Annotated in this window: 58 protein-coding genes (1 of these 58 only partly in view); 10 read left to right on the forward strand and 48 right to left on the reverse strand. The window is 39.2% G+C overall.

Translation table 11 applies throughout. From position 1 onward, the window contains the following. Positions 1-124 precede the first annotated feature (124 nt). The 12 genes from MHB58_RS12610 to MHB58_RS12665 all read right to left on the reverse strand — a co-directional run bounded on the left by MHB58_RS12610 (position 125) and on the right by MHB58_RS12665 (position 10,761). A complete protein-coding gene (locus MHB58_RS12610; protein WP_008408559.1) occupies positions 125-553 on the reverse strand; it encodes a GatB/YqeY domain-containing protein in 429 nt (142 codons plus the stop codon). A gap of 152 nt (positions 554-705) precedes the next feature. Beyond that, positions 706-1,359, reverse strand: a complete 654-nt coding sequence (phoU, locus tag MHB58_RS12615) for a phosphate signaling complex protein PhoU (protein WP_340735358.1) — start codon at positions 1,357-1,359, stop codon at positions 706-708. A 22-nt stretch (positions 1,360-1,381) separates the two neighbouring features. Beyond that, the gene (gene pstB / locus MHB58_RS12620; protein WP_231918655.1) at positions 1,382-2,155 is read right to left on the reverse strand and encodes a phosphate ABC transporter ATP-binding protein PstB; all 774 of its coding nucleotides are present in this window, start codon (positions 2,153-2,155) and stop codon (positions 1,382-1,384) included. Positions 2,156-2,209: 54 nt separating this feature from the next. Beyond that, positions 2,210-3,088, reverse strand: a complete 879-nt coding sequence (gene pstA, locus MHB58_RS12625; RefSeq protein WP_008408564.1) for a phosphate ABC transporter permease PstA — start codon at positions 3,086-3,088, stop codon at positions 2,210-2,212. A 1-nt stretch (position 3,089) separates the two neighbouring features. Beyond that, complete coding sequence (gene pstC / locus MHB58_RS12630; protein ID WP_340735359.1) at positions 3,090-4,034, reverse strand: phosphate ABC transporter permease subunit PstC; 945 nt, start codon at positions 4,032-4,034, stop codon at positions 3,090-3,092. A 106-nt stretch (positions 4,035-4,140) separates the two neighbouring features. After that, positions 4,141-5,112, reverse strand: coding sequence for a PstS family phosphate ABC transporter substrate-binding protein (locus MHB58_RS12635; RefSeq protein WP_008408567.1), 972 nt, complete (start codon positions 5,110-5,112; stop codon positions 4,141-4,143). A gap of 159 nt (positions 5,113-5,271) precedes the next feature. Next, positions 5,272-5,685, reverse strand: coding sequence for a response regulator (locus MHB58_RS12640; RefSeq protein ID WP_065215652.1), 414 nt, complete (start codon positions 5,683-5,685; stop codon positions 5,272-5,274). Between the two features lie 52 nt (positions 5,686-5,737). After that, positions 5,738-7,948 carry a peptidoglycan D,D-transpeptidase FtsI family protein gene (locus tag MHB58_RS12645; RefSeq protein WP_065215651.1) on the reverse strand — a complete coding sequence of 737 codons (2,211 nt, stop codon included), beginning with the start codon at positions 7,946-7,948 and terminating at the stop codon, positions 5,738-5,740. 189 nt (positions 7,949-8,137) lie between these two features. After that, positions 8,138-8,581, reverse strand: coding sequence for a universal stress protein (locus MHB58_RS12650; protein ID WP_340735360.1), 444 nt, complete (start codon positions 8,579-8,581; stop codon positions 8,138-8,140). Positions 8,582-8,819: 238 nt separating this feature from the next. After that, on the reverse strand, positions 8,820-9,257 hold the full coding sequence (locus MHB58_RS12655) for a DUF1801 domain-containing protein (protein WP_340735361.1): 438 nt from the start codon (positions 9,255-9,257) through the stop codon (positions 8,820-8,822). Positions 9,258-9,433: 176 nt separating this feature from the next. Next, positions 9,434-10,039, reverse strand: a complete 606-nt coding sequence (locus MHB58_RS12660) for a superoxide dismutase (RefSeq protein WP_340735362.1) — start codon at positions 10,037-10,039, stop codon at positions 9,434-9,436. A gap of 242 nt (positions 10,040-10,281) precedes the next feature. After that, the gene (locus tag MHB58_RS12665; RefSeq protein ID WP_340735363.1) at positions 10,282-10,761 is read right to left on the reverse strand and encodes a DUF456 domain-containing protein; all 480 of its coding nucleotides are present in this window, start codon (positions 10,759-10,761) and stop codon (positions 10,282-10,284) included. A 143-nt stretch (positions 10,762-10,904) separates the two neighbouring features. Between MHB58_RS12665 and MHB58_RS12670 the strand changes: the two genes are divergently transcribed. The 4 genes from MHB58_RS12670 to MHB58_RS12685 all read left to right on the forward strand — a co-directional run bounded on the left by MHB58_RS12670 (position 10,905) and on the right by MHB58_RS12685 (position 13,656). After that, complete coding sequence (locus MHB58_RS12670) at positions 10,905-11,411, forward strand: DUF1189 family protein (protein WP_014823405.1); 507 nt, start codon at positions 10,905-10,907, stop codon at positions 11,409-11,411. A 75-nt stretch (positions 11,412-11,486) separates the two neighbouring features. After that, positions 11,487-11,822, forward strand: coding sequence for a hypothetical protein (locus tag MHB58_RS12675; RefSeq protein ID WP_008408576.1), 336 nt, complete (start codon positions 11,487-11,489; stop codon positions 11,820-11,822). 130 nt (positions 11,823-11,952) lie between these two features. Continuing rightward, on the forward strand, positions 11,953-13,062 hold the full coding sequence (ispG, locus tag MHB58_RS12680; RefSeq protein ID WP_008408577.1) for a flavodoxin-dependent (E)-4-hydroxy-3-methylbut-2-enyl-diphosphate synthase: 1,110 nt from the start codon (positions 11,953-11,955) through the stop codon (positions 13,060-13,062). Between the two features lie 18 nt (positions 13,063-13,080). Then, the gene (locus MHB58_RS12685; RefSeq protein ID WP_008408578.1) at positions 13,081-13,656 is read left to right on the forward strand and encodes a 5' nucleotidase, NT5C type; all 576 of its coding nucleotides are present in this window, start codon (positions 13,081-13,083) and stop codon (positions 13,654-13,656) included. A 78-nt stretch (positions 13,657-13,734) separates the two neighbouring features. Here the strand turns inward: MHB58_RS12685 and MHB58_RS12690 are convergent, their stop codons facing one another. From MHB58_RS12690 to MHB58_RS12740, 11 genes are all read right to left on the reverse strand, one after another. Then, entirely contained in the window at positions 13,735-14,547 is an 813-nt protein-coding gene (locus MHB58_RS12690) for a C40 family peptidase (protein ID WP_340735364.1), read from the reverse strand. Further along, the gene (locus MHB58_RS12695; protein WP_340735365.1) at positions 14,544-15,329 is read right to left on the reverse strand and encodes a serine hydrolase; all 786 of its coding nucleotides are present in this window, start codon (positions 15,327-15,329) and stop codon (positions 14,544-14,546) included. The genes MHB58_RS12690 and MHB58_RS12695 overlap by 4 nt, the downstream gene beginning before the upstream one ends. Positions 15,330-15,333: 4 nt before the next feature. Then, positions 15,334-16,272, reverse strand: a complete 939-nt coding sequence (locus MHB58_RS12700) for a S66 peptidase family protein (protein ID WP_340735366.1) — start codon at positions 16,270-16,272, stop codon at positions 15,334-15,336. Between the two features lie 3 nt (positions 16,273-16,275). Next, on the reverse strand, positions 16,276-17,226 hold the full coding sequence (locus MHB58_RS12705) for an oligopeptide/dipeptide ABC transporter ATP-binding protein (RefSeq protein ID WP_014823401.1): 951 nt from the start codon (positions 17,224-17,226) through the stop codon (positions 16,276-16,278). After that, on the reverse strand, positions 17,219-18,265 hold the full coding sequence (locus MHB58_RS12710) for an ABC transporter ATP-binding protein (protein ID WP_008407551.1): 1,047 nt from the start codon (positions 18,263-18,265) through the stop codon (positions 17,219-17,221). Before MHB58_RS12710 ends, MHB58_RS12705 begins: the two co-directional genes overlap by 8 nt. Positions 18,266-18,280: 15 nt before the next feature. Beyond that, the gene (locus tag MHB58_RS12715; RefSeq protein ID WP_008407552.1) at positions 18,281-19,267 is read right to left on the reverse strand and encodes an ABC transporter permease; all 987 of its coding nucleotides are present in this window, start codon (positions 19,265-19,267) and stop codon (positions 18,281-18,283) included. Beyond that, positions 19,267-20,211 carry an ABC transporter permease gene (locus tag MHB58_RS12720; protein WP_039967316.1) on the reverse strand — a complete coding sequence of 315 codons (945 nt, stop codon included), beginning with the start codon at positions 20,209-20,211 and terminating at the stop codon, positions 19,267-19,269. The genes MHB58_RS12715 and MHB58_RS12720 overlap by 1 nt, the downstream gene beginning before the upstream one ends. A gap of 177 nt (positions 20,212-20,388) precedes the next feature. Continuing rightward, positions 20,389-22,167: a peptide ABC transporter substrate-binding protein gene (locus tag MHB58_RS12725; RefSeq protein ID WP_420820141.1), complete on the reverse strand. Its 1,779-nt coding sequence runs from the start codon at positions 22,165-22,167 to the stop codon at positions 20,389-20,391. A gap of 53 nt (positions 22,168-22,220) precedes the next feature. Next, complete coding sequence (locus MHB58_RS12730) at positions 22,221-23,306, reverse strand: mandelate racemase/muconate lactonizing enzyme family protein (RefSeq protein WP_339262436.1); 1,086 nt, start codon at positions 23,304-23,306, stop codon at positions 22,221-22,223. Between the two features lie 13 nt (positions 23,307-23,319). Beyond that, a complete protein-coding gene (locus MHB58_RS12735; RefSeq protein ID WP_014823397.1) occupies positions 23,320-24,114 on the reverse strand; it encodes a M55 family metallopeptidase in 795 nt (264 codons plus the stop codon). 320 nt (positions 24,115-24,434) lie between these two features. Next, positions 24,435-25,481, reverse strand: coding sequence for a DmpA family aminopeptidase (locus MHB58_RS12740; RefSeq protein ID WP_340735367.1), 1,047 nt, complete (start codon positions 25,479-25,481; stop codon positions 24,435-24,437). A 500-nt stretch (positions 25,482-25,981) separates the two neighbouring features. Here MHB58_RS12740 and MHB58_RS12745 point away from each other — a divergent pair, with 500 nt between their 5' ends. The 3 genes from MHB58_RS12745 to MHB58_RS12755 all read left to right on the forward strand — a co-directional run bounded on the left by MHB58_RS12745 (position 25,982) and on the right by MHB58_RS12755 (position 29,164). After that, the gene (locus tag MHB58_RS12745) at positions 25,982-26,473 is read left to right on the forward strand and encodes a 23S rRNA methyltransferase (RefSeq protein ID WP_340735368.1); all 492 of its coding nucleotides are present in this window, start codon (positions 25,982-25,984) and stop codon (positions 26,471-26,473) included. Between the two features lie 100 nt (positions 26,474-26,573). Next, on the forward strand, positions 26,574-26,774 hold the full coding sequence (locus tag MHB58_RS12750; RefSeq protein WP_008407565.1) for a CsbD family protein: 201 nt from the start codon (positions 26,574-26,576) through the stop codon (positions 26,772-26,774). Between the two features lie 206 nt (positions 26,775-26,980). Continuing rightward, complete coding sequence (locus MHB58_RS12755; protein WP_339262442.1) at positions 26,981-29,164, forward strand: EAL domain-containing protein; 2,184 nt, start codon at positions 26,981-26,983, stop codon at positions 29,162-29,164. Positions 29,165-29,187: 23 nt separating this feature from the next. Here MHB58_RS12755 and MHB58_RS12760 read toward each other — a convergent pair whose 3' ends face one another. The 6 genes from MHB58_RS12760 to yneA all read right to left on the reverse strand — a co-directional run bounded on the left by MHB58_RS12760 (position 29,188) and on the right by yneA (position 34,068). Next, complete coding sequence (locus MHB58_RS12760) at positions 29,188-29,835, reverse strand: alpha/beta hydrolase (RefSeq protein ID WP_339262444.1); 648 nt, start codon at positions 29,833-29,835, stop codon at positions 29,188-29,190. Between the two features lie 13 nt (positions 29,836-29,848). Further along, entirely contained in the window at positions 29,849-30,415 is a 567-nt protein-coding gene (locus MHB58_RS12765) for a hypothetical protein (RefSeq protein ID WP_008407572.1), read from the reverse strand. Between the two features lie 227 nt (positions 30,416-30,642). Further along, a complete protein-coding gene (gene tkt / locus MHB58_RS12770) occupies positions 30,643-32,637 on the reverse strand; it encodes a transketolase (RefSeq protein ID WP_339262446.1) in 1,995 nt (664 codons plus the stop codon). A gap of 139 nt (positions 32,638-32,776) precedes the next feature. Then, positions 32,777-33,013 carry a DUF896 domain-containing protein gene (locus MHB58_RS12775; protein ID WP_008407575.1) on the reverse strand — a complete coding sequence of 79 codons (237 nt, stop codon included), beginning with the start codon at positions 33,011-33,013 and terminating at the stop codon, positions 32,777-32,779. Positions 33,014-33,077: 64 nt separating this feature from the next. Beyond that, positions 33,078-33,734 carry a YneB family resolvase-like protein gene (locus MHB58_RS12780; protein WP_065215642.1) on the reverse strand — a complete coding sequence of 219 codons (657 nt, stop codon included), beginning with the start codon at positions 33,732-33,734 and terminating at the stop codon, positions 33,078-33,080. Then, positions 33,721-34,068, reverse strand: coding sequence for a cell division suppressor protein YneA (gene yneA, locus MHB58_RS12785; RefSeq protein WP_340735369.1), 348 nt, complete (start codon positions 34,066-34,068; stop codon positions 33,721-33,723). The genes MHB58_RS12780 and yneA overlap by 14 nt, the downstream gene beginning before the upstream one ends. Positions 34,069-34,228: 160 nt before the next feature. Between yneA and lexA the strand changes: the two genes are divergently transcribed. Next, complete coding sequence (gene lexA, locus MHB58_RS12790; RefSeq protein ID WP_008407580.1) at positions 34,229-34,852, forward strand: transcriptional repressor LexA; 624 nt, start codon at positions 34,229-34,231, stop codon at positions 34,850-34,852. An 81-nt stretch (positions 34,853-34,933) separates the two neighbouring features. Here lexA and MHB58_RS12795 read toward each other — a convergent pair whose 3' ends face one another. The 3 genes from MHB58_RS12795 to MHB58_RS12805 all read right to left on the reverse strand — a co-directional run bounded on the left by MHB58_RS12795 (position 34,934) and on the right by MHB58_RS12805 (position 37,075). Further along, positions 34,934-35,629 (reverse strand): gamma-glutamyl-gamma-aminobutyrate hydrolase family protein, encoded by a 696-nt coding sequence (locus MHB58_RS12795; protein ID WP_340735370.1) that lies wholly within the window; start codon positions 35,627-35,629, stop codon positions 34,934-34,936. A gap of 115 nt (positions 35,630-35,744) precedes the next feature. Continuing rightward, on the reverse strand, positions 35,745-36,290 hold the full coding sequence (locus MHB58_RS12800) for a 5' nucleotidase, NT5C type (protein ID WP_008407584.1): 546 nt from the start codon (positions 36,288-36,290) through the stop codon (positions 35,745-35,747). A gap of 77 nt (positions 36,291-36,367) precedes the next feature. Further along, entirely contained in the window at positions 36,368-37,075 is a 708-nt protein-coding gene (locus MHB58_RS12805) for a DNA alkylation repair protein (protein ID WP_014823388.1), read from the reverse strand. Positions 37,076-37,257: 182 nt separating this feature from the next. Here MHB58_RS12805 and MHB58_RS12810 point away from each other — a divergent pair, with 182 nt between their 5' ends. Further along, positions 37,258-37,674 (forward strand): gamma-type small acid-soluble spore protein, encoded by a 417-nt coding sequence (locus MHB58_RS12810; protein WP_014823387.1) that lies wholly within the window; start codon positions 37,258-37,260, stop codon positions 37,672-37,674. 146 nt (positions 37,675-37,820) lie between these two features. Here the strand turns inward: MHB58_RS12810 and glnA are convergent, their stop codons facing one another. From glnA to MHB58_RS12825, 3 genes are all read right to left on the reverse strand, one after another. Then, entirely contained in the window at positions 37,821-39,155 is a 1,335-nt protein-coding gene (gene glnA / locus MHB58_RS12815; RefSeq protein ID WP_008407588.1) for a type I glutamate--ammonia ligase, read from the reverse strand. Positions 39,156-39,217: 62 nt separating this feature from the next. After that, positions 39,218-39,598, reverse strand: coding sequence for a MerR family transcriptional regulator (locus tag MHB58_RS12820; RefSeq protein WP_008407589.1), 381 nt, complete (start codon positions 39,596-39,598; stop codon positions 39,218-39,220). Positions 39,599-39,762: 164 nt separating this feature from the next. Continuing rightward, positions 39,763-41,010 carry a methionine gamma-lyase family protein gene (locus MHB58_RS12825; RefSeq protein WP_340735371.1) on the reverse strand — a complete coding sequence of 416 codons (1,248 nt, stop codon included), beginning with the start codon at positions 41,008-41,010 and terminating at the stop codon, positions 39,763-39,765. A gap of 117 nt (positions 41,011-41,127) precedes the next feature. Here MHB58_RS12825 and MHB58_RS12830 point away from each other — a divergent pair, with 117 nt between their 5' ends. Further along, on the forward strand, positions 41,128-41,736 hold the full coding sequence (locus MHB58_RS12830; protein WP_008407591.1) for a trimeric intracellular cation channel family protein: 609 nt from the start codon (positions 41,128-41,130) through the stop codon (positions 41,734-41,736). A gap of 49 nt (positions 41,737-41,785) precedes the next feature. Here the strand turns inward: MHB58_RS12830 and MHB58_RS12835 are convergent, their stop codons facing one another. The 13 genes from MHB58_RS12835 to spoIIP form a co-directional block, all read right to left on the reverse strand. Continuing rightward, positions 41,786-42,088: a rhodanese-like domain-containing protein gene (locus tag MHB58_RS12835; RefSeq protein ID WP_014823385.1), complete on the reverse strand. Its 303-nt coding sequence runs from the start codon at positions 42,086-42,088 to the stop codon at positions 41,786-41,788. A 79-nt stretch (positions 42,089-42,167) separates the two neighbouring features. After that, on the reverse strand, positions 42,168-42,392 hold the full coding sequence (hfq, locus tag MHB58_RS12840) for an RNA chaperone Hfq (protein ID WP_008407593.1): 225 nt from the start codon (positions 42,390-42,392) through the stop codon (positions 42,168-42,170). A 77-nt stretch (positions 42,393-42,469) separates the two neighbouring features. Then, on the reverse strand, positions 42,470-43,378 hold the full coding sequence (gene miaA / locus MHB58_RS12845; RefSeq protein ID WP_014823384.1) for a tRNA (adenosine(37)-N6)-dimethylallyltransferase MiaA: 909 nt from the start codon (positions 43,376-43,378) through the stop codon (positions 42,470-42,472). Further along, the gene (locus MHB58_RS12850; RefSeq protein WP_014823383.1) at positions 43,371-44,288 is read right to left on the reverse strand and encodes an alpha/beta fold hydrolase; all 918 of its coding nucleotides are present in this window, start codon (positions 44,286-44,288) and stop codon (positions 43,371-43,373) included. Before MHB58_RS12850 ends, miaA begins: the two co-directional genes overlap by 8 nt. Positions 44,289-44,507: 219 nt before the next feature. Continuing rightward, positions 44,508-46,397: a DNA mismatch repair endonuclease MutL gene (mutL, locus tag MHB58_RS12855; protein ID WP_340735372.1), complete on the reverse strand. Its 1,890-nt coding sequence runs from the start codon at positions 46,395-46,397 to the stop codon at positions 44,508-44,510. Positions 46,398-46,411: 14 nt separating this feature from the next. Beyond that, a complete protein-coding gene (gene mutS, locus MHB58_RS12860; RefSeq protein WP_340735373.1) occupies positions 46,412-49,027 on the reverse strand; it encodes a DNA mismatch repair protein MutS in 2,616 nt (871 codons plus the stop codon). 180 nt (positions 49,028-49,207) lie between these two features. Then, complete coding sequence (gene cotE, locus MHB58_RS12865; protein WP_008407603.1) at positions 49,208-49,807, reverse strand: outer spore coat protein CotE; 600 nt, start codon at positions 49,805-49,807, stop codon at positions 49,208-49,210. A gap of 221 nt (positions 49,808-50,028) precedes the next feature. Next, on the reverse strand, positions 50,029-52,218 hold the full coding sequence (locus tag MHB58_RS12870) for a bifunctional diguanylate cyclase/phosphodiesterase (protein WP_340735374.1): 2,190 nt from the start codon (positions 52,216-52,218) through the stop codon (positions 50,029-50,031). Between the two features lie 154 nt (positions 52,219-52,372). After that, positions 52,373-52,810 carry a RicAFT regulatory complex protein RicA family protein gene (locus tag MHB58_RS12875; protein ID WP_008407607.1) on the reverse strand — a complete coding sequence of 146 codons (438 nt, stop codon included), beginning with the start codon at positions 52,808-52,810 and terminating at the stop codon, positions 52,373-52,375. Then, positions 52,807-54,342 carry a tRNA (N6-isopentenyl adenosine(37)-C2)-methylthiotransferase MiaB gene (gene miaB / locus MHB58_RS12880; RefSeq protein WP_065215634.1) on the reverse strand — a complete coding sequence of 512 codons (1,536 nt, stop codon included), beginning with the start codon at positions 54,340-54,342 and terminating at the stop codon, positions 52,807-52,809. Before miaB ends, MHB58_RS12875 begins: the two co-directional genes overlap by 4 nt. A gap of 76 nt (positions 54,343-54,418) precedes the next feature. After that, positions 54,419-54,763 (reverse strand): hypothetical protein, encoded by a 345-nt coding sequence (locus MHB58_RS12885; protein ID WP_014823377.1) that lies wholly within the window; start codon positions 54,761-54,763, stop codon positions 54,419-54,421. Between the two features lie 90 nt (positions 54,764-54,853). Beyond that, positions 54,854-56,683, reverse strand: coding sequence for a translation elongation factor 4 (lepA, locus tag MHB58_RS12890; RefSeq protein ID WP_014823376.1), 1,830 nt, complete (start codon positions 56,681-56,683; stop codon positions 54,854-54,856). 334 nt (positions 56,684-57,017) lie between these two features. After that, positions 57,018-57,671, reverse strand: partial view of a stage II sporulation protein P gene (gene spoIIP, locus MHB58_RS12895; RefSeq protein WP_014823375.1) — the 3' portion only. It continues 168 nt past the right edge of the window; only the last 654 of its 822 coding nucleotides appear in the window; the start codon falls outside the window, past its right edge — the gene reads right to left on this strand; its stop codon occupies positions 57,018-57,020.

Raw genomic sequence — 57,671 nt, forward strand, 5'->3', positions numbered from 1 at the left:
CTATCCTAATTCCTTTTTGTAGTGTAAGCGTTATAATTTTAGAAAAATATAGCGAAAAGGACGTGACCGTCAATTAATTGCGGCACACCTCCTTTTCTGTTACTTGATAATGCTTATTTTCATTTTAGGAAATGAGCGTTTTGACAACTTTTGAAATTGTCGCTCCGTCTGCTTTTCCATCAAGTAAAGGCTTTGCAATTTTCATTGCATCCCCCATATTCATGCCTGAAGTAATACCAGCTGCCTGAAGCTCAGCTGAAATTTCTTCCTCTGTTAACTGTTTTGGTAAGAAGCTTTTTAAAATGACTAATTTTGCTTCCTCTTTTTCGATTAAATCTGGACGGTCTGCTTGCTTTGCACCTTCTAGTGACTGGTTTGTCTGCTTAATTTCACGATTAATGACAGCAATTTCTTCCTGTGGCGTCAATTCCGCACCTTTTTCCTTTTCTGCAGAATCCAAAGCGGACTTCACTAAAGTTAATACTCCTTTAGCCAATACATCTTTGTTTTTCATCGCTTGCTTTAATTGGTCAAATACAATTGTTTTTAACATGCTGTCTACCCCTTTATACTTAAATAAGTACATGACTTATTTGAATTACCTTTATTGTACCATGTACCCTTTCAATACATAAATTATTCATGAACAAATTTGTTTGATTAAAGAAAAAAAGTATAGGAAGTCTCCTCCCTATACTTTTACATTTAATTATTCAGTTCATAATGCTTCCCTTTTACAAGGTAGAATAAATGCTCAGCTATATTTGTTGCGTGGTCTGCCGAACGTTCGATACAGCGGCATACGTATGATAAACTCGTCACTTGTGCCACTTGCTCATTGGAAACAGACAACTTCATTAAGTTACTCAGTATATTGCCTGTTAATTCGTCGACCTCATCATCCAGTTTTGCAATTTCTTTTGCCTTAGTTGTATTCTCCTCTAAAAAGGCGTCGACAATTTGGCGCAGCATTAAAATTGTTTTATGGAACATTTCCTCAATCAGCTCCACGCTCGTGACAAATGGTGTTTTTCCGATTCGAATCGTTTCCTTTGCGATATTGACCGCATGATCACCTATGCGCTCCATATCCGTTGCTGCTTTAATCACAACAATTAAACGGCGTAAATCTGTCGCAACAGGCTGTTGTTTTGCAATGAGTAAAATGACACGGTCATTGATTATTTCCTCCAACCGATTAATCTTCGGATCGGTATCAATAACTTGTAGCGCCAAATCAATATCCTTTTTTAAAAAAGCTTTAAAAGACTCCTGCAATGAATGAATACTTAAATCACACAGTTCCATTAAATCTTGCTGTACCGCTATTAGATCATGTTCAAAACGCTCGCGAATCATCGTTATCATTCTCCTTTTCTCATTATCCAAATCGACCGGAAATATAGTCTTCGGTGCGCTGATCTGACGGTGTCGAGAAAATGATATCTGTCTTATCAAACTCTACTACTTCCCCGTTCAGGAAGAAGGCCGTTTTGTCGGAAATACGTGCAGCCTGCTGCATATTATGTGTCACAATGACGATTGAATATTGTTCTTTCATCTGTTGTACAAGCTCTTCAACTTTTAATGTTGAAATTGGGTCAAGCGCTGAAGTCGGCTCATCCATTAAAATGACATCCGGTTCGATTGCCAAACAGCGTGCGATACAAATACGCTGCTGCTGACCGCCTGATAACCCATAAGCATTTTGATTTAAACGGTCTTTTACCTCATCCCAGATGGCTGCACCTCGCAGTGACTTTTCCACAATTTCATCCAGGATTTTCTTATTTTTAATTCCATGTATTCGTGGTCCGTATGCGATATTATCATAAATCGATTTTGGAAACGGATTCGGTTTTTGAAACACCATGCCGACCTTCGTGCGCAGTTCTTCCACTTCATAGCCGTTTGAAAAAATATTACGGCCGCGATAATTGATTTCTCCTGATGTCCTTACGATCGGCACAAGTTCTACCATACGGTTTAATGCTTTTATATATGTCGATTTCCCGCAGCCGGAAGGACCGATAATTGCCGTTACTTCGTTTTCCTTCATGTCTAAGTTGATATCTTTTAAAGCATGGTGATCCCCATACCATAAATTAAAATTATTGGACTGCATGACATTCGCTTGATTCTGTTCGATTCCCATTGCAGATTGACGCACATTATTTTTCGTTAATACTTGAACCATTCCATTTCACTCCTAATAACGTTTTTGGAATTTATTTCGAATAAAGATTGCAATGGAATTCATCGTTAATAAGAAAATCATTAATACGATAATTCCTGCTGAAGCCACATACTGGAACGCTTCCTGCGGACGTTTTGCCCAGTCGAAAATCTGCATCGGCAATGCGGTAAATGTATCGAGATATCCTGTTGGTAAAAACTGCAGAATGACTGGAATACCGATTACTACTAATGGTGCTGTTTCACCAATTGCTCGAGATAACGCTAAAATACTACCTGTTAAAATTCCCGGAATAGCTGCCGGCAGTACGACCCGAACAATCGTTTGCCATTTCGTAGCGCCCATTCCGTATGAAGCTTCGCGCTGTTCATTTGGTACCGAGCGGATCGCTTCTTGAGCCGCAACAATAATAACAGGCAATATGAGTAGACTCATCGTCAGTCCGGCTGCCAAAATACTTTTTTCAAAGCCAAACAGTCGAACGAAAATTGTTAATCCGAGTAAACCGAAAACTATGGAAGGAACCCCTGCCAAGTTAGAAATATTTATGCGGATAAAATCATTTAATTTGTTTTGCTTTGCATATTCCTCCAAATACAACGCTGTACTTACCCCTAAAATAATCGAGACAGGGGCAACAACGCTCATCAGCCATAATGATCCGACTAGTGCTGCTTTAATCCCTGCATTTTCGGGAATACGTGACGCGAAGTTTGTAATGAAATTCATATCTAAAAAACCAATTCCTTGCGACAAAATTCGGTATAGTAACATACCTAAAGAAACAAGGGCAAAACTTGTAGCAATAATGAAAATTATTTTCCACATTTTATTCGAATTGAGGCGTTTATTCATCCGCTTCATCACTAAATCTTCTTGTATATAGCGCATATTAATACTCCTCTCGGAAGCGTTTTGAAATGTAGGTTGCAAGCAAGTTCATTGCTAAAGTGAAAATAAACAATGTAAACCCTACTGCGTAAATTGAGTAGTAAATAGTTGTACCGTAACCGGCATCCCCTGTCGTTACTTGCACGATATAAGCAGTCATTGTTTGAATCGAATCAGTAAAGCCAAAGTCGAATTTTGGTGTAGATCCGCCTGCCAGTGAAACAATCATCGTCTCCCCTATTGCCCGGGAAATACCTAATACGACAGAAGCGACAATACCTGATAATGCGGCTGGCAGGACAACCTTAACTGCTACTTCGAATTTTGTCGCCCCTAACCCTAACGCACCTTCACGAATCGAACTTGGAACAGAGCTCATTGCATCTTCGGAAATGGATGTGATCATTGGCAGTATCATGATTCCGACAACAATCCCGGGGCTTATTGCATTAAATATTTTCAAATCGGGAATAATGGCCTGTAAAATCGGTGTAATAAATGTTAAGGCAAAGAACCCGTAAACAATTGTTGGTACACCTGCCAGTACTTCTAAAATCGGTTTAATAATTTTTCGTACACGTTCTGATGCATATTCACTTAAATAAATGGCAGCGCCCAAACCGAATGGTACTGCTACAATAATAGCAATCAGTGTTATTTTAAATGTCCCGAATATTAATGGTAATACTCCATACAATGGCTCCTTACCTGAGAATGGCAGCCATTCTGTACCAAATAAATAATCGGTAATCGACACTCGCGTGAAGAATTCAAATGTCTCAAATATTAGTGTAAATACAATCCCAAACGTCGTAAGAACCGAAATTGTTGCTGCTAAAAATAACCCGATTGGTACTAACTTTTCGATTACTTTCTTTCCTTTGCGATTGCGCGAACGCTCGATTAATTGTTGGACACTTACTTGCTCCTGTTGTTTAAGAGCCATGTGCGAAAACTCCTTCCAGTCATCTATATAAATAATCGGTCAATTTTCATCATTAAAAAACGTGTGGGGAGGCATGAGAGCCACCCCACACTATTAAACATCGTAATTATTTTAATCCTTCTAACTCTTTTAGAGCTTCTTCATACTTTTCATCCGGTAAGCTCACATACCCTACTACTTCTGCCATTTCACCAGCATTTTCAAGTGTGAATTTCATGAAGTCATATGTAGCTTCATTGTCTTTAAGTGCACTGTTTTTCACATAAACGAAAAGTGGTCGTGATAATGGTGAATATTCACCTGATTCGATTGTTTCGTTTGTCGGTTCCACACCGTCAACAGTTACAACTTGCAATTTATCTTTATTTTCCAGGTAGTATGCGTATCCGAAATAGCCGATTGCATTTTTATCTGCTGTTACACCTTGTACTAACACATTGTCATCTTCAGATAATGTTGCTGTTTTAACAATGTCTTCACCGTCTAAAATGACTTCATCAAAGTAATCATACGTACCTGAGTCAGAACCTGGTGAGTAGAATACAATTTCTTCATCCGGCCATGAAGGATCAATATCAGACCATTTTTTCGTAGAACCATCTTCAATCCAAATCTTCTTTAATTGATCAACTGTTAAATCTTTTGCCCAAGTATTTTCAGGGTGTACAACTACCGATAAACCGTCGTAAGCAAGTTCAAATTCTGTATATTCTACTCCTGCGTTTTTAAGCTCTTCCATTTCAGTATCTTTGATTGGACGAGAAGCGTTTGAGAAATCCGTTTCACCATTGATGAATTTTTCGAATCCGCCGCCTGTACCAGATACACCAACTGCTACGCGTACATCTTTTTGTACGCCCGCGTATTCTTCAACTAATGCTTCTGTAATTGGAGCAACTGTTGACGAACCATCGCCTACTACGTTACCTGTCAATTGTGCGCTGCCAGTTTCAGCTTGTTCAGTGTTTGTTTGTGCAGATGTTGATGTTTCATCATTATTTTCTTCTCCACCACATGCTCCTAAAAGAATTGCTGAACCTAGTAAAGCTGTTGATGTTAAGTACTGCCACTTTTTCATTTGTAATTCCTCCGCTTGTTTAATAGATGTTTTTCTTACAATTCCAACTATAGTCACAAATTGTTAAGCTTATATAATTCCGCAGTTAATTGAATGTAAAGCTTTGTAAATAAAAAAGACAATTTACAGGAGTTCCCGGCAAATTGTCTCATTTTCTTCTTATTGAATCTTTTTTACGCTTTTAATGTTAATAAGTTTAATAGGATGTTCTGTATAGGCTGCTTTTTCCTTTTTCGTCTTTACTTTATGTACATAAAGTAAAATGGTTTTCGCATCTTTTGGATGGGCATAGCCTTCGAACGTAGCATTATATAACACTGAACCGTCGCGCATTGTAACCGTCGCTTTTTTTGCGTCAACCAATTCTCGTAAAAAAGGATAGGCTTTAACATTCCGTTCGCGTTCGGCACGGACTAAACGGGGCTCCAATACAAGCAGGAGCCCTTCAAAAATAACAATATAGATTACCGACATTAAAATAATGAGCCATGCCGGCAAATCCATGAATGCTAGAATCGCTGCATTACTTAGGGCACCGATGATCACAACAATATGTATTATCTTCTTTCTCATTAAATCTTCTCCTAAAAATAATCCCGTAGTCAGAAACTACGGGATCATAATTTTATTCATTTACAGTTTCAACTTCTTCATCCTCATCCAGCTTTTCATCTGAATGCTTGATGATCGGTTTTTCTACTTTACTTGTAGATAAGCCCTCTTCTGCATATTTATTTTTCAGTTCAAAATAGGAATCTACTAATTCACGTGCTGTCAAATTCGCCTGTGGTAAATAGTTATTTGTAAAGTTTGTTGTTGCCCATGGAAAAATGACTGCATAAGCAATTTCAGGATCATCAAATGGTGCGTAGCCTACATGGACAATATTGATCGTGTTAGTTTTCCATTTATCACGCTGCGGTCCATAGTAAACTACCTCGGCTGTACCCGTTTTACCAGCAGCTGTATAATCTGCAGTTTCAAACTGACGGCGGGCAGAACCATTTGCACCGAAGTAAACTCGGCGCAGACCTTCTTGTACATGTTCAATTTCTCCTTGGCTGTTTTCGATTTTGTTTAAAATTTTAGGTGCCACTTCTTCCACAACTTGCCCTAAATACTCGCCATCTTTAGAAGGGTTGCGTATTTCTTTTAACATGCGTGGTTGAATGCGGTAACCACCGTTTGCAATCGTTGAAATATATTGTGCCAATTGCATCGTTGTATACGTATCAAACTGGCCGATCGCCAAGTTTAATAGTTTTACATCGGTATCCGGGTCTGCCTGATAGCCTGTCGATTCTCCAGGAAGGTCGATTCCCGTTGGCACACCAAGTCCAAACTGAGCATACTCATTTCGCATTGTTTGCAATGTACCCGAAGCTAAACTAAAGCGCATTCCTGGTGAATACGTACGGCCGCCAATACCCATCGCAATTTTGAACATATAAACGTTTGATGAACGTTCCAATGCCGTTAAATCATCCAGCATGACACTACCAGTCTTATTGAATAAAGTATTCAGTGTAATATTCCCGATTCGCATTGGTGAATCGAGCATAACCGTCCCCGGTTTAATAACTCCCTCATTGTAGCCCATTAAAACGGTTGCTGCTTTTACAGTTGACCCTGCTTCATATGCTGAAGTGAATGTACCGTAAGAATAGTCAACAATATAAGGTTTGCCAGTGTCTTTATCTTTTTCTATTTTCTTGCCGACTACAGATAATAGCTCTCCGGTTTTTGGACTCATTGCAACTAAAAATCCGCGGTCCAATAATTGAGAACCACCTTTAGCTTTTAATTCCAATAAATACTTCTCCAAAATTTCATCAGCTTTTTGCTGCAGTTCCACATCGATTGTTGTTACTAAATCTTTGCCGGGCTCCCCTGCGAAAGTCGTCATCGTTTCAACTACTTGGCCCTTTTTATTCGTTATGTTTTTAACGACTGATTTTTCACCTTGCAAAATTTCTTCATACTGTGCTTCAAAATAACTTTCCCCAACACGGTCGTTCCGAGAATAATCACGTGCTAAATAAAAATCCAGTTTCGATTTAGGTACACCTTTGCTTGGTACCGTTGTTCGACCTAAAATCGCTAATGGAGATAATCGTACGCGTTTCCAATCGGTTGTCGTATTCACACCAGGCAGATCCGCCAATTGTTCTGAAACGCGAGCAAATTCTTCCGGTGTAACATTCTCACCTTTAATAATTTGCGGTGATAAATTATAGCCCGTCATCATTTCACGGTAAATCGCGAGAACTTCCAGGTCAAAGTCGGTAAGCTGTTCCAGTTCTTCATCTGTAATTCGATCCCGAATCCGTCGATCATACTCTTTATTGATTTCCTTCGTTTCTAATTCTTCATTTTCAAGTTGGAATTTCGTCATTTCCTTTTGTGTTACTTTTTCTTTTGCTTTTTCCGGATTCCGTAAAATCCAGAAATCTAATTTATCGCGCTGTGTTACTTTTTCTGTCGGCTGCTCGATGAGATTTGCAAGTTTTTCTGCAATTTCAAGCATTTCAGCGGATTTTGTTGTTTGCATTTTTGTATACGTAATCGCATTTTCAGGCTGATTATCAACTAAAATACGACCATAACGGTCAAAAATACGGCCACGGGGCACACTAGTATTTACCCGCACTTCCTCTGTACGCTCTAATGCACGCACATAATCTTCACCTTTTACAATTTGTATATATCCTAGACGAAATATTAGTACTGAGAACAAAACAAATATTGAAAAGAAAAGGATATTCATCCGAAAAGTTAAACTTGCCCGTTGCTTTGCCTTCGGATTTTGCTGGCGATTTTGCGTAATTTTGCGCAAAGAACTCTTCCCCTTCCTTACTTTATGTATCGTGTACATGAATGTATAGTCATAGCTTTTAGTATAACACTGAAAACTCCATGAAAAAAGAGTTCAGATTTTTATTATTCATCTTTTAGACGGCTTTACTTTTATAAAGTTTCACAAAAAAGAAGCTTCACGAAAATTACGTGGAGCTTCGTCATCTTTTTAGGAATTTCTTACAACAAGAACGTCACAGCGGGCATTTCTTAATATCCCTTCCGATACAGACCCAAGGAAAAGGCGGGCTAATTCCCCTTTTCCGGTTACACCGCAAATAATTAAATCAATTTCTTCCTGCTGAGGGATATCACGTGCAATGACGTGCTTAGGCGTTCCGTATTCAATAAGTTTTTTTATATTTACCAAGCCTGACTGCTGGGCTTTTTTTTCATAACTATCTAACAAATCCTTTTTATTATTCGTAATTTTTTCCGCCATATCAAAGTTATAGCCTTCTGAAAATGCAAAGGAACGGGTATCAATTACATGAACAATATACAGCTTACTTCCGACATTATTGAGTACAACTTGCACAGCTCTTCTAAAAGCAATCAGCGACTCATTCGTTTCATCCACGGCAACTAGTATATTTTTGTACGTCATGCTCATTTATTCCTCACCTCTCTTTACTTTATTCACAAGTAGCTTAGTTTAGGTGTACTTACGACTATATAAGGAAGAATAAAATATACAAAAAAGCTCTGCAACCGAAGTTACAAAGCCTTTTAGAAAATATAATTATTAAGCTGGACTACCTGCATCTTGTTCCGTTCACTGGAACCATGCAAGATGTCGAGCAATAAGACAGGACGAACAAGGAAATGTCCGCTCGTTTGTCCTTCTTTATTTATTTCTGTATTTCATTTTCATAGGCAGTAATCCACTGCTCTACCGACATTTTTTTGCTCAGTTCCCCGATCAGTTCATAGGGGATATGTTTTGTCGAGGTCCAGCGAATACAGCTTTTCCCCATATTTAGTTTTGTTGGAACCGCTTCGGCATAGGCTTCCTGAAACCATTTGAGAAGTTCAGGATTACTGTAGATGCCCATATGATAAAGGCCAATATGGCGCTTTTGTGGAGCAAGGGCCAAAAACGGTAATGGTGTGTTTCGTGTTACATGATACCCTTTTGGATAGGTTGTTAATGGTACATTATATGTGATCATATTCCTATCAATTGACTTTTCAAACCCTGGCGGCAAGTTCTCATCAATCGCCTCCATTAATTTGATAAAAGCACCGTGCCACTTCTCATCAATTTGTGCAATAAATTCATCAATCATCCACTGCCGCACCCCAATTCTATTTACTATTTTGAGCGTAGCAGATAACTGTAAAAAAATACATAAAAAAACGCATGGAAGTAATGAACTTCTCATGCGTTTTACGTTTAAAATATTTTGTACCTGCCGCTTCGCTTTCGGTACAGAAATAATTAAATTTGAATGTGCAAATTTAATTATTTTGCAGCTTGGAACTTAGCTTCTACTACGTCCCAGTTCACTACGTTCCAGAATGCACCGATGTAGTCTGGACGACGGTTTTGGTAGTTTAAGTAGTAAGCGTGCTCCCAAACGTCTAAGCCTAGAATTGGTGTTTTACCTTCCATTACTGGAGAGTCTTGGTTTGGAGTTGAAGTAACAGCTACACCGTCACCTTCAACGATTAACCAAGCCCAACCTGAACCGAAACGAGTTGTTGCAGCTTTTGCAAATTCTTCTTTGAAAGCGTCGAATGAACCGAATTTTGCATCGATTGCAGCAGCTACTTCACCTACTGGAGTGTTAGAACCGCCTGGAGCGATTAATTCCCAGAATAATGTGTGGTTAGCATGTCCGCCACCGTTGTTACGTACAGCAGTTTGTTTGTCAGCTGGTAAAGCATCGATGTTAGCGATTAACTCGTTGATGTCTTTGTCAGCGTATTCAGTACCTTCTACTGCTGCGTTTAAGTTTGTTACGTAAGTATTGTGGTGTTTAGAATGGTGAATTTCCATTGTTTTTGCATCGATATGTGGTTCCAATGCGTCGTAAGCGTAAGTTAATTCTGGTAATTTGAATGCCATGATAATATTCCTCCCTGGAACAAGTAATTAATGTTGATTACAGTACTAGGTTATCAAAAAATGATTGCTCATTCAATGAAAAAAACAGTAATATTTGCATTTCAGTCTTTTGACGGAAAGGCTGCGGATTACTCGTCTCACCTGTGTTTGTAATCTTTCCTCTATTAGTGTAAGCGATACCCGATCGATTTTACAAATATTTGCTCCCCATCAATTAAATCTACTTCAATTAATAAAAGAAACTAAATAGCAATAAAAAACAAGACAATCATAATGACTTGAATAATACCTTTCGTTACCACCGATGTTAAAAATCCGACAACTGAACCAACGCCAACTTTAATCGCCTGCTGTAGATTGCTTCGTGTCACAATTAACTCGCCAATGATGGCACCGATAAATGGTCCTGCGATAATTCCGGCAAACGGTATAACAAATGGCCCGATCAATAAACCAATCGTACTTCCCCACATCCCTGCTTTTGATCCGCCGAATTTTTTCACTCCAATTAGGTTCGAGATCGTGTCTGCCGCAAATAACAGTGCAACAAATAATAACTCAATTAACCAGAACCACCACGGCAATTCGGTAAAACTGTAAAATAGCCCATAAACGATAAACCCGCCCAACAAAAATAAGACAGATGGGATAATTGGATATACTAAACCGATAAACGCAATAACAAACAGCGCTATAATAAGTGTCCATGCAATAATGTCCAACCATTTCACATCCTTTCAAATTTTCTTCTTATTATGTGTTCACAGATTATACGTAATAAACAAAGAAAAGATTCAATTTTCTATTCCGAGTTCAAATCGAATTTTTTTCATGTTACACTACCTTTGTAAAGGAGCAACCAACAATGAAAATTTCACATATGCAGTTACTTATACATAGTTTAACAAGCCCTAAAAAACTGGGCGCCTATCGAATTCTATCAATTGGAAAAGTGATGCAGTATGCCTTTTTAATGATTACCCTTATTACCGCTTTTTCATTCGGCCAATTTATCAATACAGGGACAGCCGAAATTTTCGGTTATTCGGAAATTGAACAGTATGCACAAAATATTCAATGGATTGTTTACCCGATTGCCATTGTATTTTTATTCGTACTAAATACGTCGATCTATTTTATTAAGGTAAGTTTATATGCACTTGCAGGTTTGTTTTTCGTTAGGCCGATGAGACGACGCGGTGAATATCGGCAAGTATGGCGAACAGCTGTTTTTGCAAGTACATGGGGAACATTTCTAACGATGTTCGGAAATCTGTTTATCCTCTCTCAAACTGTAGTCACGCTTAGCAGTATTTTTATTACGATGCTCTTTATAATCGTTGCCTTAACAAAATATCCGGTACAAAAATAATAAATTCTCCTTATGAATCATATAGTTTAACAATCTATTAACGAGTTAAATTGTAGAGAGATAAGGAGGATTTTATTGCGCTTTTTAATAGCTTCCATTGTGCTTTTGTTGTTTGCGTTTGTCATTAAAGTAGATTTACAGGAAGGTACGCTCCCATTAGCATCCTTTTATGCTGCTCCTCAATCATGTGAGGAAGCGGAAAAAGAAAGCTATGTAGTCGTAAAAATCCAGCAGGACGATACAATTTACAGCCTATTCTCAGCAACTCCCTCGCCTATTAAAACCACTTTTCCTGAAAGACTTGCCCAATTTTATCAACTTAACCCGCATTTGAATTTACAGCCACTTGTACCAGGAGATACTGTCCTCATCCCAATCATCTCGAACGTGAAGGAAAATTGTCTAAATTGAATTCATAATGTTTCTTCCTTGTTCTTCTTTTCATACACTGATAAAATAAGGAACAGTGACGGCTTACATATCGTTATATCTATATAGGTGATATAACCACATTAAAAGCCTGAAAAGGAGAGAATTTTTCATGAGTGAAATCGTTCACCGTACGAAAACACGTCCTGTGCGTGTCGGTAACTTAACAATTGGTGGTAATAACGAAGTCGTAATCCAAAGTATGTGTACGACGAAAACACATGATGTAGAAGCAACAGTTGCCGAAATTAAACGTTTAGAAGAGGCAGGTTGTCAGATCGTACGTATTGCAGTACCGGATGAGCGTGCTGCAAATGCAATACCTGAAATAAAAAAACAAATTAATATCCCATTAGTAGCGGATATTCACTTTGATTACAAATTAGCACTAAAAGCCATTGAAGGTGGCATCGATAAAGTACGTATCAACCCGGGTAACATCGGGCGCCGCGAAAAAGTAGAGGCAGTTGTAAATGCCGCAAAAGCAAAAGGTATTCCGATTCGTATCGGTGTTAACGCTGGTTCTTTAGAGCGCCATATCCTCGAAAAATACGGCTACCCTACTGCAGATGGAATGGTAGAATCTGCATTGCACCACATTAAAATTTTAGAAGACTTGGATTTCCATGACATTATTGTTTCGATGAAAGCATCGGACGTAAACTTGGCTATTGAAGCATATGAGAAAGCTGCACAAGCATTCAATTATCCACTGCATTTAGGAATTACAGAATCAGGTACATTATTTGCCGGTACTGTTAAATCAGCTGCCGGTTTAGGTGCGATTTTATCTAAAGGGATCGGGAATACATTACGTATTTCATTATCTGCAGATCCAGTGGAAGAAATTAAAGTAGCTCGTGAATTATTAAAATCATTTGGCTTGGCATCAAACATGGCGACATTGATTTCATGTCCGACTTGCGGCCGTATCGAAATTGATTTAATTTCGATTGCCAACGAAGTAGAAGAATATATTTCTAAACTGAATGTTCCGTTAAAAGTAGCCGTTTTAGGCTGTGCGGTAAACGGTCCTGGAGAAGCACGTGAAGCGGATATCGGTATTGCCGGTGCACGTGGCGAAGGGCTGTTATTCATGAAAGGTAAAACAGTTCGTAAAGTTCCTGAAGAAACAATGGTGGAAGAACTGAAGAAAGAAATCGATAAATTAGCTGCTGAAATGGTTGCAAAGCGCGAAGCAGAAATAAATGCAAGCGTGTAAAGAAATGAGGTAATGGAAATGACAAACTTAAAACATCGGTTCGGCATTGATATTGATGGGACTGTCACATGTCCTGCTACATTAATTCCACATATTAATAAACAATACAATATTAATATGACGCTACAAGATGTAACGGAATATGATTTTTTAAGTGGCTTTCCACACCCTGTAGACCGCGCACAGTTTCAGGCCTGGTTTAAAGAAAATGAGCCACGAATGTATGAAGTAAGTGAGCTTGCTGCAGATGCACATCGCATTTTAACAGCATGGCAAAACCAGTATGAGCTTTATTATATTTCTGCGCGTGGAGAAAATGTTTTCGATATTACAAAAAACTGGTTTGATCAATTTAAAGTACCTTATGACCATATCGAATGTATCGGCAGTCATAACAAAATTGCCATCGCAAAAAAGCATGGAGTAGAAGCTTTTTTCGAAGACAAACATGATAATGCAGTGGAAATTGCCGAAGAGCTTAAAATTCCTGTCATTTTATTTGATACACCGTACAATCAAATGTCCGTACCGAATAACGTCATTCGCGTTAGTAATTGGGTAGAAGCAAACGATTGGATTCTTAAAAACTTTTAGTTGTACAAAACCAATTCTACAATAACCAAAAGGGTCAACTCAGCAATAATCATGCTGGGTTAACCCTTTAATTTTGTATTAAAAAATACTGCCACATTCCGTAATTGTTGTCGCCAAGTCTTCGCGGTAATTTTCATGCTGCAAGCTCAGGCTGTTTACATTGACTTCGTTTCCTCCTAGCGAGGAATGGATATACTCATTATTACCAATATACATCGCTACATGGCCAGGGAAGAAAATTAGATCCCCCGGCTTTAAATTTTCGCGTTCTATCTTTCTTAACGGGAAACCTTCCACTATTTTCGCATCTCGGAAAATATAGACGCCATTCAGCATATAGGCCATCGAAACAAGTCCTGAACAGTCAATGCCTAAAGGTGTTTTACCGCCCCAGCGGTATGGAGTTCCCATATAGCGAAAAGCCGTTTCCACAACTTGCTTGCGAAATAAAGCTTCATTTGCCGTATATACTTTAACTCGATCCTGGATCCAGGCTGACCGTACATACCCTTCTTCCCCTGTAACAAGCTGCACTTTTGCCCAAGCTGTATCAAGTCCTGCTTCCAGTACAACTTTTATAAAAGCACCCCGCGTCAATGTCATGATGTTTTCACTTTGTATTTTAGGGGCTGCAAGAACATCGGCAAAGCTTTGAATAACGACATCATTCGCTTCATATACCCAGTTTACAGTAGGTTCACTTCCAATATGCAAGTTGGATTTTAATGTATAGCCTTCGTAACGGTAAAAAGTAAGGATTTTGACCCAAGTTTCATCAATTTCTTCCTGTACCTCGACCGGCATCCCATACAACACCTCATCGATTAATTCAGAATGCGTGTCAGGTTCTGCATGTAAACTCGCAATTTTTGTTTTCACTACGGCATTCAATCGGTTCCCTCCTCCTGTTTTGTAAAATGCTCATAGACAATTTTAGAAATAGCACCAATCGTTTGTCTCGCTTTATCATTATCGGTCACTTCTGTAATGAATACCCCGATAAAATAATCGCGAACTTCTAAAAATACAATTCCTGTGTCATGATCCACAGTATCGAGACCGCCTGTTTTATGGGCCATCTTCACATCGTCTGCGATATAGCGTTTGAGTGATTCGTGACTGCGCTGTCTGCTTAATATATCAAGTGCAACTGCATTCCATTCACTTGTAAGAAGCGTACCTCTATAAATTTTCCGGAAAAGCTGCTGCATATCCTGTGCTGTTGTTACATTATCAAAGCCGAGCTTTTGACGTTCAAAATCCATCATCTTCCGCTGGACCCGAGTATTATGTAAGCCGATTTCATTAAAATAGTCATTGAATGCGTCCATCCCTAATAGATCGATACATACGTTTGTTGCTGTGTTGTCACTCGTAATCGTCATCCAAAGTAACAGTTCATGCAGTGTTGCTCGTATTTGCTTCTGCTCTGTAATGACACTGAAATCGACCATGTTTTCCGGCGCAATTTTGAAAACCTGATTTAAAATGCCGTTCGTTTTTTGCAAATGAGCTAAAATAGCAATGAGAATCGGCACTTTGATTATACTTGCACTGCTGAAGATTTCCTCAGCCCGATTTTTCCAGACGATTTCGTTCGTTTTGTAGTCTTCGACAATGACATGGACTTTATACGGGCATTGTGCAATGATGCGATCAAGTTGTTTATGCATTGTACTAACCTACAACCTGAATCGATCTATTCGTTGCATCGATCGTTACGGTTTTACCAAGCGGCAATGACATCGTCGGCAGCACATGACCACATGTTACATCTTTTATTATGGGAATATTCAATGGCACTAAAATTTCTTCAAATACAGCATCCAAACTTAAATTATTTTCTTCATTATTTATATCCATTGGCCCACAATCCGTCCAACCACCCAGCAAAATACCTGACAGCTGCTGGAGTTTCCCTGACAATGCAAGCTGTGTAAGCATTCGGTCGATCCGTTGTACATTCTCATCTATGTCTTCCAAAAATAGAATTTTCCCGTTCAGATCAATCTCGTATGGTGTCCCCAGAGATGCGTTGACAAGTGTTAAATTGCCTCCCACTAATTCACCAGTAGCCGTACCAGGAACAACGGTGTTCATATACTGGCCTTCCGCATTTTCCAGGAAATAATCACTCCATCCGGTATTGGTGACACTGTTGATAAAATACGTCCATGTATAGTCATCCATTTCAGGACGAATAAATTCTGTTGACGGCATCGGTGTATGGTACGTTACAAATCCACAGTGTTGATTGAATACAATATGCAGTGCTGTAACATCACTGTAGCCTGCAAATACTTTCGGGTTTTCTTTAATCATTTCCAGATCAAGCACTGGTAAAATCCTTGTCGCTCCATAGCCCCCGCGAATACAAAAAATACCGTCTATTTCAGGGTTGCGGAACATGTCATTCAGTTCTTTTGCACGCAGATTATCACTGCCTCCAAAATAACCGTGTCGCGCTCTGCACGTTTCTCCTACTACTACACGGAAACCCAACTTCTCCACTGCCTGGATTGCAAGCTCGATACGGTGTTCCGGTGTTGCTCCGGATGCACTGATTAATGCTACCGTATCCCCTTTTTTCAGTGACTTCGGAATTATCATTGCCATCGTCTACACTCCACTTCCGGCAAGCACCGCCCGATACTGTGCCTGCTCTTCTTGATTGGCCAATACGAAATGTCCCTCTTCAATTTCAACAAATTCAGGTGGATCCATTTCATACTGATGGACAGTCGGATCATATACTTGCAGCTTTTTTCTTCGTTCCTTTAGCGGATTCGGTTCTGGAACGGCTGACAGCAATGCTTTCGTATATGGATGCAGCGGATTGTTGAACAGCTTTTCCGTTTCACCCAGTTCAACGATTTTCCCTTTATAAATGACCGCCGTACGATCTGTAATAAAGCGGACAATTGACAGGTCATGAGCGATAAATAAATAGGTCAACTCACGATGTTCCTGTAAGCTGGACAATAAATTCAATACTTGAGCTCTAATGGAGACGTCCAGTGCAGATATCGGTTCATCCGCTACGATAAATTCCGGTTCCATGACGAGCGCTCTGGCAATACCGATCCGTTGACGCTGTCCGCCAGAAAACTCATGCGGGAAACGTGAGGCAAATTCCGGCAGCAGTCCGACTTCCAGTAATGCTTTTTTTACTTTATCTATCCGCTCCTGTTCATTGCCGTACCTTTTATTATTAATCAGGCCTTCCGAAACAATATAGTCAACCTTTGCCCGCTCATTTAAAGAAGCACCGGGGTCCTGGAAAATCATTTGAATCTTTTGGGTAATTTCATGATCCCAAGCGCTGGTAATACGACCATTGATCGGTTTACCATGGAACAGAATTTCTCCGTTAGTTATCGGATTAATGCGCATAATCGCACGGCCGATCGTTGTTTTTCCTGAACCGGATTCTCCAACAAGCCCGAATGTTTCACCTTTATATATATCGAAGCTCACATCATCTACTGCTTTGAACTGCTTTTTCCCTTGTCCAAAAACGATATCAATATTTTTCACTTCAATGAGTTTTTCTTTACTGTTTTTAGTCATTTGCATATTGTCTCCCTTCTGCAAAAAAAGCTTGCAACACTTCAGGGGGTTCTACTTTCGGTGCTTTTGGATCAAGGAGCCATGTGCGTGCATAATGGGTATCCGTCACTTTGAAAAAAGGCGGACGTTCAACGAAGTCGATTTTCAGTGCATATTGATTCCTCGGCGCAAACGCATCGCCCTTGATTTCTTTAAATAAATTCGGCGGTGTTCCTTTGATTGAATATAATTCCTCGCCCTTATTTCCCAATTGAGGGAGTGAAGAAATTAAAGCCCATGTATACGGATGTTTTGCATCGAAAAATACTTCCTCAGTTTGTCCAACTTCAATAATATCCCCGGCATACATAACTGCAATCCGGTCCGCGACTTTTGCAACAACTCCCAAATCATGGGTAATATATATTGTCGACAGCAAATATTTCTCCTGTAAATTGGTTAACAGCTGCAATATTTGTGCCTGGATCGTTACATCGAGTGCAGTTGTCGGCTCATCACATATCAAAATTTGCGGGTTGCAGGCAACAGCGATCGCTATCACAATGCGCTGACGCATACCGCCGGAAAATTCATGCGGGTATTGCTTATAGCGGCGTGCAACATCATGAATTCCTACATCACGCAACAGCTGTAATGTTTTTTCATATGCATCATTTCCTTTTAACCCTTGATGCAGCACAACGCTTTCCTCAATTTGTTTTCCGATAGTTTTCAGCGGATTAAGGGAGGTCATCGGGTCTTGTGTAACCATTGCGATTTTTTTGCCGCGAACTTTCAGCCAATCCGCCTCTGTTTTAAATTTCGATAAATCATGGCCGTCAAAGTGAATTTGTCCATCTGCAATATAGCCGTTTTTATCAAGCAGACCCATAATTGATTTTACTAATACTGATTTCCCTGAACCTGATTCCCCTACAATTGCAAGACTTTCCCCTTTATATAAATCGAGCGAAATATCACGGATAGCCGTCAAAGTTTGTCCACGCAGTTTAAATTTTATGACTAGATTTTCGATGGATAATATTTTTTCCTGTTCCATATAACGCCCTCCTCTTTAAACGTGATTTTTCGGATCTGCCGCATCGGCAAAAGCATTCCCGATAATATAAAAGGCAATCGTTATGACACTCAGCACGATACTTGGGAAAATTAGCTGATAACGTAAATCCGGTGACATCATCAATACTCTTCCTTCGTTGATCAGATTTCCTAATGATGGCTCACTTACCGGCAATCCGAGGCCGATATAAGTTAAAAATACTTCCGCACCAATTGCTGCTGGCACTGCTAAACTCATTCGCAGCATAATGACCGAAATTAAATATGGGAGCAGATTTTTCAGTATAATTTTATAGCCGGGTGTTCCTAATGTTTTAGAAGCCAGATTGTACTCCCGGTCACGCAGTATGACAATCTGGTTTCGCAGGAAGCGAGCCATTTCAACCCAACCGGTTATACACATGGCAATAATAATCGTCGATACGCCAGGTCGCAAAATATACGCCATTAAGATCAGCACAATCGTTGTCGGAATATTATCCACGATATTGTAAAGCTGGGTGATCGGTGCCTCGAGTTTTCGAGAATAGCCCCATAACGCACCAACTGTAAAACCGATCAGCACTTCAATAATCGCTACAGCAAAACCGATAAATAAGGATGTCCTTGTCCCTTCCCAAATTCTGGACCATAAATCCTGACCGATGGAGTTTGTCCCAAAAATATATTCATCATTTGGAGCAACATTCCGGTCCTGCATTCCAGTGTCCGGATTCAAATAAATTTGAGTCGGTGATTTTTGATCTGGTAAATAAGGTTGGACGAATGTAAATGCGATCAATACGATGACAAATACAAGTAAAAAAACAGCAATTTTATTTTTACTAAAGGAGCGGAAGGTCGAACGCCAATAAGAATAATTGGAATAAGCTGTTTCTTCCGCTTTTGCATCATCGACAGCGGCAAAGTCAAACATCTGATCATGCAGCTGTTCTGTTGATTTTTCCGAAATATTCTGAATCTCTTTCGTGAAAATTCCCATTAGCGTACACTGTCCCCTTTCCCTAGTTTAATTCGAGGGTCAACAATTGCCATCAGTAAGTCCCCTAAAATTAATCCAATAATCCCTAGTGAAGAAAATACAAGCACTAAACCTTGTACGACATTGTTGTCCTGGCGCTGAATCGCATCTACAAGCAATCCACCCATACCTGGAATCGAAAATAATGATTCAATATAAATCGAACCGGTAATCGTAAATAAAATTGTTGCCGGTAAATATTGAGCCATTGGTATAAAGGCATTTCTCATCACATGGCGGAACATAATCGTACGCTCTGTCACACCTTTTGCCCGTGCCAGCTTAATATAATCCTTGTTCAGCTCATCCACCATATAGCGTCGCATCCACATTGCATATGACGCAATCGGACCAAGCGCCAAACAGATTAACGGTAAAATAAAACTCCGTGGATTGTATTCATCAAACAGCATCGGCAAGTTGAACCATTCTGAAATATACATTTGAATCATGAGGAAATACACCATCGCCGGTACTGCTACAACAATAACAATATAGCCTGTGCCGAGCCGGTCGAGCCAGCGCCCTTTAAACTGGGCCATTAAAATGCCCAACGGTACCCCAACTAATAATGAGAGTGCTACAGCCCCTAATCCAAACAAAATGGAATACATCATTTTATCTTGAATAATGTCAAGTACTGGTACATCTGTACGGTATGTAATCGATTTCCCTAAGTCGCCTTGAATAAGGTTAACGTAGAAGTTTTTTAATTGGACTAATAACGGATCCCGTAAGCCAAGATTTGTTAAATAGATTTCCTGTTGTTCAGGCGACATTTTTTCTGCTGCTGCGCCTAGATAGCCTTCGTCAGGCATTAATCGTAACAGGGAGAAAACTATTGTAATGATGATGAATAACGTCAATATGGATTGCGCGAATCGTTTCGCAATATACTTTACCAAACACGTTCCCTCCTCAGTAATCAATTCCTCGGCGTATTGACGTCCGGATCGGTTTGTCGCTAGCGCCCTATACTTATTGAATCCGTGACACCTACAAAAATGAGGCATAAAAGCAGAAAGGAGATGCAGAAACATCCTGTCATCTCCTAATCTAACTCCATTTAAAATGCCTACGTATTAATTAGAAGTGTTTGCTAAAGCTTCCGCACGCTCTTTTTCCCATGCCTCTTTAGCAGACTTAAATTCTTCATTACTCATTGGCTTTTCTAGGATAGACTGACCTTTAAACTTCTCGGATGTAACACCAAATGGCGAATATTGTGATTCAAATGGATTTAACTTTGAAGCAGTGTAACCGCCGCCGCCTACAGCGTACGGAATAACAAATGCTTCCTCAATTAAAAATGCCTCTGCCTTTGCAAATAGCTCATAACGAACTGCCGGATCTACTTCTGCTTTTGCAGCTTCAACCAGCTTGTTATATTCACTGTTATAACCTTCTGCCATTTCCGGCTTGTTATATGTTCCGCCCTCTGTAAATGGATCTGTATACGTTGACGGGTCAGCAAAGTCAGGACCCCAGTTTGCTTCGATCATTGAGAACTTACCAGGGCGACGTACTTCCCCAAGGAATCCTGTCGCAGGACCTGCATATAGTTCCACATCGATGTAATCAGCACCTAAAAGGTTTTCAAGCTGCTGTTCCACTACTTGTGAGCGGTTTGCCCATTCTGGTGAACCAGAGTTGTAAGGTAATAATACCTTTACAGGGAATGTTGCTTTACCAGCTAATGCTGCCAATGCCGCCTCTTTATGCTCAAGAGCTAAATCTTTGTTGAATGAATCTGTTTCTGTAATTGCTTTTAGTGGCTCAAGCATTGTGTAATCTACACCTTCCACATCCACAAAGTTCTTCGGTGTAATTGTATTTGACAATAAGTCCTGTGGATTGTAAGGCTCGATCGTTAACATCGCTGATACACGGTCAAGTGCATGATAAAGCGATTTACGGAAATCTTTATTATTTACTGCTACTTTCCAGTTTTCAGGCTCATACTCTGCATCATATTGCGGATCAAAGTTTAATGCATAGAAGTATGTGTAGAAGTTATTAGTATTTTGGCGTACTAAATCTTTTTTGTCGTCACTGTTTAACCATTCATCCAAAATGGATGTCGGTATTAATGCCCCATCAATCTCATCGCGTAGGAACAGTTCAGGTGCAACAGTTGCCGCTTCCTTATTGTATTTATAGCGAATACGATCGATTTTCACTGTTTCTTTATCCCAGTAAGCGTCGTTTTTCACAAGTACACGCTCATTCTGAGGTTCGAATTTATCTAAAATATATGCGCCATTATATAAAATATTCTCACGAGTCGTTCCGAAAGCATCACCTTTTTCAGCTAAGAACTCCCCATTCACAGGGAAGAAACATACATAATTCAGCATCGATAAAAAGTATGGTGTCGGCGCTTCCAATGTGTATTCAAGTGTCGTTTCATCGATTGCTTTAATACCTACTTGCGAGAAATCCGTTACTTCGCCGTTGTAGAAGGCATCGCCGTTTTTCACGACTGTTGCAATCCACGCTGTCGAAGATTCGTTTTTCGCATCAAGCACATAATTCAAACCATCTACAAAGTCCTGTGCAACAACATTTTCTACATCTTTTCCTTCATGGTCTACCCACTTTACATCATCACGAAGTTTGAATGTCCATACAGTCGCGTCTTCATTGGATTCCCAGCTTTCGGCTAATCCAGGCTTAACTACTCCATATTGGTCATATTCTATTAGACCTTCTACTAAGTTTGCAGATAATGCAAATTCATTTGTTTCTGCTGTTTTTAAATAATTCAGTGTCTTAATTTCTCCGGAATACACTGTTCGATATTCTGATGTTTCACCAGAATCGGATGAATCCCCACAAGCTGCTAATACAAGCACAAACATACACAGTAACGCTAATAAAGATTTCTTCAACTCATTTCCCCCATTTCTCTTTTCTATCTGGCTAAGTAAGCCTCTATTAATAACCCGATACCGGGAGCATCGGTCATCTGAATATTCTCCCCTTCGAAAATCGGCCCCCCTTCAATTGGATCTTCACTGCACAAACTTGGTCCATCTAAATCGACCATTGTGACATTTTTGTTCGCTGCTGCAAAATGCGCAGCTGCACTGACACTAATTTTTGTTTCAAGCATACAGCCAATCATACAAGCGACACCATTTGCCTCTGCAATCTGGTTAATTTGTTGTGCTTTTGAAATACCCCCCGTTTTCATCAGCTTAATATTTATTAAATCCGCGGCCCGCTTTTCAATGACCTCGATCGCTTGCTTTGGAGAGAATACACTTTCGTCTGCCAGAATATTTGTATACGTATTGCTCGTAACATACTGCATACCCCTCACATCGCTGTAATGTACAGGCTGTTCAACGAGCTCAATATCTGCCCCTTTATCTTCAAGCTGATTAATGATTTTTACAGCTTCTTTTGCTGTCCACCCTTGGTTGGCATCAACTCTTAACGTAATTTCCGGACCAACTGCTTTTCTAATTGCCAGAACACGTTCCACATCTTCAGCCGGGGTTTTGCCGACTTTAACTTTTAAAATGGAAAATCCGCGTTTAACAGCTGCTATACTATCCTTCACCATTTCATCCGTGTCATTCACACTAATGGTGATGTCCGTAGTAATATTTTTTCGGTAGCCTCCAAGCAATTTATAAAGCGGGGCATTATACTGTTTTGCCCAGAGATCATAAAGTGCAATTTCCACCGCCGCTTTAGCGCTCGTATTGTGATAGAGACATGCATCGACTCGTTGGGATAGCAGCGCAATTTCATCAATTTCAATTCCAATAATAGCTGGTGCAATGACTTCTTCTATTGCATAGCGGATCGAGGAAATAGTCTCTCCGGTAATGACATGTGTCGGCGCTGCTTCCCCGATACCGATTAGACCATTGTCGGTATAAATAAAGACGACGATATTTCGAATACTATGTACTGTGCGAAGTGCTGTTTTAAACGGGGTAATAAGTGGTGCCTCGACCAGCCCCACCTCAACCTTTGATATCTTCATAAATTCACCTGCTTTATGTTAAAAATTGTAACAGTCTCAACACCTCGAAATAATCGGTTGTTTTGAACTGGACTGTATTATGCGGCTTAAATGTCGCGCCCGGATAAAACGAATTCCGGTATGCTTTAATATGATCCTTATAAATAATTTCTACGGTAAAATGCTTCGGCAATTCAATTTGAAGCTTTGTTCGGTCAATCTTCATTGATTGTTCTACAAGATATTTTGTCTGTTTCAATGTCGTTTGCGGACTTACATTAATTGTTGCATGACCGACTCCTTCTTTTGTCGCGAATGTGACAATTTGGTCATTGTAACGGGCGATATGCTCCGTTAATGCCTGATCCCCGCTAACAAAAGCAACCGGCACATCATGCAGTGCAGCTGCATATGTATTGATTAAGAATTCACTTGCATATTCCCCGTTTATTTTGACATCTGCCAATAAGCTCAGTGTATGTGCAAGCGGGTTCTTCTCACTGCCGCCTTCACTGTGATAGCCAATAAAAATCGCACGGTCAAAACTGCTGTCCAGTCCCGCTACCATGCACATCGGCTCTTGCGTCCAACCGCGTATGATTTTTACGTTTTCTGGCAAGTTTTCAATAAGAATATTTCGACCGGAGTCATGTGCATCTTTCAGTAAAATTTCTGTGGCACCGCCTGCAAATGCGCCTTCGATTGCCGCCAGCACTTCTTTTGTCATCTGTTTTTGAAACTGTGCATAATCCGGAGCGTTAAGTTCGGTTTCACTCCAAACCGTTGTGCCCGTAATCCCCTCGATATCCGCACTTATATATACTTTCATTTATTTAGATACCCCTTCCATTTATCATTAAATTCATCAGTGTAGAATAATATTTTTAAAGATTTAGATTTTTCTGTCTTTTATTTATAATCTATAAAATACCATACTTATTTCGATTGTGGAAGTTTTTTCTAATAGTTTTCAAAATAAAAAAATAAATATTCTAAACGCGAAAGCCTTTGATAAATCACACTATTTGTTAATTATTTAAATCATATTATCCCAATAGATATTATATTTTCATAAGAAAAAAAGCCTTCTACATAGGAACTATATAAAAGACTAAATAAGCTATTAAGTTTACCTAACGAAAAAATACATTATTCGACAAAATTATAGCTTTGGACTGTATGATTATTTCGCCCAGTTGTAGTTGTAGCTTGTGACAAAGAATTGAGGATCGCTTCTTCTGTCGCTTCGGCAGCTGCCATAAATAATGTGTTCATGACGTCATGATCTTCTCTTAACTGGCGGCGACTTTCCTGTTCTCCCTCAAATTGATGCTGCACTGTGCGGGCTGTTGTAAAGCCAATGACAATATCTCCGCTTCCATGGGAAAAGTGGCTGCCGGTTCTCCCTAACCCTATCCCGCAACGCTTTATAACTCGTTTCAACTGGCGGCTACTTAATGGGGCATCTGTCGCCATTACGATCATAATAGAGCCGTCTGTCGGACTAATTGTCGATTCCCTATTTTCAGCAGTAACCTTATATCGGTCTGTTAAAAATTCACTCGCCTTTCCAAAGTTACTCAATACAAGGCACCCGACAGTATATTTTTGACCTCCCCGATCTTCAACAATGCGGGAAGAGCTACCAATCCCGCCTTTATAGCCAAAGCAAACCATACCTCTTCCTGCTCCGACAGCGCCCTCTTCTATTTCATCTGTTTTAGCTTGCTGTATTGCTTCAATTGCATGCTCAGCTTTAACAGGAAAATGGCGGATGGAATTTAAATGACTATCATTACATTCCCCGACAATTATATTGACTGTCCCCGTCGAAATTCCTATCTCTTCGTTTTGTTCAAGTAAATATTGAAGTGTCCCCTGTGCTACATTCGGCACACCGAATGTATTGGTGAGCATGATTGGCGACTCAATTACACCAAGTTCATCTACTTGAACGAGACCAGTTGTTTTCCCGAAACCATTTAGTATATAGCTGGCAGCTGTCACCTTTTCACGGAAAAGATTGCCGCTATGCGGTAAAATAGCTGTTACACCAGTACAGGCCACATCACCTGAATTATTTAACGGATAATTCAAAGTTACATGCCCGACACTCACACCTTCAATATCTGTAATGCAGTTTTTATCCCCTGGAGGCAATTGCCCAATTGTTATCCCCATTTCACGTACTTTCATTGTTTGTTCTCCTTTAGTAACTATTGTATAGATTTATCGTAAACAACTTTTTCCAAAAAGAAAACAGAAAAAAGACACGCTCCCGATTAGGTCGTATCTTTCCGTCGTGTGAAAGGGTTTGAGTTGCTTTATTTCACAAAATTAAATTTCCAAAATTCCTCTTGTCCAACGATCCACAAAGCTTTCAAAAGTAATGCCATATTTGTTATACACTTCATGATAAACAAAGTAAATTCCCAGTTTGTCTAGCAATTCATCATTAATCCGCATTAAGATCACTCACTTTCGATTATTTAGATGATGGACTATTCAGCGCCATGCAATTCATATCTATTCTAATCATGCCCAGAGTGGCGAACGTTATTCATGACCAATCAGTCTCTGAATATTCGACTGATTATAATCTGTTACAATTTTTTCACAATCTGTTTAAAAATCCAGGCGAATCTTTCATCACAATTTAGTAAGATGAATGAAATGACAGCATTGGAGGGAATCTAATGAGAAGATTTAGTTTAGTACTATTAACTACAATTTTAATGGCTGGATGTGGTGATACGGTAGCTGACATGAAAGAGGCGGCGGCAGGTATTAATACAAAAGCAAATGAAGCAGCTTCAGCGATTTCAATCGATGTCCATTCCATTCGAGCAACTGAAATTGAATTCGACAAACAAACTTTTACTATTAACGATTTATTTAAGACTATATTACGCGATGTGCAATGGGATTATGACGATAACAGAGAAACACCGCAGTTAAAAATTACAGGTACTTGGCAAGATAACGGCTTATTTGCCACACATTCATTTACTGCTAGCCAAAAAGAACTCTTAAAAGAAAATGGCCAAGTAGAAGTCATTCTTTCATTTAAAAATGACAATATGGATGAATCCAAAACAAAAGTATCCATGCATATGAATGGACAGACACTTGTAAACGAAGACGGTCAGGAAATTCTTCATCACTTTTATAAAACCTACATACATTAAATGCCTTTAGTTTGTTTTCATTCAAACTTTCTATCCACTTTGTTTAGTAATAATACATGAGGGAATATAAATAATATCTAAACTTTGAGGAGGTCATAGTATGTCAAACGGATTTACAGATAAACTAAAAGGTGCAGGAAATAAGATTAAAGGTGAAGTAAAAGAAGAAATCGGTAAAAATACAAATGATCCATCTTTACAAGTAGAAGGTCAGCGCGATCAGCTAAAAGGCGAAACTCAGGAAAGAGTTGCTGATGTCAAAGATAAAATTACAACAAAAATCGATGAATACCGAAAATAATGTTTAACGACCGAAACTAGTAAATTTCATAATTACTAGTTTCTTTTTTTTGCGTTAAAATAGTTAATAAACTCTATTTTCCCGCCAAGTACTTTAGAATCAATTAAAAGGAATATTTTTATATTAATATAATCTCACTTTAAATTTATAGGAATTTTGGTATACTTTAGTTAAAATACACATTACTTTTTAAAGGGGAAGTTAGAATGACCATAGATCAATTTATACCCCTATCAAAAGACCGCTTATTTAATTGGCTAAAAACCTTAAGTAACCAGCTTTCGAAAGGATCGCTCATCATTGATGTAAATGATGAAAATTTACCTATTTTACATGCTAATTCACATTTTTTAAAACTGACCTCATTTAAAATGAATGAATTGCTCCATCAAAATATCAACATTTTCAATGGTCACAGAACGAATCAAACATCAATCGAAGAATTAAATTTACATTTAAAATCAGGCGTAGCAAAAAAATTTACGATTTTGCATTATATGAAAGAAGGTTCCGCTTTTTGGAATTCGATTACCCTTCATCCGATTCGAAATGAAGACAATGTCATTCAATATATTTTAATAACATGTGAAGATACAACAGAAGCAGAGTTAAATAAAATGGTTTATAAATTGGAGCATGAAGTGTATGAAGCAATCGATCATGAAGACAATCTGCAATCGATTTTAAATTTAATTACGGAGAAAATTGAACTTTTCTATATTCGCGATGTATATTGTGCCATACATATTTTCAATGAAAATTGTGAAGTCAAATCGTTAGGCACACATTCTTTACCATTGCCGATTATTAATGAACTCGATATATTGGAAATTTCGCCTAATACAGGTCTGAATTCGAATGCCGTTTATTTAAAGGACTTTGCAGACAAAGACCAGCATAAAGCACTTTTTAACTATTGGAATCTTAACCATGTTCAAGGCTCATGGACAAAGCCTATATTAACACCTCACAATGAAGTAAGCGGCATTTTGACCCTGTTCAATCAAGATGCAACGGAGTTAAAGCAAATCGATATCAATTATTTAAACCGATTGGCTCTGCTGATTCAATTAGCCATTAAATATGCTGAACAAAAAATCGAGCTTAGCAGACTTGCCTTTTTTGATGTTGAAACAAATTTACCAAACCTCCATTATTTTAAGTCTGAATTATCAGAATTAATTAATGCCGGTCGCTCAGGAATGGTCGCCATCCTCCATCCTACTGAGTTTAATAAGGTCGTTGATTTATATGGAAGGAATGCTGGTGCCGATATACTACGTCAAGTAGCAGATCGTATGCAAGTTTACTTTCCAAATGGTGATGCACTCATTTCACGATTTTCAAATTCGCTCATTTTAGGAAAAGTAAACGAAAGTGATTGTTTCCTTGCCTATAATCAGCATCTCGAGTCTTTGACACAAATGCCTTATAAAATCGACGGAAAAGAAATCTATATAACATTAAAAATCGGTTATACAATCTTTAATCAGTCAATGACAGTCGAACAGAGCATACATCAGGCGGATATTGCCTTATCCAATGCACAGAAGCGTACTGGGACGAGCTATTCTATATATGAAGATAATAGTACTAAACAACTGACTGAAGAAATGGATATCCTCAATCAATTGGCTTATGGGCTTCAACATGAAGAGTTCGAAGTTTATTTGCAGCCTAAAATTAACTTCCAAACAATCGAAGTGGAAGGTTTTGAAGCACTATCTCGCTGGAATTCAAGCAAACTCGGGTTTATTTCGCCGGTAAAATACATCCCGATCGCAGAACAAACCGGAAAAATTAAAGCGATTGATTTACTGAATTTCAAACAGATCCTTATCTGGCTTGAAAATCGTATGAATGAAAATAAAAAGATTTTACCGATTGCACTCAATATTTCGCCGGACCATTTTTACGACCCGGATTTCCTGGAGAATATAAGAAATATATTCTATCAATATAATGTGCCTCCTCATTATATTAAACTGGAAGTAACCGAAAGCATTGAATTGGTAGATTTTAAAAAAGCAAAAGAGATTTTGAATCAACTAAGACTAATGGGCATCGAATGTTCGATTGATGACTTTGGAATTGGCTTTTCATCATTAAGCTATTTACCACAATTGCCCTTTTCAGAAATTAAAATTGACCGCAGCTTCGTCAGTTCAATGAATGAACCTGGAATGTATGCAATCGTACAAACAATCATCCAATTGGCTAAAAATATTGAAATGCGTCCCATTGCTGAAGGTATTGAAACAGAAGAACAGCTGGCAATGCTTCAACAACTCGGCTGCCCTGCTGGTCAAGGCTATTATTTTTATAAACCGATGTCCATTACCGAAGCAGAACAATTACTGGACACACAAAAAACAGCTGACGAGAAGTAATTCACTTTCCGTCAGCTGTTTCTTTAGTTTAAATTGTTCGGTAAATCTTTCGATAAGAATGCGATTAAATCATGTAGATTTTGTTCGCTCACCCCATGGCCTACCGGATATGTTCGAAATGTAACGTCTGTATCATAGTCATTGAAAAAACGAACGGCATGCTCTGCCCATTCAATCGGATAATCATAATCATATTCTCCGTGAGATATAAAGATTTTTGATTTATCCATCGTTTTTTTACTATATTCAAGTGCAGCGAATTCCGGTAAATATCCGCTCAATGCTGCTGTTCCACGAATGGCATTGCCCATCACCATTGCAAGTGACTGTGCCATTGCTGCCCCCTGGTTAAAGCCAACAACATAAATTTGCTGTTCATCTAAATTGAATTCCCAAATTGCTTCCTTTATAAAGGATTCAATTCCTTTCAGCACTTTATCAAAAATTGCACGATTTGGCTTACCTTCTTCTTCAAATGTATAAAAAGCATAGCCAGGGCGATGTTTTATCGGCCCTTGCAAGCTAAAAATATGACAATGTGTTGAAAACGAATCAACAAGTTGAAGTAAATCGTTTTCATCGCTCCCTAATCCATGCAGCAAGAAAATCGCAGGTTGCTTATCTGCCTCAACTTTAGGTGCTTTGTGTAAATAAATAAATGGTGTATTCATTTTATATCTCCTTTTAAGAAAGCGTCATTTTATTGACAAGCTGGTCCGTGTAATAAGCCATATAGCCATCCAGCAATTTGATTGTTTCCTCAATATCGCCTTCTGTTAAAATTGTTGCATTTTTGGCACAGGCAACCGTCAAAAAATCAATCCGGTACGCATGTTCCACAGATGCATACGCATAATCGTAAATCACATCTTCATCTTCTACCTTTAATGCTTCATATTGCTGATGGAATGCTTTTTTGTAATCATCCATTTTCTCTCCGACACTGTTACGGATTTGCATTTGCTGCGCCATTAGTTCGTTTTCAATATAAGAAACGGTCGGCACTTTTCCTGTACTTAATGTTTCCCGGACAAGATCAGTCCATGCCATTTTATTTTCCACGTAATATGCGATATTCAACATTAAGCGATCATAAAAATCAGTCGTTGAAGTGGAAGAAGCTCGTTTTTCATCGATATTTTTTTGAAGCATCGTTTCGAATTTTTCTAGGTCCGCTTTATTCGATAGAAAATAAAGTGTCTGCTCGATATATGTAGTAATTTCCTTTTGCTTGTTTTCTGCTGTCATCATTCATCCACATCCTTCATCTGATTCTTCCGTAATTCTTTATTATCGTACCATTCCTTCAGTAAAATCGCACGCCTTCCAACTATATGTATGGCATATTGTATATGAATCTGGTCTTTTTGCCAAAGCTTTTTTCTTGTTACTTTAATCATTATATTGGATTTCAGATTTATAGTGAAAAGAAAAAATGCCACTTGCCATAGTAGACAAGTGACATTTTGAGCTTCGAATTAAAGTGCTTTTACTTTCGCAACTACATTTTCTACTGTGAAGCCGTATTCTTTTAACACAATTTTCTCTGGAGCCGATGCACCAAATTTATCAATTGCCAATACATCCCCTTCAAAGCCAACATATTTATGCCAGCCAAGTGATGCACCCATTTCAATTGCTAAACGTTTCGTTACAGCTTTTGGTAATACAGATTCTTTGTATTCCTTCGACTGCTTTTCAAAGCGGTCCATTGATGGCATTGACACAACAGATGCGTCAATCCCTTCTGCCAGTAATGCTTTTTTTGCTTCCACTGCCAAGCCTACTTCAGAACCCGTTGCAATTAACAAGGCATCCGGAGTTTCTTTAGATGAAGCTGAAACAACATAGGCACCTTTTTCAACACCCTCGTATACTGTCTCTTTTGCAACATCCAACACCGGCAAGTTTTGACGGGATAATACTAATACAGTTGGGTTTGATTTGCTTTCTACAGCTAATTTCCATGCTGCTACAGATTCATTTGCATCTGCAGGACGGATAACCGAAAGATTCGGCATCGCTCTTAATGATGCTAAATGCTCGATTGGCTCATGTGTCGGACCGTCTTCACCTACTGCAATTGAGTCATGTGTAAATACATATGTTACAGGTAATCCCATTAATGCAGATAATCGAATTGCTGGTCGTACATAGTCAGAGAATACGAAGAAAGTACCGCCAAATACATTTAAACCGCCATGTAATGCCATACCGTTCAGCGCAGCACCCATTGCAAATTCACGAACACCAAACCAGATGTTACGGCCTTCCGGAGTTTCAGCAAAGAAATCACCAGCGCCTTTAATTGTTGTTTTGTTTGAGCCTGCCAAGTCAGCAGAACCGCCGAAGAATGATGGCGTTGTTTTTGCAATGGCATTGATTGCATCACCAGATGATGAACGTGTAGCTACTGCAGTACCTGCTTCATAGACTGGTAATTCAGAAGCAAAGTTCTCCGGTAATTTGTTTTCCATAGCATTTACAAATTGGGCAGCCAGTTCCGGGTATTCATTTTTATAGCTTTCGAATAGTTCATTCCATGCTGCTTCTGCTTGTACACCTTGTACTTCGCTTGCTGCTTTAAATGTCTCATACACTTCCGCAGGAACAGCGAATGGCTCATGTTCCCATGCGTATGCAGCTTTTGTTAAAGCAACTTCATCAAATCCTAGTGGTGCACCGTGTGAATCTGCTTTACCAGATTTGTTAGGAGAACCAAAACCGATGACAGTTTTCACTTCGATTACAGTTGGGCCGCCAGTGTTTTGTTTCGCTTTTTCAATCGCTGAATTAATTTCCACGATATCTGTACCGTCTGTAACTTTTAAATAGTTCCAGCCGTAAGATTCGAAACGTTTTTGGATGTTTTCCGAGAATGACTTTTCTAAATCACCATCAAGTGAAATGTCATTTGAATCATAAAGTACAATTAATTTATCCAATTTTAAGTGACCTGCAAGAGAAATTGCTTCTGCAGCAACACCTTCCATTAAATCTCCGTCACCGCATAGTGCAAACGTATAGTGGTCAACAATCTCTTTGCCTGGCTTGTTGTATGTTGCTGCCAAGTGACGTTCAGCCATAGCCATACCTACTGACATGGCAATACCTTGTCCTAATGGACCAGTTGTCGCTTCAACACCAACTGTATGACCATATTCAGGATGTCCCGGTGTTTTTGAATTCCATTGACGGAAGTTTTTGATTTCTTCCATCTCTAAACCATAGCCACCCAAATGTAATAAACTATATAAAAGCATGGAACCATGTCCAGCTGATAATACGAAACGGTCGCGATTATACCAATTAGGATTTTGTGGGTTATGGCGTAATTGCTTCGTCCACAATGTATAGGCCATAGGTGCAGCACCCATTGGTAAACCTGGGTGACCAGAATTTGCTTTTTCAATTGCGTCGATTGATAATGTACGGATTGCGTTAATTGCTAACTGATCCATCTGTTGTGTCATTATGTGACATCCTTTCCTCGTACGATATTTATACCTTTTATAGTGTAGACAAATTCTCACAAGAAAACAATAATTTCTAAAAACGTCATCTAAAATATGTCATACTTAATATTAAATGTGACATATTAATGAAATGTTATTAGTTTAAGAATTTCTTCTGTGATTTTATTTGTTTTAATTTTTCAGGTGTCACATCATTGCCCTCTTCATCAATTACTTTCACATGCTCGATTGTATCGCGCATTGTGGAACGGAATGTATCTAAATACTCTTTGCGCAGCGCAGTGCGTTCCTTCGCTTGCTCTTCCGTCAATTTACCTTCTTTCGCTAATTTAGAAAGCTCATTAATTCGAGCTATTTTCTCTTTTGATAACATTTGAATCTCACCTTTCTTCCTACCTACTACAAAGGTATAAAAAAAACGACTTGAAGACAAGTGTTTACTCTTCAAGTCGCTCCATATATTCAATATATCTTCTATGTACGGTCGCTTTACTGATGGAAATGCCCAAACCAGACAATGTCGTAGCAATTTCTGCAAATGTTAAGCCTTTCTGGCGTAGCTGGACGATTTCTTCAACAGGGACTTCTTTACGTTCACGCCCTTCAATATTACCGCGGTTTTTTAAATTGTTTTGGGGCTGGTAGCCATTTTCTACAGCACGACGCATTCCCCGGCGGATTTTCGCATTATGCATACGACGCTGGTATTCTTCGACAATTGCTAAAATTTCGAGCAGCATTGTATCCATTTCGTTTAATACGACAGGACCTGCATCATTCAATGTATATACTGTCGCTTCATATTTTTGCAATAGGTGAAGTACTGCCATACGTGCATTACCGCGCCCTAACCGTGTTTCGTCCTGTACAAATAACGCTTTGACGCCGTCTTCTTTCATATAGTCAAGCATATCGAGCAGTCCATCTCGGTCCACATCATATCCGCTATGCTGATCCATGAAAATCTCCACATCATTATAGCCGAATGTTTTCGCATACTTTGTCAGCTCTTCTTGCTGACGTACTAGTGACGTTTCCTGTGTATTTTTATCCGTACTGACACGGCAATAAATTACTGCTTTAGTTTTTATCATTGTTCCCTCTCACTACTTTAATCGATTGCATATCAGTGGATTCATTCAGCTGGGCAATGTATTGTGAATCTTTTTCTACAGGTACAACCAGTACTTGTCCTAAAACAACTTTTTCATCCAGCAATCCGTTTTCCTTTTTCACTTCATCGATCCAATCATGCTTAGCCATTTTACCACGATATTGTTCTGCCAACGACCATAAAGTATCGCCATGCTCTATGCTAACGTGTTCGTATAATTCTATTTTATCGTCCTGCATCATGAATAAAGTAATCATAAGTACAGAGAATAGTAGAAACATTGATGTAAAGCCATTTAGTTTAGTTTTTTTCATTTGTAAAACCCTCTTTCGAATATATGTTCGGAATATTTGTTCTCATAATAATACGAACATATGTTTTTGTCAACCGTTTTTTCGAACTTATGTTTGCATTCGTGTTCGCATACTGCTATACTTACTTTAAGAAAAATAGCATGATAAAGAGGTGAGTTAGTTGACACAAAAAATTTCAAAGCGGCAGCAGGCTATTCTAACTTTTATAAAAGAGGAAGTTCGTTCTAAAGGCTATCCGCCATCAGTACGCGAAATTGGAGAAGCGGTAGGTTTAGCTTCCAGTTCAACTGTCCACGGGCATTTAGCTCGTTTAGAAAGTAAAGGGCTTATTCGTCGTGACCCTACTAAACCGCGTGCCATTGAAATATTGGACCAGGAAGAGATGAACATCACCAAACAAGGTGTCATCCATGTTCCGTTAATCGGTAAAGTTACAGCTGGTCTGCCTATTTCTGCAATCGAGGATATTCAGGAATATTTCCCGTTGCCGGATGCATACGGCTCACCGGAAGAAGAACTATTTATGCTTGAAATTATGGGTGAATCCATGATTGAAGCCGGAATTTTAAATGGGGATTATGTAATCGTCAAAAAAACGTCTACCGCGAACAATGGAGAGATTGTTGTAGCAATGACGGAAGATGATGAAGCGACAGTCAAACGCTTTTACAAAGAAAAAACTCATTTCCGCTTACAGCCTGAGAACAGTTCAATGGAGCCGATCATTGTCAATCAGGTTTCTATTTTAGGTAAAGTAGTCGGCCTCTATCGAAATATTCATTAATCAGAAGCTTGCCATTCTAATAGAATCGGCAAGTTTTTTAATGAAATAAAAAAACTCAGCCGTAAACGACTGAGCCTTTTATTACTTATGGCATGCTTCTATAAAACTTTTAAATAAGCGCTGTGCATAAACATCCCCGTTTGGCGCCAATTCTTCCGGGTGCCATTGTACCGCCACACAATACGGATGGGATTCGTGTTCAATTCCTTCAATAATGCCGTCTTTCGCAACTGCCGAAACAAGAAGTCCTTCCCCTAACTTTCCTACAGATTGATGGTGAAATGTGTTAACACGGAATGTTTCTTCTGTAAAAATCTCCTTAAATTTCGGTGTCTTCACTTCAACGGTATGTGCCAATTCTCCACGCTTTGAAGGTTGTTTATGTAAGATTATATTCTCCACCTGTGATGGTATATCCTGAATTATCGTACCTCCGAATGCAACATTCATAATTTGTTGTCCACGGCAAATACCTAGAACAGGCATTTGTCTTTTAAAGGCTGCCTTCATTAATAAAAGATCGCTGTCATCACGCTTTCTAACAACACTACCGATATGACGGTGCGGTTCCTCATTAAACAATAATGGATCGATATCCGCTCCACCAATTAATACGAGGCCATCAACTAAATTTAATACTGCTTCTACGTTTTCTTCCGTAGCATTCGGTATACAAATTGGTATACCCCCCGCTAGTTCTATCGACGTCAAATATGCGTTGTTTATATCCAATTTCTTGTCAAAATCATACATTGTTAATCCAATAATCGGTTTCATTCATTCTATCCCCTTACAATTTAAAGATAATTCCAATTATTTAAATTATACTATTTCGTTAAGCTATGTTACTACAAAAATATAAAAGGATTGCCTGATTGCAACCCTTTCCCTTTTAAACAATTTCCAGTTGTTTTATAAAATACTGTTTAATTTCTTTCCAGTTGTTCACACGCATGAAACCTTCTTCTGATCGATTGTACGGCATCGAATACAATATACCTGTTCCTTTAAATGACTTGAGTTGGCGTGGGCTATCGTCAATTAAATAATCAGTATGTATTACCGCTTTATTTCCACAAAACACTATGTTCTGTGTTTTGATAAATGGTAAATACTCCATTAACCAATCGTACTTCGCTGTAAATGACCCGGGTACATCCATGGCAGCTGTCGCAATATAAATCTCATAATGCTCCTGCAGCTCTCGAATGACATCAATTGCATCTTCATCCAGTACTTTTAAATCTCTGAAATAGCCGGGCTCATTTAATAGAGCAAATAATTTTTTCGCATCTTCTCTAGGTAAATCGCGCTGTGTCGTCAGAAGAAATTCTTCATCGGTAAAATTTGTCCCGAAATTCTCGTTATATGTAACACATAATTTCGAATAAAAGTCAGCCAGCACCTGGTCCATATCGATGGCAATGCTTTTTTTCATGTAATAGCCTCCTTGAAAATTCCTAATTTTAGTTTATACAATTGTATGGCGAAAAAACAAGGTATAACTCTTTACAATTAACAGCGTACATATTTACGTTTAAAGCCGATTCGTCCTTTTTCCACCTGTTTTTCTATTTCAGCAAAAGCGTGCAGCAAACCCGGCTTTTTCCCTTCACGTTTCGTTTCAATTGGCCCGATTTCCTTAGCGAATTGGACAGCCTCTTCATGTAGAGGTTTAAATGAAACACCTACTGTCATGACAAAGTTATTCATTGCTACTTGTGTACGTGGTGGTGCTTGACGGATATTTTGTTTTACATACTCAAGCATACCCAATAATTTTTCTTTTGAAAATTCTTCATCTTTACGATTGCCGAGCTGCCAGCAGTAACAATGCCAACCTGCCGACATTTTTAGTTCCTCACCACTTGCAATCCATTTATCGCTTACTTCTTGCGCAATATCGGATTCAGCCAAAGTCACTGCAACAACATAATCGGAAATCATATAAAAATAGGCTTGTTCAATCCAGCGATCGTAATCTTCTTCAGTCATTGCTTTCGGATCCGCAATAACCCCGGCAAAATACATTGCATCATAGTTGCCTGTCGCATAAAGCTGTTCAGCCAGCTCCTGATTTATTTTTATTTGTTTTACATACGGTTTCATCGAGCCAGTCGTTACACCGAATAACGGCTCCTTTGCTCCATTGGACATATAAATCTTTTTTGTACGCTCTTTACCCAATGCCTCTAATTCTTGCATCATTGTATCAAGTTTCATAATAGCCTCCTTATGTTCAATCGGTAAATTTTAATCCTTCTTATTATACGATTTATATACTTATCATTCCAAGGTACTGAAGCATTGGTGATCGCACATTTAAAATTTTTAAAAAATTGGCAATTGATTTAACCGAATAATAAAGCAACCTCTGAACAGAATAATGTCAGGAGGTGATTTTGATGTCAAAAAATAAAAACATCAATAACAAGAATAACGCCGAATTCGGAATGGAAACGGATGTTAACCAAGTAATGCAGCAAAACCAAAAAGCTGAAGCTAAAAAGCAACAAGCTTCTGGTGCGTTTGCAAATAGCGGTTTGCAGAAGAAACCGAATTCAATGAATGCTGAGTTTGGTATGGAAACAAACGTTAACCAGGTGAAACAGCAAAACCAGCAAGCTGAAGCTAAAAAGCAACAAGCTTCTGGTGTGTTTACAAACAGTGGTTTACAGAAAAAACTCACTTCAATGAACGCTGAGTTTGGCATGGAAACAGATGTTAACCAGGTAAAACAGCAAAACCAGCAAGCTGAAGCTAAAAAACAGCAAGCTTCTGGCTCTTACGGTAAAAACCGTTTCCAAAACGGCAATAAATAATGCATTATTGAACCGGCAATTTATATTGCCGGTTTCTTTTATATTATACGAATAAATTACAACAGTTATTTTGGTTAAAATTGAATACGACTATACAAAAAAAATGCAAAAAAAAGAGCTGGAATTTTAGCCCCAGCCCTTTCTTCTTAGTACATTTTCATATATTGGTCGCGTTCCCACTGGTGAACAGTTGAACGGTACATATCGAACTCAATTTCTTTTGCTTCTTTAAAGTTCGCATAGATATGGTTGCCTAATGCTCTTTGAACCACTTCATCTTTTGCTAGTAATGCTAATGCATCATCTAAAGCTGCAGGCAGATTATCGATGCCGTTAGCTTTACGCTCTTCTTCGCTCATTACATAAATGTTTCGGTTAATTGCTGGTGGTGGCGTTGTTTTTTTGCGGATCCCTTCAAGACCCGCCTCTAAAATTACCGCCATCGCTAAATATGGATTTGCTGATGGGTCCACTGAACGAACTTCTACACGTGTTGATACGCCACGAGAAGAAGGAATACGGATTAACGGTGAACGGTTTTGCGCAGACCATGCTACGTAACATGGAGCTTCATAACCTGGTACTAAACGTTTATAAGAGTTTACTGTCGGATTTGTAATTGCAGTAAAACCTTGAACATGGTCAAGCACACCTGCCATGAATTGCATCGCTGTTTCAGAAAGCCCTAATTCAGTAGACTCATCATAAAATGCATTTTCTTTTCCTTTAAATAAAGAAACGTTAAAGTGCATTCCCGATCCAGCTTCACCGAATAAAGGTTTTGGCATGAACGTCGCATGTAAACCGTGCTTACGTGCAATTGTCTTAACAACTAATTTAAATGTTTGGATGTTGTCGCATGCAGTAATAGCATCCGCATATTTAAAGTCAATCTCATGTTGACCCGGTGCAACTTCATGGTGAGAAGCTTCAATTTCAAAGCCCATTTCTTCCAATTCCAATACGATATCTCGACGGCAGTTTTCACCTAAATCTGTCGGTGCCAAGTCGAAATAGCCGCCGTGGTCATTTACTTCCAAGCTTGGCTCGCCTTTTGCATCCAGTTTAAATAGGAAAAACTCCGGTTCTGGTCCTAAGTTGAAATCTGTAAATCCTAGTTCTTTCATTTCCTTCAATACTCGTTTCAGGTTGTTACGTGGATCACCTGCAAATGGTGTACCGTTCGGATTGTAAATATCACAGATGAAACGTGCTACCTTCCCTTTTTCAGCTGTCCATGGGAAAATCATGAATGAATCATAATCCGGATATAAGTACATATCCGATTCTTCAATACGTACGAAACCTTCAATTGATGAACCATCAAACATCATTTTATTGTCCAATGCTTTATCTAGTTGGCTTACAGGAATTTCTACGTTTTTAATTGTCCCTAAAATATCTGTAAACTGTAAACGAATGAATTTTACTTGTTCTTCTTCTACTAGACGTTTAATATCGTCTTTTGTATATTTGCCCACTAAATTCCACACTCCTAAATTTGTTCAGTACCGATTTTACTCGATCTTTTATAATTTACACGCTATTGGTAAAAGCGCGATAAATCCCCTTGTCGAATAGATGTTTTTTGCATGCGTTGTGCCTGGCGCATTTCTTCACGTAAAATTTTGCGTAAGTCCGAATCGGAAATTTCTTTGCTCGCTTGCTGTGCTGCCGGATCATTTTTCAAAGCAAATACTTTTTTGATCCCTGCCATATTGATGCCCTGTTCAAGCATATCCTTGATTTCCAATAAAGTGTCGACATCATTTAAAGAAAACATGCGTCGATTTCCTTCTGTACGGTGCGGCTGAATTAAATCATGCTCTTCATAATAACGGATTTGTCTTGCTGTCAGATCCGTCAATTGCATGACGATACTTATCGATAATAGTGGCATTGAACGTCGAATTTCACTACTCAATTTAATTCACCTCCCTTATCGCTATATTACGACTTGTAATTTACATTGTCAAATGTATGTTAGAAAAACTGACATTACTTTTTTAAATGAGCGAAAAGTATACAGAATATAGCGAATTTTACGCATATAAAAAAATCGCCCATTAAATGGACGATCCCTAAATATCACTTTAGCTTTTGGACAGCAGAACAAATAGCATATTTTACATGTTCATATGTTAAACCACCCTGGATGAAGGCTGTATAAGGAGGGCGGATTGGACCGTCTGCCGTTAATTCAATACTTGATCCTTGAACAAATGTACCTGCCGCCATAATGACATCATCTTCGTATCCAGGCATATAGGCAGGCTCCGGCGCAAAATGGGCATTAATAGGTGAAGCAGCCTGAATCTCACGACAGAAAGCTATCATCTGTTCCGCCGTTTGGAATGAAACGGATTGAATGAGATCCGTACGAACATCAGTATAATGGGGAGATGTTGTCATACCGATTTCCTCAAGCATTGCGGATGTAAAAATTGCACCTTTTAAACTTTGTGCAACAATATGCGGTGCCATGAAGAAACCTTGGTAAAAGTCTGCTAACGTATTTAATGAAGCGCCTGCCTCAGCTCCAATTCCCGGTGATGTCATACGGTATGCACATTTTTCAACTAAATCTGCACGACCTGCAATATATCCACCGATTTTTGCAAAGCCCCCACCAGGATTTTTAATTAATGAACCGGCCATTAAGTCAACGCCAACTTCTGTCGGTTCAAGTAATTCCACAAATTCACCGTAGCAGTTATCTACAAAAATAATGGCATTCGGTGCGATTGTCCGTATTTTCACAACCATTTCGGAAATTTGTTTAATCGTAAATGATGGTCGTGTTGCATAGCCTTTGGAACGCTGTATCGCAATCATTTTCGTATTTTCGTTTACTGCCTTTTTTACACCTTCCCAATCGATTTTCTTATTGTCGATTAAATCTACATGAGAATAGCCAATCTTATAGTCTTTCAAGGAACCTGTATCCTTTTCGCCACCATCAACGATTGATTGTAGTGTATCGTACGGTTTGCCTGTAATATAAACCAATTCATCACCCGGTCGTAATACACCGAATAAACTTAATGTGATCGCATGTGTACCCGAAATGATCTGAGGACGTACGATGGCCGCCTCTGCCCCGAAAGTTTGCGCATATACACGCTCTAAATTATCTCGGCCCTCATCATCATATCCATACCCTGTTGAAGGATGAAGATGAAAGTCACTTACCTGATTATTTCGAAAAGCTGCCAGTACCTTTTGTTGATTATAAAATGCACGTTCATCGACTTCCTGATGATAAGTGCGGACTTTTTCTTCCACTTGTGCTGCAAGCGTTAATGTTTCAGCTGATAATATTGATTGAAATGCCATAATTCCTGCTCCATTCTGTTCAAACTGTATCCATTATACATGAAAAAAAATAGTTTTGACGAATGTTTGAAAAACTGCTATTGTCATGGTCGAAAGGACATTAAGGGAGAGATGTTTATGGCGTGGGATGTATTTAGTTTGATCGGAACGGTTGCCTTTGCCATTTCCGGGGCAATTGTGGCAATGGAAGAAGAGTATGATTTATTTGGGGTGTACATATTAGGTATCGTTACAGCTTTTGGCGGCGGGGCTATCCGTAATATATTAATCGGCCTGCCGGTCTCGACATTATGGAACCAGGAGCTTATGTTTCAATTCGCGCTTCTTGCGATTACGGTTTTCTTTTTAATTCCGCATCATTTATTTAAACAGTGGAGTCGATGGGGATACGTTACCGACGCAATCGGATTATCCGCCTTTGCCATTCAAGGTGCAATGCATGCTGTCCACCTGGAGTTACCGATTGTAGCAGTAATTGTAGCTGCCGTTTTAACAGGTGCAGGCGGGGGGGTGGTTCGGGACTTGCTTGCCGGTAGAAGACCCATTATACTGCGTCACGAAATTTATGCCGTTTGGGCGGCCAGTGCAGGTTTCTTAATCGGCCTTGAAATTTTTAAGGGGGATTTGTTTTTATACTTTTTATTTGTTTCCATTACTGTCCTGCGGATATGTTCATACACTAAAGGCTGGAGCCTGCCATCAAAGAAAATTTATTATACAAAGTAGGATAACTAAAGGGAGTGCCGAATCAATCGGCACTCCCTTCTTTTGGAAATTATTTAAATTCTAATTCTCCATCATAGGCCATCATTCCGCCATCTAAATTCGTTACATCAAAACCTTGCTCTGCCAGATATTCGCAAGCATTTGCACTGCGTACTCCGCCTTTACATACGACGATGTAGGATTTTGAATTGTCTAGTTCATTAGTACGTTCCGGGATTGAGCCAAGTGGAATATGTACAGCACCTGGAATCATTCCGTGTTCCACTTCAAAATCTTCACGAACATCGATTACATTTAAATCTTCATTTGCATCGAGTAAGTTGATCAGTTCATCTGTTGTCATCGTTTTCATCAAAAATCCTCCAATACTTATAGCATCTTAGTCATTATAATCAATCAGATCAAAATTCGCTACAAGTTTGGCTAGGTTGTTACTCTTCTTCCGTTAACGCTACATTTTTGGACGGTACAAAAGTAGAAATTGCATGCTTGTAAATAAGCTGCTGTTTTCCTTCCGATTCCAATAGTACGGTAAAGTTATCATATGATTTTATAAGTCCTTTTAATTGGAAGCCATTTAACAGAAATACCGTTACAAAAACATTATTTTTACGTAAATTGTTTAAAAAAGTATCTTGCAAATTTATCGATTTCATCGTCGTTCAATCTCCCTTACCTTAAAATACATGCAATAGTTACCTATTCGTTATGCGGACAAAATTTCCCTTTAAATTTAATGAATTTCAAATAAACTTTTTATTTTATTCCAATCATTTCCGATCCACGCAATTTCCATTTTATTTCGGAAATAGGTAAGTTGACGTTTCGCATAGCGACGGGAATTTTGTTTAATCTGTTCCACTGCTTCTTCAAGTGAAACAAGTCCATCAAAATGGGCATACAGCTCTTTATAGCCGATCGCTTTAATCGCCTGGACATCACGGATTCCCCCTTCATATAGCGCGCGGACTTCTTCGACAAGACCCGCTTCCATCATTAAATCGACACGTAAGTTAATTCTTTCATAAAGTTTTTCGCGATCCATATCCAACCCGATTATTACATGGTTATATAACGGTATGTCCCCTCGATTGAATTGCTCTTCTGCTCGAGAGACTCCTGCAAGTTCTGCCATTTCCATTGCCCGAATAACACGTCTTGTATTGTTCGGATGAATGGACGCCGCCGCTGCCGGGTCCATTTGAACAAGTTTCGCATGCATCGCTTCAGGCCCTAACACTTCAAGTTCTCTATAATAATTTTCGCGAGCTGTTTCATCGACCTCTTGTTTGGCAAATTGAAAATCATATAGGACAGATTGTACATATAACCCCGTTCCCCCAACAATAATCGGCATTTTCCCCCGAGCTTGAATCTCTTCAATTTTACCGCGGACAAGCTGTTGATATTCTGCAACCGAAAAACCTTCTGTCGGTTCTTTAATATCAAGCAGGTGATGCGGAACCCCTTTCATTTCGGCTTCGGTAATTTTGGCCGTACCGATATCCATATGGCGGTAGATCTGCATGGAATCTCCGTTAATAATTTCACCGTCAATCTCTTTTGCCAAGCGGATACTCAGCGCTGTTTTTCCGGATGCTGTAGGACCGATAATGGCCACGACATCGATTTTTTTATTCATCTTTTAACCACCGTACAATTATTTCTTTTACTTGTTCTTTCTTTTTTTCGTTTAAAATTTCATGCCGCATTCCTTCAAATATATGCACCTTTACATGTTCTACACCCGAACGTGCAAACAGTTTACCAACATGAAACGCCCCTTCTGCTTCAGGCCCGGCAATCGGATCATATGTGCCGTTTACTACAAGTATTTTTAAATCAGGACGTATTCGCGCATTCGCACGGTCATTTTCGAGCTTCAACATGCCTCCCGTTAAATCAACGAAAAATTGATTCGTCGGGATCACACCGCACAATGGATCATCAATATATTTTTGTACTTCCTCTTCATCGGTTGTAAGCCAGTCAAAATTTGTTTTCGGATCTTTAATTTTACGATTGAAACTGCTAAAACTAAGATCATTCATAAGATCACTTTGAATTTTTGCTCCCTGCAGGTTTACCAGCTGCTTCGCTATAATATGCCCTGCCTTATGAAGCAATGTCGGTGATCCCGTACCCGATAAAATCAGCCGTTCTATTTTATCACTATGCTGTTGGATAAAACGTCGTGCTATAAAAGAGCCCATACTGTGACCGAATATAATAGCCCGTTCTGCCGTTTCTTTCTTCAAAAAGGAAAGCACTTCTACAACATCATCTACAACAAGCTCAAAACCCTTTTCAGGTCCGAAATAACCAAATATGCCGTTTTTTTGCGCTGTAAAACCATGACCGCGATGATCATGCGCTGTTACAAAATACCCTTCATCACATAGCTTCTCCGCGAAATTTTCATATCGTCCACTATGTTCCGACATCCCGTGCAAAATATGAATATGCCCAATACGCTTTTTACTCGGTGTATATGTGCGGACAAAGATATCATGCCCGTCTGACATTGTGACGAAAAATGACCGTTGCTCCATAAAACCATCCCCTCGTTTATCCCGCATTAACTAGTAGTAATTTATCTGCCTCGAAAGCGTAATCTCAGAGGCAAGACTACCCGTAAAAGCCCGATTGGTTCGGGCCGACACAATGTTAGTCACACAAGCGTTGTCACAAAACGCGACGGTTTTAGCTTATGTTCCCTCTAATCAGTGGGAGTGAAGAGATCCCCACTTATTGAATTTTCACTGTATGAATTACATTACCCGTTTAAACATTTTTTCCACTTCATACGACGTAAAATGAATCAATACAGGCCGCCCATGGGGACATGTAAACGGATTGTCAGCATTTCGTAAGTCATTAATCAGTCTTTCCATCTGTTCTTTATTTAAATAATGATTCGCTTTAATCGACTTTTTGCAGCTCATCATAATGGCCGCATCTTCACGCAATTTTTTTATATCGGTTTTCCGTGCGCTTAGCACTTGCTCTATCAGTTCCTCTATAATTTCCTGTTCTTCGCCTTTTGGGAACCAAGTCGGGTATTCCCTTACAACAAATGAAGAAAGACCGAATTCCTCCAAGAAAACCCCTACTTCTTCAAGTGCCTCCTTGGATTCTTTTAGACGTAATGCCTCATCAGCCGCATAATGGAATGTTAAGGGCATGAGGAGAGTCTGGCGTTCGTTTGCATTCACTTCTCCGACTTTATCTCGGAAATATTCATACTTAATTCGTTCCTGTGCTGCATGCTGATCGATTAAATAAAATCCGTCTTCCATTTGGGCTACAATATACGTTCCGTGAATCTGTCCGACAATTTCGACTTGTGGAAAATGCCTTTTCGATTCGACTTCTTTCATTGGTGACTCTTCCAGGTACATTTCCTCTTCAATAGTCGGAATTTCATGGAAGTCTTCCGTAGAATGCTGTTCGCTGCTTTCCGGCTCAGGTGGAGCTGCAGGCACGACCTGTTGTTGTGTCGGGACCGGCGCATACGGCTCTTTTACAATAGATGCTTCATTTGATAATCGCTCAACAATTGTCGATAACTTATCCTCATTAAATGTCGGCTGCATTGCAGGTGCCGGATTCCAAATATTCATCTGTTCAGTTGGCGTTCGAATTGGTTTTTCGTTTTTTTCAGCGAGCGGAATACGGATAACCTCCCGAATCGCTGAACGGATCGTATCTTCAATAAGCTTCAGCAGTTCCGGCTCTTTACTTAAGCGTACCTGATGCTTCGCCGGATGGACATTGACATCTGTTAATTGCGGATCTCCCTCAACATACAAAAGTACGATTGGGAAACGTTCAATCGGTAAATACGTATGATATGCATCTATGATTGCCTTCTGAATCACGAAATGTTTGACCCAGCGCCCATTGACGAAAAGTGACATATAATTTTTCGAAGCACGCGTAACTTCAGGTAAACTTGCAAAACCATGTATTTTATAATCTTGATTTCCCCCTTCAAACGGCAGCATTTTCTTCGCATTGTGTGCACCGTATATTGCCGCCAATACTTGCTGCACCTGGCCGCGGCCGTTCGTTTGCAATAATGTTTGCCCATTATGCACAAGTTTAACCGCAATCGTCGGATAGCCGAGCGCAATCCGGTTAACAAAATCGATTGTATGCCCAAGCTCGGTCTGAATCGTTTTTAAATATTTCAGGCGTGCCGGTGTATTAAAGAATAGCTGTGCAACAGTAATATCTGTTCCCCTGCGCAGTGCGGTCGGCTGGTGTTCCTTCAAATGACCGCCTTCCATATACAGGTGCACACCTCCATTCCCGTCCGAAGTGCGTAATGTTAACTTGGAAACCGAAGCAATCGATGCCAATGCTTCCCCGCGGAAACCGAGTGTCCGAATACGGAACAGATCCTGTTCTTTTTCTATTTTTGATGTAGCATGGCGGGAAAAGGATTTAAGAGCATCTTCCTCGTCCATCCCGCTTCCGTTATCAATGACTTGTATCGAATGAAGGCCCGCTTCTTCCAGGAAAATTTCGATTGACGTACTGCCCGCATCGATTGCATTTTCAACTAGCTCTTTCACGACAGATGAAGGGCGTTCAACTACTTCACCGGCTGCAATTTTATTCGATAGCCACTCATCCATTATTTGAATTTTTCCCAAAGCCGTTCCCTCCTTTATTGATTGCCTAGTAATTTTTGCTGCAGTTCATATAGTAATGTCATTGCCTGCATCGGTGTTGTGCCCATCACATTCAGCTTTGCCAATGCATCAAGCACTTCTTGTTGTTCCGGTGCGATTGCTGATTCTTCCTCTATTGTAAACAATGAAAGCTGCTGGTCGTTCTCCATCACCTGTTCCGGCATTTGCGGATTTTGAGGTGGTTCTTGTTTATAATTGATCGCTTGCGGCTTTTCTTCATTCGCAGCTTCAAATTGCTCCAGTAATACGCGAGCACGTTGTAAAATCGTTTCAGGCATTTCTGCCAGCTCCGCCACATGGACACCATAACTTTTATCTGCGGCACCTTTTTTCACTTTATGCAAAAATACAACCCGGCCATCTTGCTCGGTTGCACTGACATGAACATTTTGCAGACGTGAAAGCTCATTTTCCAAATCCGTCAGTTCATGATAGTGGGTAGAAAATAATGTGTTTGCCCCGATTTCATCATGAATATATTCCATCATCGCCTGTGCCAGACTCATCCCGTCATATGTTGATGTACCGCGTCCGATTTCATCAAACAGCAGCAGACTGTTTTTAGTGGCATGTGTAATGGCATGCTGTGATTCAAGCATTTCTACCATAAATGTCGATTGGCCTGCCGCTAAGTCATCTGCTGCACCGATACGCGTGAAAATCTGATCAGTAATCGGAAGTATTGCTTCATCAGCCGGTACATAGCAACCCATTTGTGCCAATACGACAATGAGTGCTACTTGGCGCATATACGTACTTTTACCCGACATGTTCGGACCAGTAATCAGCATCATATTTTTATCATTTGTCAGCACACAATCATTCGGTACATAACTTTGCTTATTGAGCATTTTCTCGACAACCGGATGTCTTCCTTCAATAATTTTCAAAGCACGTCCGTCATGGAATACCGGCTTTGTAAAACGGTATTTGTCCGTTACCATCGCAAAGCTCATCAGTACATCAAGCTCACTAATTTGGGCAGCCAATGCCTGTACACGGGGAATATACCCTTTTAACTGTTCACGCAATGCTACAAATAAATCATATTCCAGCGCAAGACTCTGCTCTTCGGCATTTAAAATTAGTGCTTCTTTTTCTTTTAATTCTTCTGTAATAAAACGCTCGGCATTCGCCAAAGTTTGTTTTCGTTCAAAGCGTGCCAGGTCTGTATTATTCAAATGGGATTTTGTAATTTCGATATAATAGCCGAATACACGGTTATAGCCTATTTTTAAATTTTTAATTCCTGTCAGTTCACGTTCTTTTTGCTCAAGCTGGGCAATCCAGTCTTTCCCGTTTCGGGAGGCATCACGATATTCATCGAGCTGTGCATTGTAGCCATCGCGAATTACATCGCCTTCTTTGATTGAAATTGGCGGTTGATCGGTAATCGCCTCTGCCAGCAATTGTTCAATATCGGCGCATACGTCCAGCTTTTGTCCTAGTGCTGTACATTTTTCCAATCCGCTGGTTACAAGCTTTTGCTGAATCATCGGTACTTGGCGTAATGATTCACGCAGCTGTGCCAGATCACGTCCTCCAACAGAACCAAATGCAACTCGCCCTGCTAAACGCTCTAGATCATATACATTTTTCAGCAATGACGTCAATTCATCCCGCAAAAAGAAATCTTCCAGCAATTCTGTAACAATCGCCTGGCGTGCTTCAATTGCATTTTTCTTTGCAAGCGGCTGGTGCATCCACTGTTTCAGTTTTCGGCCTCCCATCGCCGTTACCGTTTCATCCAAAAGCCACAGCAATGTACCTTTAGAATCACCTCCGCGTATCGATTGAATCAACTCTAAATTACGTTTGGAATTCGTATCGATGCGAAGGAAGTTATGTGCCTCAGTATAGGTAAACGGCTGAATATGTGATAACGAACGCATTTGTGTACGTTCCACATATTGTAATAATCGCTTTGCCACGCCTTGTAGCTGAACCGGCAGATGAGCGACATACTGATTTGCTTTTACCGGGTCCATTTCTTCTGTTTCAAGCGACAGAACAATACCACCTGCTTCCGCATAATCTGCAAGCAGTAACTGCAGCTGCTCGTTTACGATCAATTCTTTTATTGCATATGCTTGTACTTGCTGAATTAATTGTTTTGCACTTCCTTCAATAACAGAACAATTGGCTTCGCCTGTCGATACGTCCAAATAGGCAAATACCATTTCATCATTTTCATTACTTTCAGCTGCTGCAATGAAATGATTGGATTTCCCGTCAAGTGCTTTCCCCTCTGTAATCGTACCTGGAGTAATTACTTGTACTACTTCACGTTTCACAACACCTTTTGCATGCTTTGGGTCTTCCGTCTGTTCGCATACCGCCACTTTAAAACCTTTTGAGACAAGTGTTTCGATATAGCCTTGTGCAGAGTGATGCGGTACCCCACACATTGGAATCGGATTATCGGTATTGCCTGAGCGCGCTGTTAGTGTAATTTCCAGAAGCTGTGACGCTTTAATGGCATCATCAAAAAACAGTTCATAAAAATCGCCTAAACGGTAAAATAAAAAAGCATCCTTGTAATCTTGTTTTACGAGTAAATATTGTTGCATCATCGGTGTATATGTAGTCATGTTTATTTCCCTCACTTGCTAAAACTTGTACAAGTATTATACCATTTGACTCGCATTTTGCCTTGCAAACGAAAAGAAAAGGAATTGTCTGAAAGTAATCTTCAAACAATTCCCCTCTGTTTACGATAGACTTTTGCAGTTTTTTACGACTTTAAATTTGCTGTTAAAAAATAGACGTTTTCACGAAAATGATGAGGAGTCATAATCTTTGCCATAATCTTTTCCGCCCGAGTCGGACGATGAAGACGATGACGAGGATGACGAGGATGATGATGAAGAAGTGCTGGATGGCTGCTGTGAACTTTCTTCATATGACCATTCATCTTCATAATCCAGTGGGTGTACATTAATCACAACTGTCGTTTCCCCAATTATCTCCACTAAAAATTCACGCTCGACCGTTACTTGGATTTTGTCGCCTTGCTTAGTAATCACTGCCTCAATACAATTCGGCGCTTGTAATACACGGACTTTTACATCATTTGAATCGACTTCATCTCCATCACGGAATGATAGTTTGACACGGTCCTTATAGGAAATTGTCTCTGTATGCACTGCCGTTTTTGAATGATTGTTATATGCGTACCAAACATTCACCTCGAATTTCCCTGTCACCTCAACAAATTTACCGTTACGTTTCGCCTGGTATTGATGGTTAATTACCCAACAACCTAATATGCTCGTTGGCGCATTCGGTGGACAGAGCGTTTCTACACATTCGGTACGCTTCTTCCCTTTTGCAATAACTGCTTTCGTCACAATTTGACGTAAACGCTTCACCGAACATCTCTCCTTTCTTCAACTAACTCGACTTATTGTATGCGACAGGTGCCTAAAGGGTGAAATGAGTTTTTAGAAAAAAAAACTACTACAAACCTTTGTTGTAGTAGCGCTTTTGCTATTGCTTCATTCAATTATACCTCGGTGCAGTTATGTCAGGAAGCGGGATAAGGCCTACATAGTGCTGTCTTATTTAGCCCATCTTTATTTTACTGAGAGCTTCATTTGCTGAATGAAGTTTTTAACTGCTGATCTAATAGTTCATTAATTTGTTCAATTAACATTGGTTTATAATAATAGTATCCTTGCCCAACCTGACAGCCTAATCGCTTTAGCTCAAGATGCTGTTCTTCTGTTTCGATTCCTTCTGCTACAGATACCATGTTCAAGTTATCCGAAAGCTGAATAATGGTTTTAATAACGGCATTCATCCGTGGATTCGCTAAATTATCGACAAAACTTTTATCAATTTTGATTTCTTTAAATGGCAGTTCCTGCAAATAGCTGAGTGATGAATAACCAACACCAAAGTCATCAATCGATGTTTCAATCCCCAGCTGTTGCAACTCGTCGATTATTTTTTTTGCTCTTATGACATTTTCCAGTTCGACACTTTCGGTTATTTCAAATTTTATAAATTTCGGATCTATTTTATAGCTTTCTATAAGGGCAATGGAACTTTCTACAAATGCCGGATTATAAAAATGGCTCGGTGAAATATTGATCGATACTTGATACAATTTCAATCCCGCATCGTGTCGCTGTTTTTGCCATAGGAGCACCTTCTTGAAAATTTCGAGGTCTACTTTATAAATATTACCGGTATTTTCTGCAACCGGAATAAATAACGTCGGTGAGACAACACCTAAATCCGTCGAATTCCAACGTGCCAAAGCTTCAAAACTTTCAATTTCCCCTGTCATCAAGTTCACTTTCGGCTGGAGCATCGGAAAAAATTCACTATTTTTTAGACCGCGAGCAAAATGGGCCAGTACATTCATTTCTTGTTCTACAGATTCAATTAAACTCATATTAAAATTTTTAATAACAGTGCCCGTTACTTTAAGGGCACTTGATAACGCAATATCCGCCTGGCGGACTGCTTCTATGTAATTAATACGGGAACTAAAAGATGAAGTTCCTATTTTTAATGTTAAGTATACTTCTTTTCCATCAATATAATATGGCTCTGATAAAAACTGTTCTGCTACAATGGGTGGAATCTTCATTTCCCGTAATGATAAACGTGTCGCTACAATAATCGCTGAATGGGTATACCTCGCAATGATCGAGTCTGCGAATGATGGGATATTCTGTATTCGATTTGCTAGCTGACGCAGCACTTCATCCCCGCCTTGCCGGTCATACAAATCAATAATATTTTGATATTCTCCCGGTTCAATAATATATAAATGCCCCATCGACTGATTTGCAGTAAAATCATTTAAAATGATTTTAAAGCGTTCATAATTATTTAATCCGGATGCAACATCACAAAAAGCAAGACGGTGAATCGCACTTTTTTGGTCAAAATATTTTAATGCGAGTGTAACAATCGGTGCGATTCGGTTCATGAATTTTATTTCAATCGTTTTTGGTTCTGCCCGTTGTTCAAAGTACATTGTAAATAAACCGATCGTTTTTTCTTCTGAATTTAAAATTGGCTGACTCCACATTGAAACTATACGATATTTATCGATAATCGGTCTATATGCTTCATGATAAATCGATTGCTCTAAGTCTTTCAAAATGAGCGGTTTATTTATTTTCCTATTGTCTTTCATATCCATTAATAAAACTTTCTCATCGAGCTCCTTCAAATCTTTCCACATTTCACCGTAAATATTAATCATCCGGTCATTTTCATCAACAAGGACGATGGAACAATGGCATTTCTTTCCGAAAGTTATTTCAACCGATTTGCAAATATTACGTAATACATTTTCAAGTGGATGCCCTGTTTCCAGACTAAAGTAGACTTCACGTTCCAGCTCAATCAACGACTCTATGTTCATGGAGTCCGTTACATCTTTCATTATGATCACACAATATTGGAGTATTCCTTGCTGATTAAACATTGGTAAATGCCTGACTTCGTTCCAAAATGCATACCCATCTTTCCGGTAATGAAAGGATGATGTTTTAAATGTCAGTCCATTTTCAATACTTTCCTGAATCGAATTCTCATTTAACATGTCAGTAAGAGGTCCCTGTAGTAAAGAAAGTGTTGACCCGAGCACATCATCTTCCCTGTACCCTGTTGTTTGCGTAAAGATCTGGTTTACAAATTCAATTGTATACCCTTTATTCGGGTTAATAATTGCTACTGCCAAATCAATCTGCCGAGCCATCTGACATAACCAATCGTACAATCCTTCATCACTTACACTTAGATTATCAAATTCGTTCATTAGTAAAGTCCTTCCTATATAGTTCTAACTAACTTAAATCATAACAAAAAATAGTAGGAATATCGACATATTTATTGTCACATATTGCTAAACTTTTAGAATATTAACTCTACATAAAAAAAGATATCCACGTGGGATATCTTTAATAATTATTTTAAGAACATGAGCCTGGTGTACTATTACGTACTTTTGATCCTGTTTCGCCTTTTAGTACATCGCCGCCTGTAGAAGCAATAACTTCATCTGTAACATTATTCGCAATGGCATTTGATACTAATTGTAACAGTTCATTTACTTCTGTCTGTGATTGCTTAAATTGTTGAACGACTGGTAATTCATCGATTTCAGTTTCAATTCCCGTAATTTTACCTTCAATCATATTAAGCGCTTTTTCTTTCCCTAAGTGCTGAAAGTTAACCGCCTGCTTTTGCAATGCTTTTAAAGAAGCGATCTTTTCGCGGACAAATTGATTTTCATTAATTTGTTCTTCCGCTTTTTTGAAAAATTCTACTTCTTCAGTATTCGCAATCATATGGGCAATTTCTTTTGCTTTTTCTACAATCTCATCTTTTGTATACAATTTTGTTGTCATTTTACGAACTCCCCCTCTTTTGTCACTTCTTCTACAAACTCACCCATTAAAGAGTAAGATTTTGCTTCTAAAATTTTTACATTTACAAGCTTACCAATAAATTTTGGATCTGCCTTAAAGTTAACAAGACGGTTTTTGCGCGTATAGCCAGCTAACACATCATCGCGTCTTTTACTGCTGCCTTCAACTAAAACTTCAACTGTTTGACCTTCCAAACCTTTGAGCGCTTTTGCAGAATACTCAGAGACAACCGCATTTAAACGGTGCAGACGGTCTTTCTTTTCTTCATCTGTTACATTATCGACCATTTTTGCAGCCGGTGTTCCTTCACGAGGCGAGTAAATATACGTGAACGCCATATCAAAGCCGACTTGACGATATAAATCAAGCGTTTCCTGGAATTGCTCTTCCGTTTCATTCGGATAGCCTACAATGATATCTGTTGTTAATGTTACACCCGGAATTGCCGCTTTAATTTTATCGACTAATTGCAGGAAATGCTCACGTGTGTATTTACGGGCCATGATTTTTAATATTTCGTTTGAACCGGACTGGACCGGTAAGTGGATATGGTCAACAAGATTACCGCCTTTTGCCAATACTTCGATTAAATGATCATCAAAGTCGCGCGGATGACTTGTCGTAAAGCGAATACGTGGAATATCGATTTTACGGAGCTCATCCATTAAATCACCTAGTCGGTATTCAATATCATCAAAGTCTTTACCGTACGCATTGACATTTTGGCCCAAAAGCATAATTTCTTTATAGCCTTGTGCAGCCAATTCACGCACTTCCTGAATAATTTCTTCCGGGCGGCGAGAACGTTCCTTGCCTCGTGTATACGGAACGATACAATATGTACAGAACTTGTCGCAGCCGTACATAATATTCACCCATGCTTTAATCGAGCCAATACGTTTTTTCGGAAGGTTTTCAATGACATCGCCTTCTTTTGACCAAACTTCGACAACCATTTCCTTTGACATATAAGCATCGTGTAAAATATTCGGTAATCGGTGGATATTATGTGTCCCGAACACCATATCAACATGCTGATACTGTTTTAATATTTTGTTCACGACAGATTCTTCTTGCGACATACATCCGCAAACACCAATCAGCATTTCCGGATTTTTACGTTTATATTTTAACAGGAAGCCTAGCTCACCGAATACTTTATTTTCCGCATTTTCACGAATGGCGCACGTGTTTAGTAAAACAACATCCGCTTCTTCAATCATTTCAGTCGGTGTATAGCCAAGCTGCATGAAAATACCAGCCATTACTTCTGTGTCATGCTCATTCATTTGACAGCCGTATGTTCGAATATAAAACTTACGATCCTGTCCCATTCCTAAATATTTTTCTTCGATATCAAAATCTTTATGATATTTTACTTCTTCTTTACCGCGCTTTTTCGCGTCTTTTAGTGAAGGAGCCGTAAATACTTTCTCAAAATATTTACTATAGTCTTTTTCTTCCTTAGGTTGTTTAATCTGCTGACTAGCTAGTCGTTGTTCTTCATTCATCGACTACTTGCCCCCCTATCATTTATTACCTTTACTCATTTCATCATTATAGCGAACTGTTGCTGTTTGTTACAAGCTAGTCGATAAATTGTTTGTAACTATTCAGGTCATTATCACGTAAAATTGTAAAAAATGTGACACTCAATTTGATTACCTGTGCCCAATTCATTTCATATTCCGATTCAAATTGATGCTTTGGCAAGCGCAGAACATCTTGAAATAAACGTTTTGCCTCAATGTTTTGCTGCGCTAAATATGCTAAAAACGCCAAAAACAGCTTGTGGTCTTCCAGTTGCAGTGCTTTATTTTCCAGCAGAGCATCTACCCGGCTTACAGGCGAATTGGCACGTTCAAACAATTTATTCAATTCACTTTCCAGTTTTTCATTTTTATAATGCAAAAAATTTAAAATATCGGTCATATTTTCTACCTCATTTTTAAAAAACATTTCAGTAAACTATCCTCTAAAAATAAAAGGCAGAAAGATTGCTCTATCTGCCTTTTACAAATACTATTTACTATCATCCATTTTCAGTACAGCCATAAATGCTTCCTGAGGAACCTCTACTGAACCTACTTGCTTCATACGTTTTTTACCCGCTTTTTGCTTTTCAAGTAATTTACGTTTACGTGAAATGTCACCGCCGTAACATTTTGCAAGTACGTTTTTACCCATTGATTTAATTGTCGAGCGGGCAATAATTTTTTGACCGATCGCAGCTTGCACCGGTACTTCGAATTGTTGACGCGGAATCAGCTCTTTTAATTTTTCAACGATTACTTTTCCGCGTTCATATGCAAAGTCTTTGTGTACGATGAAGCTTAATGCATCTACCTGTTCACCGTTTAGCAGAATATCCATTTTGCTTAACTTAGAAGGCTGGTATCCGATTAATTCATAATCGAATGACGCATAGCCTTTCGTATTTGATTTTAAGAAATCAAAGAAATCGTAAACAATTTCAGCTAAAGGCATTTCATAAACGATTTTCACACGTGTGTCATCGATGTAATCCATCCCTGAGAAGTTACCGCGTTTCTTCTGGCAAAGCTCCATAACAGCACCTACGTAATCATTTGGTACCATGATTGTCGCTTTTACGTACGGCTCTTCAATGCGGTCGATTTTTTGCGGATCCGGCATCATTGACGGATTATCCACTTTCAATACCGAACCATCCGTTTTTGTCACTTCATAAATTACAGAAGGCGCAGTCGTGATTAAATCAATGTTGAATTCACGCTCAATACGTTCCTGAATAATTTCCATGTGCAATAATCCTAAGAATCCGCATCGGAAACCGAATCCTAATGCCTGAGAAGTTTCTGCCTCATATTGTAATGCAGAGTCATTTAATTCCAGTTTTTCAAGTGCCTCACGTAAATCGTTGTATTTTGCTGTGTCAATTGGATAAAGACCGCAATACACCATCGGATTTAGTTTACGGTAACCTGGAAGTGGCTCTGTCGCAGCATGGCTGCCTGCAAAAGTTACAGTATCACCTACACGTGTGTCCTGAACATTTTTAATGGATGCTGTCAAATACCCAACATCACCTACTGTCAATTCAGCTTGTGGTATCGATTTCGGTGTATGAACACCTACTTCGATTACTTCAAACTCTGCACCCGTTGCCATCATTTTGATTTTATCTCCGGCTTTAACAGTACCATTTACAATACGGATTGAAATGATAACACCTTTATAAGCATCATAAACAGAGTCGAAAATCAGTGCTTGTAATGGGGCATCTGGATCACCTTGTGGGGCAGGTACTTTTTCAACGATCTGCTCCAAAATATCCTGGATCCCAATTCCTGCTTTTGCTGATGCAAGTACTGCTTCAGAAGCATCCAGCCCAATCACATCTTCCACTTCAGCGCGAACACGCTCCGGATCTGCAGCAGGTAAGTCGATTTTGTTGATTACCGGTAAAATTTCCAGATCATTGTCCAATGCCAAATATACGTTAGCCAGCGTTTGTGCTTCAATTCCCTGTGCAGCATCTACTACTAGAATGGCACCTTCACATGCCGCTAATGAACGTGATACTTCATATGTGAAATCGACGTGACCCGGTGTATCGATCAGATGGAATGTATAGATTTCGCCATTTTTAGCATTATATTTCAATTGTACGGCATTTAATTTAATTGTAATTCCGCGTTCACGCTCCAGATCCATAGAATCCAGCAGCTGCGATTTCATTTCGCGTTGTGTAACGGTTTGCGTCGTTTCCAATAAACGGTCCGCAAGAGTTGATTTTCCGTGGTCAATATGTGCAATAATCGAGAAATTTCGGATATTCTCTTGTCGTTTTAAACGTTGTTCTCGGTTCATGTATTATTCCTCTCCTAATTAGAAAAAACACCTGAGCCCATTTAGGGTTGGTGTCACTACATATGTAGGTTATTCATCCATTTACTTTTCTACTAAAATACAGCCTCTATCTCCCACCAATTTTAAGTAATGGAACATAGAGGCATAACGTATTTTAAATTATACTATGAATTGTAGTAAAACGACAACAGCGAACCTTCACCTACAATAGGAAAACCGTATTTCGCACTAAACTATAGCGAAATACGGTTTTTCATATTTGAGCGAGTAGCCGTGCTGAAATTGCTCTACGTGTCTCACACTACCCGCCTGCTATTTGTAAATCAATTAATACTTAAACTGCTGATTCAACGAAAGCAACCCGAATCGCCTGTGCTAAAACCGCCATCGTTCGTTGAAGTTCTTCTTCGGTGTTGTCGATACCCCCAAATTCAATCAGCAATACATTTGTTGCAAGATCTTGATTATAAACACCATCTACACCAGTACCAGACTTTTTAATAATTCCTCGTGAAATGCCAGGCACAATGCTGTTCACTTGCTCACTCAGCAATGTTGCATATGCTAAATTCGCTTCATATGCAGGATGTTCCGCGCCGACAACAAAAGCAATTTTTGCATATTGTTCATTATTTGCTGTAAGTGTCGTTACTTTTTTAGGGGCTGAATCCCGGTGAAAATCGATTACAAGTTCATATTCGTTTTCTTCCAAATACTGTGCCAATACAGGTCGAGCCACTTTGTACGCTTGGTGAAATGTTGCATCAACCTGTTTCATTTCGGTCATAACATCAAAATCTACAATATGTGGTGTTAAACCGTTTAATTCAAGATAATGCTGCATCATTTCTTGTAGTGAAAAGATATTCATTTCTTCATCATAAACTGCCTGCATCCCTTTTGTTTTTTTGACGATTGGCTTATAGGATTCGTGTGAATGTGTGAACATCAACAGTACATTGAATGGATCAATTTTCGGTTCTTCAGG

This window comes from Solibacillus sp. FSL K6-1554 (genome assembly GCF_038005185.1).
Taxonomy (GTDB): Bacteria; Bacillota; Bacilli; order Bacillales_A; family Planococcaceae; genus Solibacillus; species Solibacillus silvestris.

Excerpts from the sequence above, each read along its gene's own strand:
- MHB58_RS12610 (WP_008408559.1), bottom strand. The coding sequence starts at position 553 with ATGTTAAAAACAATTGTATTTGACCAATTAAAGCAAGCGATGAAAAAC.
- phoU (WP_340735358.1), bottom strand. The coding sequence starts at position 1,359 with ATGATTCGCGAGCGTTTTGAACATGATCTAATAGCGGTACAGCAAGAT.
- pstB (WP_231918655.1), bottom strand. The coding sequence starts at position 2,155 with ATGGGAATCGAACAGAATCAAGCGAATGTCATGCAGTCCAATAATTTT.
- pstA (WP_008408564.1), bottom strand. The coding sequence starts at position 3,088 with ATGCGCTATATACAAGAAGATTTAGTGATGAAGCGGATGAATAAACGC.
- pstC (WP_340735359.1), bottom strand. The coding sequence starts at position 4,034 with ATGGCTCTTAAACAACAGGAGCAAGTAAGTGTCCAACAATTAATCGAG.
- MHB58_RS12635 (WP_008408567.1), bottom strand. The coding sequence starts at position 5,112 with ATGAAAAAGTGGCAGTACTTAACATCAACAGCTTTACTAGGTTCAGCA.
- MHB58_RS12640 (WP_065215652.1), bottom strand. The coding sequence starts at position 5,685 with ATGAGAAAGAAGATAATACATATTGTTGTGATCATCGGTGCCCTAAGT.
- MHB58_RS12650 (WP_340735360.1), bottom strand. The coding sequence starts at position 8,581 with ATGAGCATGACGTACAAAAATATACTAGTTGCCGTGGATGAAACGAAT.
- MHB58_RS12655 (WP_340735361.1), bottom strand. The coding sequence starts at position 9,257 with ATGATTGATGAATTTATTGCACAAATTGATGAGAAGTGGCACGGTGCT.
- MHB58_RS12660 (WP_340735362.1), bottom strand. The coding sequence starts at position 10,039 with ATGGCATTCAAATTACCAGAATTAACTTACGCTTACGACGCATTGGAA.
- MHB58_RS12670 (WP_014823405.1), top strand. The coding sequence starts at position 10,905 with ATGAAAATTTCACATATGCAGTTACTTATACATAGTTTAACAAGCCCT.
- ispG (WP_008408577.1), top strand. The coding sequence starts at position 11,953 with ATGAGTGAAATCGTTCACCGTACGAAAACACGTCCTGTGCGTGTCGGT.
- MHB58_RS12685 (WP_008408578.1), top strand. The coding sequence starts at position 13,081 with ATGACAAACTTAAAACATCGGTTCGGCATTGATATTGATGGGACTGTC.
- MHB58_RS12695 (WP_340735365.1), bottom strand. The coding sequence starts at position 15,329 with ATGCATAAACAACTTGATCGCATCATTGCACAATGCCCGTATAAAGTC.
- MHB58_RS12700 (WP_340735366.1), bottom strand. The coding sequence starts at position 16,272 with ATGGCAATGATAATTCCGAAGTCACTGAAAAAAGGGGATACGGTAGCA.
- MHB58_RS12705 (WP_014823401.1), bottom strand. The coding sequence starts at position 17,226 with ATGACTAAAAACAGTAAAGAAAAACTCATTGAAGTGAAAAATATTGAT.
- MHB58_RS12710 (WP_008407551.1), bottom strand. The coding sequence starts at position 18,265 with ATGGAACAGGAAAAAATATTATCCATCGAAAATCTAGTCATAAAATTT.
- MHB58_RS12715 (WP_008407552.1), bottom strand. The coding sequence starts at position 19,267 with ATGGGAATTTTCACGAAAGAGATTCAGAATATTTCGGAAAAATCAACA.
- MHB58_RS12725 (WP_420820141.1), bottom strand. The coding sequence starts at position 22,167 with ATGTTTGTGCTTGTATTAGCAGCTTGTGGGGATTCATCCGATTCTGGT.
- MHB58_RS12730 (WP_339262436.1), bottom strand. The coding sequence starts at position 23,306 with ATGAAGATATCAAAGGTTGAGGTGGGGCTGGTCGAGGCACCACTTATT.
- MHB58_RS12735 (WP_014823397.1), bottom strand. The coding sequence starts at position 24,114 with ATGAAAGTATATATAAGTGCGGATATCGAGGGGATTACGGGCACAACG.
- MHB58_RS12740 (WP_340735367.1), bottom strand. The coding sequence starts at position 25,481 with ATGAAAGTACGTGAAATGGGGATAACAATTGGGCAATTGCCTCCAGGG.
- MHB58_RS12745 (WP_340735368.1), top strand. The coding sequence starts at position 25,982 with ATGAGAAGATTTAGTTTAGTACTATTAACTACAATTTTAATGGCTGGA.
- MHB58_RS12750 (WP_008407565.1), top strand. The coding sequence starts at position 26,574 with ATGTCAAACGGATTTACAGATAAACTAAAAGGTGCAGGAAATAAGATT.
- MHB58_RS12755 (WP_339262442.1), top strand. The coding sequence starts at position 26,981 with ATGACCATAGATCAATTTATACCCCTATCAAAAGACCGCTTATTTAAT.
- MHB58_RS12760 (WP_339262444.1), bottom strand. The coding sequence starts at position 29,835 with ATGAATACACCATTTATTTATTTACACAAAGCACCTAAAGTTGAGGCA.
- MHB58_RS12765 (WP_008407572.1), bottom strand. The coding sequence starts at position 30,415 with ATGATGACAGCAGAAAACAAGCAAAAGGAAATTACTACATATATCGAG.
- tkt (WP_339262446.1), bottom strand. The coding sequence starts at position 32,637 with ATGACACAACAGATGGATCAGTTAGCAATTAACGCAATCCGTACATTA.
- MHB58_RS12775 (WP_008407575.1), bottom strand. The coding sequence starts at position 33,013 with ATGTTATCAAAAGAGAAAATAGCTCGAATTAATGAGCTTTCTAAATTA.
- MHB58_RS12780 (WP_065215642.1), bottom strand. The coding sequence starts at position 33,734 with ATGATAAAAACTAAAGCAGTAATTTATTGCCGTGTCAGTACGGATAAA.
- yneA (WP_340735369.1), bottom strand. The coding sequence starts at position 34,068 with ATGAAAAAAACTAAACTAAATGGCTTTACATCAATGTTTCTACTATTC.
- MHB58_RS12795 (WP_340735370.1), bottom strand. The coding sequence starts at position 35,629 with ATGAAACCGATTATTGGATTAACAATGTATGATTTTGACAAGAAATTG.
- MHB58_RS12800 (WP_008407584.1), bottom strand. The coding sequence starts at position 36,290 with ATGAAAAAAAGCATTGCCATCGATATGGACCAGGTGCTGGCTGACTTT.
- MHB58_RS12805 (WP_014823388.1), bottom strand. The coding sequence starts at position 37,075 with ATGAAACTTGATACAATGATGCAAGAATTAGAGGCATTGGGTAAAGAG.
- MHB58_RS12810 (WP_014823387.1), top strand. The coding sequence starts at position 37,258 with ATGTCAAAAAATAAAAACATCAATAACAAGAATAACGCCGAATTCGGA.
- MHB58_RS12825 (WP_340735371.1), bottom strand. The coding sequence starts at position 41,010 with ATGGCATTTCAATCAATATTATCAGCTGAAACATTAACGCTTGCAGCA.
- MHB58_RS12830 (WP_008407591.1), top strand. The coding sequence starts at position 41,128 with ATGGCGTGGGATGTATTTAGTTTGATCGGAACGGTTGCCTTTGCCATT.
- MHB58_RS12835 (WP_014823385.1), bottom strand. The coding sequence starts at position 42,088 with ATGAAAACGATGACAACAGATGAACTGATCAACTTACTCGATGCAAAT.
- hfq (WP_008407593.1), bottom strand. The coding sequence starts at position 42,392 with ATGAAATCGATAAATTTGCAAGATACTTTTTTAAACAATTTACGTAAA.
- miaA (WP_014823384.1), bottom strand. The coding sequence starts at position 43,378 with ATGAATAAAAAAATCGATGTCGTGGCCATTATCGGTCCTACAGCATCC.
- MHB58_RS12850 (WP_014823383.1), bottom strand. The coding sequence starts at position 44,288 with ATGGAGCAACGGTCATTTTTCGTCACAATGTCAGACGGGCATGATATC.
- mutS (WP_340735373.1), bottom strand. The coding sequence starts at position 49,027 with ATGACTACATATACACCGATGATGCAACAATATTTACTCGTAAAACAA.
- MHB58_RS12870 (WP_340735374.1), bottom strand. The coding sequence starts at position 52,218 with ATGAACGAATTTGATAATCTAAGTGTAAGTGATGAAGGATTGTACGAT.
- MHB58_RS12875 (WP_008407607.1), bottom strand. The coding sequence starts at position 52,810 with ATGACAACAAAATTGTATACAAAAGATGAGATTGTAGAAAAAGCAAAA.
- miaB (WP_065215634.1), bottom strand. The coding sequence starts at position 54,342 with ATGAATGAAGAACAACGACTAGCTAGTCAGCAGATTAAACAACCTAAG.
- MHB58_RS12885 (WP_014823377.1), bottom strand. The coding sequence starts at position 54,763 with ATGACCGATATTTTAAATTTTTTGCATTATAAAAATGAAAAACTGGAA.
- lepA (WP_014823376.1), bottom strand. The coding sequence starts at position 56,683 with ATGAACCGAGAACAACGTTTAAAACGACAAGAGAATATCCGAAATTTC.